Source organism: Clostridium weizhouense (genome assembly GCF_019431045.1).
GTDB lineage: Bacteria > Bacillota > Clostridia > Clostridiales > Clostridiaceae > Clostridium > Clostridium weizhouense.
On the sequence record NZ_JAHXPT010000003.1, the window covers coordinates 288,357 to 346,027 of the forward strand.

At 27.0% G+C, this 57,671-nt stretch carries 41 protein-coding genes, 1 pseudogene and 1 riboswitch (1 of these 43 only partly in view); of the genes and pseudogenes, 5 read left to right on the plus strand and 37 right to left on the minus strand.

Features of this window, described 5'->3' with window-relative positions:
* Nucleotides 1-122: 122 nt before the first annotated feature.
* The 14 genes from KYD98_RS05835 to KYD98_RS05900 all read right to left on the minus strand — a co-directional run bounded on the left by KYD98_RS05835 (nt 123) and on the right by KYD98_RS05900 (nt 27,921).
* Nucleotides 123-1,445: an NCS2 family permease gene (locus KYD98_RS05835; RefSeq protein WP_219778657.1), complete on the minus strand. Its 1,323-nt coding sequence runs from the start codon at nt 1,443-1,445 to the stop codon at nt 123-125.
* A 358-nt stretch (nt 1,446-1,803) separates the two neighbouring features.
* Nucleotides 1,804-2,028: a hypothetical protein gene (locus tag KYD98_RS05840; RefSeq protein ID WP_219778658.1), complete on the minus strand. Its 225-nt coding sequence runs from the start codon at nt 2,026-2,028 to the stop codon at nt 1,804-1,806.
* Between the two features lie 85 nt (nt 2,029-2,113).
* Complete coding sequence (locus tag KYD98_RS05845) at nt 2,114-3,076, minus strand: YybS family protein (protein ID WP_219778659.1); 963 nt, start codon at nt 3,074-3,076, stop codon at nt 2,114-2,116.
* Between the two features lie 227 nt (nt 3,077-3,303).
* On the minus strand, nt 3,304-3,759 hold the full coding sequence (locus tag KYD98_RS05850; protein WP_219778738.1) for a Fur family transcriptional regulator: 456 nt from the start codon (nt 3,757-3,759) through the stop codon (nt 3,304-3,306).
* Nucleotides 3,760-3,862: 103 nt separating this feature from the next.
* Nucleotides 3,863-4,828, minus strand: a complete 966-nt coding sequence (locus KYD98_RS05855) for an aldolase catalytic domain-containing protein (RefSeq protein WP_308462436.1) — start codon at nt 4,826-4,828, stop codon at nt 3,863-3,865.
* Between the two features lie 227 nt (nt 4,829-5,055).
* Nucleotides 5,056-6,129: a Gfo/Idh/MocA family oxidoreductase gene (locus tag KYD98_RS05860; protein WP_219778660.1), complete on the minus strand. Its 1,074-nt coding sequence runs from the start codon at nt 6,127-6,129 to the stop codon at nt 5,056-5,058.
* Nucleotides 6,126-7,259: a saccharopine dehydrogenase NADP-binding domain-containing protein gene (locus tag KYD98_RS05865; RefSeq protein WP_219778661.1), complete on the minus strand. Its 1,134-nt coding sequence runs from the start codon at nt 7,257-7,259 to the stop codon at nt 6,126-6,128. The genes KYD98_RS05860 and KYD98_RS05865 overlap by 4 nt, the downstream gene beginning before the upstream one ends.
* Entirely contained in the window at nt 7,259-12,778 is a 5,520-nt protein-coding gene (locus KYD98_RS05870) for a non-ribosomal peptide synthetase (protein ID WP_219778662.1), read from the minus strand. Before KYD98_RS05870 ends, KYD98_RS05865 begins: the two co-directional genes overlap by 1 nt.
* Entirely contained in the window at nt 12,775-20,637 is a 7,863-nt protein-coding gene (locus KYD98_RS05875) for a non-ribosomal peptide synthetase (RefSeq protein ID WP_219778663.1), read from the minus strand. Before KYD98_RS05875 ends, KYD98_RS05870 begins: the two co-directional genes overlap by 4 nt.
* Nucleotides 20,638-20,674: 37 nt before the next feature.
* On the minus strand, nt 20,675-23,638 hold the full coding sequence (locus tag KYD98_RS05880; protein ID WP_219778664.1) for a salicylate synthase: 2,964 nt from the start codon (nt 23,636-23,638) through the stop codon (nt 20,675-20,677).
* Nucleotides 23,639-23,660: 22 nt separating this feature from the next.
* On the minus strand, nt 23,661-24,416 hold the full coding sequence (locus tag KYD98_RS05885) for a thioesterase II family protein (RefSeq protein ID WP_219778665.1): 756 nt from the start codon (nt 24,414-24,416) through the stop codon (nt 23,661-23,663).
* Between the two features lie 699 nt (nt 24,417-25,115).
* Nucleotides 25,116-26,570, minus strand: a complete 1,455-nt coding sequence (locus KYD98_RS05890) for an ABC transporter ATP-binding protein (protein ID WP_219778666.1) — start codon at nt 26,568-26,570, stop codon at nt 25,116-25,118.
* Nucleotides 26,571-26,575: 5 nt separating this feature from the next.
* Entirely contained in the window at nt 26,576-27,322 is a 747-nt protein-coding gene (locus tag KYD98_RS05895) for an energy-coupling factor transporter transmembrane component T (RefSeq protein WP_219778667.1), read from the minus strand.
* The gene (locus KYD98_RS05900; protein WP_219778668.1) at nt 27,322-27,921 is read right to left on the minus strand and encodes an MptD family putative ECF transporter S component; all 600 of its coding nucleotides are present in this window, start codon (nt 27,919-27,921) and stop codon (nt 27,322-27,324) included. Before KYD98_RS05900 ends, KYD98_RS05895 begins: the two co-directional genes overlap by 1 nt.
* 340 nt (nt 27,922-28,261) lie before the next feature.
* Between KYD98_RS05900 and KYD98_RS05905 the strand changes: the two genes are divergently transcribed.
* Nucleotides 28,262-29,254 carry a helix-turn-helix domain-containing protein gene (locus KYD98_RS05905; RefSeq protein ID WP_219778669.1) on the plus strand — a complete coding sequence of 331 codons (993 nt, stop codon included), beginning with the start codon at nt 28,262-28,264 and terminating at the stop codon, nt 29,252-29,254.
* A gap of 424 nt (nt 29,255-29,678) precedes the next feature.
* Here KYD98_RS05905 and KYD98_RS05910 read toward each other — a convergent pair whose 3' ends face one another.
* From KYD98_RS05910 to KYD98_RS06005, 20 genes are all read right to left on the minus strand, one after another.
* Nucleotides 29,679-30,620, minus strand: coding sequence for a CobW family GTP-binding protein (locus tag KYD98_RS05910; protein ID WP_219778670.1), 942 nt, complete (start codon nt 30,618-30,620; stop codon nt 29,679-29,681).
* A gap of 197 nt (nt 30,621-30,817) precedes the next feature.
* Nucleotides 30,818-32,035 (minus strand): tryptophan synthase subunit beta, encoded by a 1,218-nt coding sequence (trpB, locus tag KYD98_RS05915; protein WP_219778671.1) that lies wholly within the window; start codon nt 32,033-32,035, stop codon nt 30,818-30,820.
* Between the two features lie 198 nt (nt 32,036-32,233).
* Complete coding sequence (locus KYD98_RS05920) at nt 32,234-33,937, minus strand: methyl-accepting chemotaxis protein (RefSeq protein WP_219778672.1); 1,704 nt, start codon at nt 33,935-33,937, stop codon at nt 32,234-32,236.
* Between the two features lie 834 nt (nt 33,938-34,771).
* Nucleotides 34,772-35,137 carry a heavy-metal-associated domain-containing protein gene (locus KYD98_RS05925; protein WP_219778673.1) on the minus strand — a complete coding sequence of 122 codons (366 nt, stop codon included), beginning with the start codon at nt 35,135-35,137 and terminating at the stop codon, nt 34,772-34,774.
* A 262-nt stretch (nt 35,138-35,399) separates the two neighbouring features.
* Nucleotides 35,400-37,481 carry a HAMP domain-containing methyl-accepting chemotaxis protein gene (locus KYD98_RS05930; RefSeq protein ID WP_219778674.1) on the minus strand — a complete coding sequence of 694 codons (2,082 nt, stop codon included), beginning with the start codon at nt 37,479-37,481 and terminating at the stop codon, nt 35,400-35,402.
* A 37-nt stretch (nt 37,482-37,518) separates the two neighbouring features.
* Complete coding sequence (locus tag KYD98_RS05935; protein ID WP_219778675.1) at nt 37,519-38,007, minus strand: chemotaxis protein CheW; 489 nt, start codon at nt 38,005-38,007, stop codon at nt 37,519-37,521.
* Nucleotides 38,008-38,025: 18 nt separating this feature from the next.
* On the minus strand, nt 38,026-40,092 hold the full coding sequence (locus KYD98_RS05940; RefSeq protein ID WP_219778676.1) for a chemotaxis protein CheA: 2,067 nt from the start codon (nt 40,090-40,092) through the stop codon (nt 38,026-38,028).
* A gap of 29 nt (nt 40,093-40,121) precedes the next feature.
* A complete protein-coding gene (locus KYD98_RS05945) occupies nt 40,122-40,475 on the minus strand; it encodes a response regulator (RefSeq protein WP_258049657.1) in 354 nt (117 codons plus the stop codon).
* Nucleotides 40,476-40,955: 480 nt separating this feature from the next.
* Nucleotides 40,956-41,783, minus strand: coding sequence for a methyl-accepting chemotaxis protein (locus KYD98_RS05950; RefSeq protein ID WP_219778677.1), 828 nt, complete (start codon nt 41,781-41,783; stop codon nt 40,956-40,958).
* Nucleotides 41,784-42,029: 246 nt separating this feature from the next.
* Nucleotides 42,030-42,908 carry an aldose 1-epimerase family protein gene (locus KYD98_RS05955; RefSeq protein WP_219778678.1) on the minus strand — a complete coding sequence of 293 codons (879 nt, stop codon included), beginning with the start codon at nt 42,906-42,908 and terminating at the stop codon, nt 42,030-42,032.
* A 376-nt stretch (nt 42,909-43,284) separates the two neighbouring features.
* The gene (locus tag KYD98_RS05960; RefSeq protein WP_219778679.1) at nt 43,285-43,689 is read right to left on the minus strand and encodes a hypothetical protein; all 405 of its coding nucleotides are present in this window, start codon (nt 43,687-43,689) and stop codon (nt 43,285-43,287) included.
* A 98-nt stretch (nt 43,690-43,787) separates the two neighbouring features.
* Nucleotides 43,788-44,306: a GNAT family N-acetyltransferase gene (locus KYD98_RS05965; protein WP_219778680.1), complete on the minus strand. Its 519-nt coding sequence runs from the start codon at nt 44,304-44,306 to the stop codon at nt 43,788-43,790.
* Nucleotides 44,307-44,573: 267 nt separating this feature from the next.
* Nucleotides 44,574-45,131, minus strand: a complete 558-nt coding sequence (locus KYD98_RS05970) for a cytochrome b5 domain-containing protein (protein ID WP_219778681.1) — start codon at nt 45,129-45,131, stop codon at nt 44,574-44,576.
* Between the two features lie 117 nt (nt 45,132-45,248).
* Entirely contained in the window at nt 45,249-45,800 is a 552-nt protein-coding gene (locus KYD98_RS05975) for a hypothetical protein (RefSeq protein WP_219778682.1), read from the minus strand.
* Between the two features lie 250 nt (nt 45,801-46,050).
* The gene (queC, locus tag KYD98_RS05980) at nt 46,051-46,710 is read right to left on the minus strand and encodes a 7-cyano-7-deazaguanine synthase QueC (RefSeq protein ID WP_219778683.1); all 660 of its coding nucleotides are present in this window, start codon (nt 46,708-46,710) and stop codon (nt 46,051-46,053) included.
* Nucleotides 46,711-46,858: 148 nt separating this feature from the next.
* Nucleotides 46,859-47,449: a GTP cyclohydrolase I FolE gene (gene folE, locus KYD98_RS05985; RefSeq protein WP_219778684.1), complete on the minus strand. Its 591-nt coding sequence runs from the start codon at nt 47,447-47,449 to the stop codon at nt 46,859-46,861.
* A 1-nt stretch (nt 47,450) separates the two neighbouring features.
* Nucleotides 47,451-48,116, minus strand: coding sequence for a putative 7-carboxy-7-deazaguanine synthase QueE (gene queE, locus KYD98_RS05990; RefSeq protein WP_219778685.1), 666 nt, complete (start codon nt 48,114-48,116; stop codon nt 47,451-47,453).
* A 1-nt stretch (nt 48,117) separates the two neighbouring features.
* On the minus strand, nt 48,118-48,549 hold the full coding sequence (queD, locus tag KYD98_RS05995) for a 6-carboxytetrahydropterin synthase QueD (RefSeq protein WP_219778686.1): 432 nt from the start codon (nt 48,547-48,549) through the stop codon (nt 48,118-48,120).
* A gap of 366 nt (nt 48,550-48,915) precedes the next feature.
* Nucleotides 48,916-49,677: an acyl-CoA dehydratase activase gene (locus KYD98_RS06000; RefSeq protein WP_219778687.1), complete on the minus strand. Its 762-nt coding sequence runs from the start codon at nt 49,675-49,677 to the stop codon at nt 48,916-48,918.
* Entirely contained in the window at nt 49,674-50,675 is a 1,002-nt protein-coding gene (locus KYD98_RS06005; RefSeq protein ID WP_219778688.1) for a 2-hydroxyacyl-CoA dehydratase family protein, read from the minus strand. Before KYD98_RS06005 ends, KYD98_RS06000 begins: the two co-directional genes overlap by 4 nt.
* A 357-nt stretch (nt 50,676-51,032) precedes the next feature.
* On the opposite strand from KYD98_RS06005, the gene KYD98_RS06010 reads away from it, so the two are divergent.
* Nucleotides 51,033-51,320, plus strand: a complete 288-nt coding sequence (locus KYD98_RS06010; protein WP_219778689.1) for a DUF503 domain-containing protein — start codon at nt 51,033-51,035, stop codon at nt 51,318-51,320.
* 114 nt (nt 51,321-51,434) lie between these two features.
* Complete coding sequence (locus tag KYD98_RS06015) at nt 51,435-51,947, plus strand: ferritin (RefSeq protein WP_219778690.1); 513 nt, start codon at nt 51,435-51,437, stop codon at nt 51,945-51,947.
* A gap of 164 nt (nt 51,948-52,111) precedes the next feature.
* On the opposite strand, the gene KYD98_RS06020 is transcribed toward KYD98_RS06015, so the two are convergent.
* Together KYD98_RS06020 and KYD98_RS18565 are read right to left on the minus strand one after the other, a co-directional pair.
* On the minus strand, nt 52,112-52,843 hold the full coding sequence (locus tag KYD98_RS06020; protein WP_219778691.1) for an ATP-binding cassette domain-containing protein: 732 nt from the start codon (nt 52,841-52,843) through the stop codon (nt 52,112-52,114).
* Nucleotides 52,844-52,863: 20 nt separating this feature from the next.
* Nucleotides 52,864-54,413: pseudogene (locus tag KYD98_RS18565) on the minus strand (ABC transporter permease/substrate-binding protein).
* A gap of 397 nt (nt 54,414-54,810) precedes the next feature.
* Between KYD98_RS18565 and KYD98_RS06030 the strand changes: the two are divergent.
* Nucleotides 54,811-55,404 carry a DUF2238 domain-containing protein gene (locus tag KYD98_RS06030; RefSeq protein WP_258049664.1) on the plus strand — a complete coding sequence of 198 codons (594 nt, stop codon included), beginning with the start codon at nt 54,811-54,813 and terminating at the stop codon, nt 55,402-55,404.
* A gap of 91 nt (nt 55,405-55,495) precedes the next feature.
* Here KYD98_RS06030 and KYD98_RS06035 read toward each other — a convergent pair whose 3' ends face one another.
* Nucleotides 55,496-56,785, minus strand: a complete 1,290-nt coding sequence (locus KYD98_RS06035; RefSeq protein WP_219778692.1) for an alpha-amylase family glycosyl hydrolase — start codon at nt 56,783-56,785, stop codon at nt 55,496-55,498.
* Between the two features lie 361 nt (nt 56,786-57,146).
* Nucleotides 57,147-57,321, plus strand: a riboswitch (Lysine riboswitch).
* Nucleotides 57,322-57,537: 216 nt separating this feature from the next.
* On the opposite strand from KYD98_RS06035, the gene KYD98_RS06040 reads away from it, so the two are divergent.
* A protein-coding gene (locus KYD98_RS06040; RefSeq protein WP_219778693.1) for an amino acid permease crosses the window boundary here: on the plus strand, nt 57,538-57,671 show its beginning. It continues 1,354 nt past the right edge of the window; the window shows 134 of its 1,488 coding nt (coding positions 1-134); the start codon lies at nt 57,538-57,540; the stop codon falls past the right edge of the window.

The following is a 57,671-nucleotide window of genomic DNA, read 5'->3' on the forward strand; positions in this document are numbered from 1 at the left end:
TATATTCAGTTAATAAAATAATCAGTTAATATATATTATAAAAAAACTTTCTCTTAACTAAAGCAAGTTAAGAGAAAGTTTTTTAACTTAGATATTTATTTTTAATATTATAATCTATATTTTTATATTAAGAATTTTAATAAGAATACTAATCCTACTATTACTGTAGTTATACTAATATCTTTTATTTTTCCTGTAAACACTTTTAATAGTATATATGAAACAACTCCAAATACAATACCATCTGATATACTATAAGATAATGGCATCATAATTATAGTTAAAAATGCTGGAATAGCTTCTGTAAAATCTGAAATATTTATTTCTTTTATTGGTTCTATCATAAATAATCCAACTAATACTAATGCAGAACAAGTTACTGCTGGAGTAATTGATGCAAATACAGGTGCAAAGAATAATGCTAATCCAAACATTATCGCTGTTGATACCGCTGTTAATCCTGTTCTACCGCCTTCTGCAACTCCTGATGCACTTTCAACAAATGTACTCACTGTGCTTGTACCAACACACGCCCCAAAAGTAGTTCCTATAGCATCTGCTAAAAGAGCTTTCTTTATATTTGGAACCTTTCCATTCTCATCTAACATCTTTGCCTTAGTTGTAACTCCAACTAAAGTTCCTATAGTATCAAACATATCCATAAATAATAGTGTAAATAATACAATAAGCATATCTACAGATAATATATTATGCCACTCAAATTTAAATAAAACTCCACTAATTGATGGTGGTACACTTATAATGCTAGTTGGAAGTGGTGTAATACCTAAAGGAATACCTATTATAGCAGTTATAATCATGCCTATAAATAATGCACCCTTTATATTTATAGCTAAAAGAATACCTGTAATTATAATTCCAACAATTGCAAGCAAAGCTGTTCCACTTGTTATATTTCCAAGTGCTAAAATTGTTGAATTATCTTTTGGATGCACTATAACTCCAGCACCTTCAAGTCCTATTAAAGCAATAAGTAAGCCAATCCCTACTGAAATCGCTTTTTTAATATTTTCAGGTATTGAATCAACAATAGCTTCACGTACATTAAATAAAGTTAATAGAATAAATATAATACCTTCTAAAAGTACTGCTGTTAAAGCAAATTGATATGAATATCCCATTCCAATAACTATTGTAAATGCAAAAAATGCATTTAGTCCCATACCTGGTGCTTGAGCAAATGGTAGTTTAGCATACAAACCCATAACTAATGTTGCAACTACTGCTGATAAAGCTGTTGCTGTAAACACTGCCCCCTGATCCATACCTGCAGCTGATAATATAGATGGATTTACTATTAATATGTAAGCCATAGTCATAAAAGTAGTTAATCCCGCAATAGCTTCTGTTTTAACATTAGTATTGTTTTTAGTAAGTCCGAAATATTTATCTAATATTCCGTCCTTTTCAAATAGTTTTTTCATTAAATCACTCTTTCGTAAATCATTTTTCTACCTGAACTATAATACGTCATCTTTTGATATATTGCAATAGTTTAGGTGGATTTTTACGTTATTTTAGAGTTATTTTTCGTATTTTTAGATTTTTAACGAACAATTCAAGGTTTTGTTTTGATTAATAGTTCGTGTTTTATATGTGAAATGTAATAATTTGATTATAAAATATATATTTAACAATTTTAAAAAAAATCAAGTAACATTCCTATTTTAAACATAATATATATTAGTAAACAAAAGATAAAAAGTATTAGAATTATAATAAAATTGTATCTTACAAATTTTATTATAGTCTAATACTTTAAATTAAATATAATATATTGCATTATATTATATAATTATTTAATTTTAACTCTTCTATTAACGAATTAAAATGTGAGCTCTCTTCTCCTTCATCATACTGATTACAGACTTTCTCTCTAACTTCATTTAATTCACATCTACTCTTTTTTTGTTTCATATACAGATAAAAATTTAATACATCTTGTAATAATTTTTCATCTTGTTCTTTTGATAATATGTTTGTTATTTTCTCAGTTGATATATTCATTGTGTCACCTCTACATTATTTTATAATTAAGAACTTTTTATTAAGTTAATATTTAAATCAATCTATAGATTAATTCTTCTTGCTCTTAATTTAATAAATATTTATCTAATGTTGCCTTTTGTTTATCTCTAAAATTTGATACTTTATCTATGACAAAATTAAATAATACTATAAAAATACTTGTTAATTTAAAGAAATTAATTAACATATATAAAATGCCTGTCTGTGTAAATATTAACGTAATTCTAGATTTTGTTAATGAGTACATAAATCTATTAAGTATAGTATAACTATCTTGAATTATGAAATATAAAACTACATATTTTATTGAATTAATTAATATATCAAGATATATAAACAAATCTATATTTTTATATTTTGTTTCAATTATACTTATTAACATTATATAAACTATTCCTATGTTTATAGTTTTTTTAGAACACGAAATATACGATCCATATTTCTTAAATTTAGTTATAATAATATACTTCTTAATTGAAAAATCATTAAGTAATTTAAACTTATTTGCTATCATTATGCTCAAAAAATATGTTATAAACATTGTTCCAATTGGCAATGAAGCAATTAAAAAATAATATAAATTTTTCTTTCCATAGTCACTTAAAAAAGTCACATATATCAAATAATTTTGACACTCTTTTATAAAGCTATATCCTATTAATGTTGAAAAATTTATGTCTATAATAATCATTATAAAACATGAAAAAATTGATCCATAAAATAAATCATCAAAAATACTTTGATTTCTTAAAATAAGAATTCCACATGAAAGTCCTAATATAATGCCTTGACTCATACAAACAGCTGAAGCCATATCACCTAACGTGATTATTACTAATAAAAGAGATGTTAAGCCTGAAAGAAATGTATATTTCAAACCACATCTTAAATATATTAATGTAATAATAACAGGAACTCCTATATCTAAATATCCTACATAACTAAATCCTGTTTCTATTGCAAGAAGACTTATTATTACAAAAACTGCTGAAAACATTGCAGCTTCTGTCATTTTCTTAATTTCCAAAAGTACATCACCACATTCTTTGTTGTCATCTAAAAGTTAATAGTGTAATTTTACCTTTAAGTTATGTTTAAATCAAGATTTCTATTCTCTTTCTTAAAATAAAAACTACTTTTTATAACTCTGTTTAAAAATAAGTTCATAAAAAGTAGTTTAAATATTTTATATTATTTTTTCAATTAATAATTAAAGAATTATTCTTATAAAAAAGTCTATCATCTGAAAATTTACTAATCCTTACATTTTTTATTTGCTTTACATTTATCGCACAAACCAATTAACATAATATTTACATCATTTACTTCTACATTACTCTCTTTTTCAACTTTTTTATTTAATTTAATAAATTCTAAATTTAAATTTCTATCATCAATATCTATTACATCATTGCATTTTGAGCATTTAAAATGAATGTGCAAGGGCTTTTTACTAAAAATTTTCATTTCATAATAACTTATATTATTAGTGTTAATTTCTTTTATTATGTTTAATTCATTAAACAGTTTTAAACTTCTATATACTGTTGCAATCCCAACATTATTTTTCTTAATTCTTTCATAAATTTCTTTTACAGATAAATGAGTATTAGAATTTATTATTTCTAAAAGAATCAACTGTTTTTGTATAGTAAACTTATATCCTTTTTTCTTAAATAGTTTTTTGTAAAAACTCAAATCTTTATCCATTAAATCATTCCCATTAATCAAAATATTCATAATAGCCTTCATAATCATATTAAATAAAAACTCTATCTGCTGATTTTAACTTATCCTATTTAAAGATTTACATTTAATATTTTTTTACTCCATCAAAAAATTCCAAATACTTTTTAACATGATTTTCATCTTTTAAGAAATCTATAGCACATTTTGGATGAATATTATATTGTCCTGTTAACATATAAGAAATATCTTGTCCCCATTTAATTTTCTCCTTAAGAGGCAATATATTGTCCTGAATACATTGTATTACTGGTCTGATTGAATACTTTTGTGAATTTAAATAACCTAGCATCAGTTCCATATAACAATTTCCAGCGCCTCTTCCTAAACCATACATTGTCGCATCTACGAAAGTTGCGCCATTTTTTAAAGCTTCTATACTATTAGCATAAGCCATTTGCCTATTGTTATGAGCATGAATTCCTAGTTTTATACCACTACTTTTAATATATTTAAGATATTTATTTGTTAAATCTTTTATATCATCTGTATATAATGCCCCAAAACTATCAACAATATATACAACATTCACTTTTGACTTAGATATCTTCTCTAATGCATTATTTAATTCTCTCTCTTTAAGTAAAGAAACTGCCATAAGATTTAAAGAGGTTTCATAACCTTTGTCTGAAATATTTTTTATAATTTCACATGCTTCTTCAATTTGATGTATATAAGCTGCTACCCTTATCATATCAATTATACTTTTATTTTTAGGGAGAAGTTCATTAAAATTTGTTCTTCCCACATCTGCCATAATAGATAACTTTGTACCTGATTTAGATTCTCCCACAACATTTCTAATATCTTCTTCTTTGCAAAACTTCCATTTTCCAAATTCTTTATATGAAAAATATTCCTCAGAAGCTTTATAACCAATTTCCATATAATCAATTTTTGCTTCTCTACAAGAAGAATACACATTTTTAACTAGTTCATCCTTAAAATAAAAATTATTAACCAATCCCCCATCTCTAATAGTGCAATCAATAACCTTTACTTCTTCATTATAATCTTTTTCTATTTTAAACACTCCTTTAATGTTATAGTCGTATCAAGTGTTTGTAAAATACCGCAGATCACATAAATGTAAAATATTTTTGTCACAAAATATTAAAAATACATGTACAAATCCTTCGTCTTAACGAATATTTTATATCTTCTAAAAAGAATCTGAGTGCATACTCTACTACAACACGCGAAACTAAGAAATGGGACACAATTTATAAAGCCAAAATTGCTGTTAAATTTAATTATTCTTTATAAATCTTTTAAAAATACAGGATATAAATTCTTCCCTTTAATTATCTTTGCGGGCCCTAATTTTTCACCAATATCTTTCCATACCTGACATGCTACCAACTCATACTGTGCTAATTGATTATCAGTTTTTAAATTTAATATCTTATCTCTGAATTCTTCCAGCATAGCTGCAATTCCCTCTGGCCATAAATTGTTATATACATCTCTATATGACCTTTTTTCTATAGGTAATAATAGTTCTGTAACCTGAAAATCCAAAAATTCATTTTCACCATATAAATCAAGAACACCATCTTCATTCTGTGGCACATACATAGTAGGATTCCATAATACAATTCCATTCGAATCTGTCAGAATAACACTTCCTATAGTAGTTTCAATAACGATTCGATGTAAAAGATGTGTATGATTATCAGGATCAGTTGTATTCATCTGGTTCATTACTCTTAAATTTATAGGAATTCCATTAACCTCTCCACTTAGTGAGCTAAATGGATTTTTTTCACTATTATCATTATCTAATTTAAAAGACCATGGTCTAAATCCTCCCAAAGCTTTTCCTAATATATCCACTAAAGGATATAAGACCTGCATGCTACATGCTGCATCAATATATATAGCTTCACTTTTCTTTAATACTTTTCTAGTAACATCAATAAATCTACGTACTGTCTTAAGATTAGGATAAAAACTATTAACCTCATAATAAGCATCAAATTTTCGTGCAGTTTTTCTGCATCTTAAAACATCTTCATAATGTACAGGATGTTCTTGTATTACATTAATTCCCTTAGATAATAATCGATCTGCTATATTTGTTCCTGCTCCTCCAAGCACAGCAGATCTTATTACAACACAAACTATATCAACATTTTCTTTAGTTAATTGTTCAGTGCTTGTATACAAAGGAACATTATATTCACTAGCACATTTAGCTGCTTGTTCACTCCCCCTTGCTAATATACCCACTAGTTTAAATTTATCTTTTAATTTTTCAATTCCTCGCAGATATACTCTACCAAATCGTGTGCCACAAACAACTACTCTTAAAGGTCTTTCTAAACTCATCATAGCATCCCCTCTTCCATTTCTTCTAAGTTACTCTCTGATTCTTTAGGTGGAATATCAATAATATTAATCCTTTCAACTGCTTTTGTTTTAAGTAATTTTTTTATCACTTTATTTGAGTCTAAACATTCAAATGACCAGTATACTCCATTATCAATATCTCCTTCAAGAACTCTTTCCACTGCCAATGCTGCAACAATTCCACTGAATTCATAACTGTTTGAGCAACGTAATATGACACGCTTTCTTTTTTTCTCCTTATCAATTGTTCCTTCCATTTCAACAACCATGGTATACCATTGTTTATTAGTATCTATAGACATATTAATTAAGTCATTTACTTTAGAGACAGTTTCATTTAATACTTCTCTACTTTTATCTATTATCAATCTGCCACAAGCTTTTGCCATAATATCTTTAACTAATTTATTATTTATAATATTAATCCATCTTGCTTCTCTTAAATTTAATGTTCTAGCAAGTTTCACAGTCTCATAATTAATAAAATCCTGTATATATGCTTCTTGCTTAAATCCTGGGATAAATACTTTATCTTCATATTCATGATTACTTTTTATGATTGAACCATCTCTAAACATAGAATCTGGAGTACCAAAGCCTGAAACTGAACTTAATAAAACATCTGCACATGCACTCCAAGTGGATTTCTCAATTCCTCCTGAAAATATCTCCAATTTCTCTACATTTTCAAAACATTGATTGGCTAACCAACATGGTATAATAGCTGAAAGTCCGGGGAAATTACCAGCACTTATAATAAAGGTACCTTTCTTGTTATAATTCTTTTCTATTAGAGATTTTTCTAAAAAATCTCCTCCAAATACATCTACATAATAAGCACCAGCCTTTTGAGCAGCTGTTGCCACCCTATCACCAATACAGTATGATGGTCCTGCACAATTAAGAATCACTTCACAGCCACTGCAAAAATTATCTAATGAATCTTCATCATACGCATCTACTTTCATCCACTGAAAATCTACATTGTATTCCTTATTTTTAGGGAAACTACGTTGCCCTCCTCTTATTGTATACGATTCTTTTAGAAGGTTCATGGCAATTCTGCCTACTGAACCTTCATATCCTAGTATTCCTACAACAGACGACTTCATTACTTATCCCCTCCGATAAGCAGTCTTGATAACGAATCTGAATTAGGCGGCTTAATACATGTCATATGATCCCCTTTAATATATTTAATTTTTAAATCTCCCATAGTTATTTCCTCCCAGAATGATTCACATTTTAAATCTTCAATCGGTAAAAATGCTGTTCCTTTATCATCACATCTTAATGCAAGTACATCCCCCATATATGGATATGATTTATATTCTCTAACAGCTTTAAAATTGCAACAAAATACCTTGTACATTGTTTTAATCTTATCAAGACTGTAATTCATACTTTCTCCATTTAATAAGGATACAGTTGAAAATATCTTTAATAAACGTTCTTCTTTAGACTTAGATGCAAGTTTTCTATAACACTCTCCAACTTCTTTGAATTCACCATCTAATGAGCATAAAGCTTCTGTTGAAAGTATATTATTATTAGATTTTTTAATACTTTCAAGAGCTTTTTTAAGAATATCATTTTCAATAATATGTCCTGCCTTATACATATCTGCACCAATCCCTGTACCAAAAGCTCTTTCCATTAATAATTCACTTTCCATATCATGCTCATTTATACCAGTATCTATTGTTATTACTCTCCTAACATGGGCACCTGATTCTAAAAGAACTCTTGCTGTTTCCAAAGCAACCAATCCCCCCATACAGTATCCTATTACTTCAAACTCACTGGCACCAGACTTTAATAAAGCTCTTGCATATTCCTCACCTAAAGTCAAAATATAATTCTCACAATTTTCCACGTTATATAAATCTGTACTTTCATATGAGAAACCTACAATAGCTTCATTATATTTTTTATCATTTATTAAATATGGCAATATATAATTATATGGTGTAAGAAGCCCAGTTGCATCAGCCATTAGTACCTTCATGCATTTAGTGTAATCTTTAGATTCTGCAAAAACAACATATGGAAGTTTATGATCATTTTTATCACCTCTCATATTTTTCTCTGATTCTAACTTATTATCAATCAAAACCTTTGATATCTGTGCTACTGTTGGATTTCTTATTATCTCTAACATAAGCCTGTCCCACTCTAATTCCATTGCTTCATCTAATTTATCTCTCATCTTTGCTACAACTTGAGCAACAAGTAATGAATCGCCCCCAATTTCATAAAAATTATCATTTCTCCAAATTTTATCTCGTTTTAATACTTCTGCCCATATACTAGCAATACGTGCTTCAAGATCATTTTTAACCTCTTCTCCAGTAACTGATATAAAAGTTTCCATATTTTCTATACGTTCTTTTAAGATGTTACGATTTATTTTCCCATTATTAGTTAAAGGTAATTTAGGTATTACTTCAATGTGTCCTGGCACCATATATTGTGGAAGATTATTTTCTATAAACTCTTTTAATTCCTCTACCGAAACTGATTCATTTTCTGCTTCAAACCTTGTTATGAACACTCCTTGTCCACCTAAACTAAGCTTATCATCTTTTTCTGGATAAGAAGATATAACTTTTAGCCCTGCTTTTGAAAACATACTAATCCATTCTTCACGTTCAAAGAATACTTGATCTTTTCCTTTTCTTGAGTCAGTAAACCCTGTTAAACCACCTTTAAATTCCAATGATGTTAATAATGAATATGCTTCATCAATAGCATCAATTACTATAAGCTCTCCGTCTGGAACTGCAAGTTCCTTTAAGGTTGCAAGTGCAGAAGGAACATCATATGCATCATGTAATACATTCGCACATATAATAATATCCCATGAAGAAGCAGTTAATCCCTGTTTCCAATATTCTTTATTTAAATCAAACAAACCATAACTTACCCATGGATAATTTCCATAAGCTTCATGAGCTTTGTTTAAGAAAAAAGTAGATATATCTGTAAAATGGTACTCAACATTATAATTATTTAATATTGGAATTATTTCAGACGTAGTTCCCCCTACACCTGCACCCACTTCTAAAATCCTTATAGTTTTATTTTTATTGAGTTTACTATATTTATCTGCAATAAACAAAACTGCTTCTTTTACAACATTATTCATACACTTATTAATTAAATTATCTCTATAAGCAGACATTGCTATATCTGAACTTCCTTTTGGGAAAAGTAATTCTAAAGAATCAACTTCTCCTGTTAAAAGCTTAGGTAGATTTATGCTTGACTCTTTAAAATAATCCATAAGCTTATTTCCATATTTAATTTTTTCCTCAACCTTATACCATTCTTTCCAGTATTCCTCAAAGTCACTATTCCTTATAGACGTATTTAATAAACTATACTCAGCTTTCGTTTCATCATATGATAAATACTTTTCAACACATAATGCTTTTAACCATCGTCTTATTAATTGATGATATTGTGTTGAAACTTTTAAAGCCAACTTAATTTCTTCTAGCGTATGTGTACATTCTTCATCTTTAAAAAGTCCTGCATTAAATAAAGTTTTCATAATATCTGAAAGTGTAGTTTTATTTGCATTTTCAATCCATTTTGTAAATAGGTTTCTATCAATTGATTGACTAGACTTCTCTCCTGCTTCAAAGCATATATTGTTCATAACATCATCTTCATGATTTAAATTTTTACAAGAAAGTTTCTTAGTCTGAACAAATGAAGCCAATTTATATTCACTTGGATTATTTCCACTTACTATTGTTACTGCTGCTGATACCAACGGATGTTTTTGAAGAACACTTTCAATTTCACTTAATTCTATTCTGTGCCCATGTATTTTAATCTGGGTATCCTCACGCCCTAAGAATTCTATAATTCCATCAGAACGATATCTTCCAATATCACCTGTATAATATAGGCGCTCTTTAGTTTCCGGATGAATTATAAATCGTTCTTCTGTTAATTTTTTATTCCCTAAATATTCTAATGCTAATCCTTCTCCTCCAATATATAGATTACCTGCTGTCCAATTTGGACAAGGCTGTAATTTTTCATTTAATACATAAAACTTTTGGTTAGTTAAAGGAATACCATAAGGTATACTTTTTTCATATTCAGTATTGTTATTTATAGGATAATATATTGACCAGATTGCAGCTTCTGTAGCTCCTCCCAAACTTATTATCTTAATATTTGGAAATTGACTTTGCATTTCCTTTGGTAATATTATAGGAATCCAATCTCCAGATAATAAAGCTAATCTAAGTTCTACTTTTTCTTTATTATTTCTACTTTTCAAGCATGATATAAGCATCTCCATCTGTGCTGGTACAGAATTCCATAATGTTATTTTATATTTAACTATCATGTCTACCCAATGATTAGCTTCTTTTACATGGTCAGGATCTGGCAATACTAAAGTTCCTCCTGCACTTAATATTCCAAAAATATCATAAACTGATAAATCAAAGGCTAAATTTGCCACACCTAAGATTTTGTCATGATAATCTACTTGAAATTTAAAATTAATATCAGATATAGTATTCAAGGCTGCACGGTGACTTATTACAACTCCCTTTGGCTTTCCTGTACTTCCTGAAGTATAAATAATATAAGCTGGATCAGATGACTCTCTGCTAATAGCTTCTATATCTGACATCTTAACAGGCTGTAAATTTTCAACATTAAGTAAAGAAATATTAGATTTATATTTTTCTTTTGAACTTTTATTATTTGTAATAACATATCTTATTTTTGAATCCTCTAAAATTAAATTTTGTCTTGATACAGGTTGAGATGCATCAATAGGTACATAAGTACATCCTGCAAGCAATACACCAAGAACCGATGCTATCTGCCAAATACTTTTTTCAAGTATTATTCCTACAATATCTCCTTTTAAACATCCCTCTTCTATTAAAGCTTTCTGCACTGATATAACATATTCTGATAAATCCCTATAAGTAAATTCTCCCTCTTTACAAATTAATGCAATATTATTAGGATTATTCTTTACATTACTGCAAAATTTATCATGAAGTAATCCTTCTGGAACTGGTGCTAAAGTATCATTCACTTTTTCACGAACTTCTTTCACATAAAAAGGTAACTCTGCTACACTCTGAGAATTCCAAGTTTTTTCACCATCAGCCAACCTATTTATTAACTGGTTAAATGATTCAAAGGCATCTTCAATTACTCCTTCTTTGAAAACTCCATTTCTCACATCCCAATTTACACAAAGCCTATCATTTTCTTCTGTAACCTGACAGTCTATCCACACCTGTGGTGTTTGGCTTATCTTATAGGTTACAGTAGAATTCCTCATAAACTCACCATCTATAGCATTACTGTTACCTACACCAATAGTACTTGTATAAACTACTGGCATTATTACATTTTTATTACGCTGACGATGCATTTCACGAAGAACCTCAACCCCCGAAAAACCACTATGCTCTAGATCATTCCATAAACGCTTCTGATTTATCTTAGCTCTTTCAACAAATGTATCTCTACTTTCTCCTTGAACCTGAAAAACATCTACTACAGTAAAATCTCCTATTACCTTATTTATATCTTCATGGATATCAGGTCTATTTAGCAAAGTAAGGTTAATACAAAAATCAGCTTTCTTAGACCATAATCCAATAACCTCTGCATAAGCTGAAAGTATTACTACAGATGGAGTTATTCTATTAAGTTTAGCTTGTCTACAGATTTTCTCCCATTTTTCTTTACTTAGAGATAACTTGTATTGATCAAATATTACCTTTTCTGTATTGATTTTTTCTACATTAATAGGAAGTTCAGGACCTTCTGGCATTCCTTCAATTCTTTCCATCCAGTATTGTTTATCCTTTTCTCTTTTTGCTTTTTCTAATAAATGATTTTTTCTAGATTGTTCAAACAATACTATATCTCTATAACTTATTGATATTGGCTCAAGTTCTTTTTCAGGTTCATAATAAAAATGATCTAATTCTTTTAATAATATATTGGCGCTTACAAAATCTGAAATAAGCATATCTATAGAAAGATGTAGTATACTGTTTTCTTCTAATGTTGTTAAGAAAAGATCAAAAAGAGGCCATTCATCTGTCTTATATTGCTTTGTTGAAAGCTCTTCTCTTACCTTTTTTATAGCTGCTTCAGCTTCTTCTTTATTTGCTCCTCTTAAGTTCTGCTCTTTTAAAGGAGGAAGATTTACTTCCTCCAGTACTTTCTGATATCCTTCAGGAAATACAACTGCACGAAGCATTTCATGTCTCTTTATTACTGCATGCCATGCCATTTCAAGTCTTTTCCTATCGACTACTGGCATAGTAAGTTCAATATAAGCATGACACCCCACACCACCATATTCATAAACATTATTTCTTCCAACTAAATAAGCAGTCTGTACATCAGTAAGTGGAAATGCTGTATATTTATTTTTAATATCATAAATTAGATTAAAATTAGATTTATCACTTAAATATTTAATTAATTCACTCTTATGGTCTATAAGTTCTGCCTTTCTTTCAGAATTCATAACACCTGATGGTGCTCTAAATCTCAACTTGCCATTATCAACCCAAAGCTTAATTCCAAGTGATTCATGTTTATCAATAAGCTCAGTTATACTCATATTGTTCCCTCCTCAACTTCTTCAGCATCACTAATATTTGTTTTGCTTGAATTATCTTCTCTAATCTTTTCAGCTAGTAACGCAATTGTTGATGCATTAAATAATATATCTAATGATAATCTCACATTAGATATTTTTCTCTTTTGTAGCTCCCCAATAATTCTTACAGCTTTTAGACTATCTCCTCCACATATAAAGAAATCATCGTTTCTTGAAACCTCTTTTATTCCTAAAACTTCAGTCCAAACTTGTTCTATTTCCTTTTCAAGTTCATCCATTGGAGAATCAAGTATTACATGAGTTGAAGTCTTATATTCCATTAATAGTTGTTTGATTTTTTTTCTATCAACCTTTCCATTTGCATTTAATGGTAAATCATCTAAAATCATAATCTTATTGGGAATTAAATATTGAGGCAGTTTTTTATTAAGAAATACCTTTATTTCACTTTCTGATAAGTTTTCTAAACATTCTTTATTAATTAATACAGCTGCAGAAATAATTAATGATTCTTCTACTACTACAACAGCATTTTCTATATATTTATTTTCTTTCAATGTAGCTTCAATTTCTCCAAGTTCAATTCTGTATCCTCCAATTTTAACCTGTGAATCTTCTCTTCCTAAAAATTCAATATTTCCATCTGGTAGATATCTTCCTAAATCTCCCGTACAATATATCCTTTCTCCATTTTTAGGATGGTATATAAATTTTCCCCTATTTTTTTCTTCATCATGCCAGTATCCTTTGGATAACCCCATTCCACTAATATATAATTTCCCTGGCACCCATTCTGGACAATCCATCATAAATTCATTAAGAATATAATATTTTTGATTATTAAGTGGCTTTCCATAAGGTATGCTATTCCACTTAGGATTAATATCCTCAATTTTATATGAATTTGACCATATTGATGCTTCTGTAGCACCTCCAAGACTTATAACTTCTACTTTATTAAAATATTGTTTAATCTTTGATGATAAGTCTAATGGTATCCAATCACCACTTAATAATACTAGTCGAATTAACCCTTCCATTTTCTTTTCTTTGTCTGACAAATATTCTATCAACATCTGCATAAAAGCTGGCACCGTATTCCATAAAGTTATCTTTTCTCTTTTAATTAAATCCATCCAATGCTTTGGATCCTTCCTTTTATCTGAATTTGGTATAACTATAGCTCCTCCAACTGTAAGAATGCCAAAAATGTCATATACAGAAAGATCAAAATTCATATTAGATAATGCCAATATTTTATCTTTAGAGGACACTGAAAATCTTTTATTTATGTCTAAAATAGTATTTAATACTGCTCGATGCTCTATCATTACCCCTTTTGGTCTTCCAGTTGATCCTGATGTATATATAATATAGGCTAGATTAGATGGCTTATTAATTAGCTTAATAGTTTCAAGATTATTATTTCTTTCTAATTTATCAACACACATAACTTGAATATCTTTATCCATGCTTAACTTATCTTTCAACCATGACTGAGTAAGAATTATCTTCACTTCTGCATCATTTATAATCTGTAAAATTCTCTCCTTTGGATTTTCAGGATCTATAGGCAGATATGCTGCTCCTGACATTAAAATCCCTAATGCAGATACTATTTGTTCCCATCCTTTTTCCATAACTATTGCAATTAATGTATCTGGAAGTGCTCCATTTTCTCTTAAAAGATATGCCAGATAATTTGAACGTGATAATACTTCTTTATAAGTAAATCTGTCTTTATCGGTAATTATTGCAATATTATCACCTTGTTCAGATGCTATTTTCACAAAGATATTATCTAAAGTTTCAACTGGTATTTCCTTATCAGTGTTGTTAGCTTCAATTCTCATATCAGATTTTTTTAACTCAACAATATTTAAGGTCCTTTCTTCCCAGACTGAATTATCTTGTGCTAATCTATTTAAAATTTTATAATAAGCTTCAAACATATCATTAATCATTCCATCTGGAAAAAGATCTTCTACGAAATCCCAAATTAAAAGCAATTCATCATCCTGCTCTATAACCTGATGGTCCAACCATACCTGTGGTGTCTGAGTAATATTATAAGTAAGTTTTCCAACCCATTCATCTTCATTCCATTTATTTATTCCTATTCCACTTGTAAATACAACAGGCATTGTTGCTCCCTTATGTCCATCATATAATTTAGATAATTCACGTTGTACTTGTACACCTCCAACATAAGGATGATCCAAATCCATCAAAAGCTGCTTTTGAAGATTTTGTGCTCTTTTAAGAAATGTACTTCCACTCTTATTATCTACTGCTAATAATGTTAAAGTAGTAAAATCACCTATTATAGAATTTACCTCTGGGTGAACTGGCAAACGATTAAACTGTGTTAAATTTATTGTAAAGCAAGGATTTTTACTCCACATGCCAAGTACCTCTGCATAAGCAGTTAAAAGCAAACTTGATGAAGTTAAACCTGTAGCTTTTGCTCGATTTTTCAATCTATTCCATGTTTCACAATTGAGTTTTCCTTCAAGACGTGAAAATCTCTGCTTTGAAATATCTTCTGGATTTTTATCTAATGGAAGTTGTGGTGCTAAAGGTAAATCTTCTAATCTATCAGTCCAGTATTTTAAATCTGATTTATATAATTCAGATTTTTTATTATCCTCTAAGGCCATAACGTAATCCCTAAATGACAAATTAAGACTTGGCAGATATGCATCAGCATCCTTATAAAGTCTGTTCCATTCACTTAAGATATGAAACATACTCCATCCATCAAAAATTAGATTATCAAAGCTTATATGAAGTCTCATCTCATCATTTCCAAATTTAGATGCCTTCACATCAAACAATGGCCACTTATCTATAGAAATAACCTGATGTGACATTTCATCTCTAACTTCTTTTAAATGCACTTTAATATATTCATCATCTTTATCATTCATATCAAAAATATTAATTTCATAATATGGCACATTATCCAAAATTCTTTGTGTTCCATCATCTGCTATTACGCATCTCATCATTCCATGCTGTGCAATAAGTCTCTGCCATGCTTTTTCAAGTCTTTTTATGTTTATATTACGGCAGTCAAGTTCAAAATAGCAGTGAGTAGATACATTTCCTAAAGAGTAAATCCCTTTTCTACCTACCCAGTAAGCATATTGAACATCTGTAAGCGGAAATGGTTCATATAAATTTTCTATATCTGGAACTACCTTAAGTAAATCATTTTTATTTTTACTGTTTAAATCTTTTTTATCTTTCATTTCAGTAATATATTCTGCCAATTCTGCTATAGTAGTTTTTTCAAATATATCCGTAAGTGATAATTCAGCTTGCATCTTTTCTCTTATAATTCCAGTTAACTTAGTTGCTACTAATGAATCACCACCTAATTCAAAGTAATCATCATCAATACTCACCTTTTCTATATTAAATACATGACACCATATTTCTGCAAGAGATTTTTCGATTGACGATTCTGGATTTCTAAATGATTTTTCATTCTCTGCTTCCTTAAATATATTAAACTTAGGTAAAGATTTTCTATTAACCTTTCCATTAGAAGTAAGAGGCATCTCATCAATTAATATAAAAGCTGATGGAATCATATATGATGGTAAAATTGACTTAATGAAATCAGAAATTCTTTTTGGTTCAAAATATCTAATTTTATTGTTTGATTGTCCAATTATTATATGCTGGCCTAAAATATTCATAATTTCATTTTTATCTGTAAATACATTACTGTTAATAAAATTTCTTTCTTTTAACATATCAATCCATTTATTTTGTGAAATAAGTGGCTCTCTTTTCTCTGCTCTTTCATCTTCAAACTTTGTAAATCCTTCTTCTATAAATGCAGTCGTTACCTTCTGTAGATTATTATTAATAGTCATTTCTGATATTAATAGCACTCCCCCTAAAGATAATAAATATTTAACATAATCTAAAGTTTTATCAATATTTACTGATCTATGAAGAGAATCTGAAGCAATAATAATATCATAGCAATTCTTCTTAAACCCTTGCTTTGCTGGATCTACATTTAAGTCAAGTAGTTCATATTTCATAAAAGAAAAATCAGAGCATTTTCTTTTCATATCATTTATAAAAAAAGCTGAACTATCTGTACATGTATAATTCACATTAAAAGAAGCTAATACCTCTAATAAAAATTTTGTAAGCTTACTATTTCTAGCACCTATTTGTAAAATTTCAACTGGCTTATTCTTACTTTTCTTTTCAGCTAACAATAATATAATTTTTTGTAGCAGATTATCTCTTTGTTGTGTTCCAATCATAAATTCCACAAGATTATCTGGAGATAAAGAAGTATTTTCAGAGAAAAATACTTCTAATGGACTTAATTTTCCCCTTAATAGATCAATACTATATTTGCCAACTTCTTTAACATAATCTAAAATCTGCTCAATATATCTTCTTTCCTGCTTTAAATTACTTTTCACAGAATTTGATAATGAATATAATTCTGCTTTAAAATCTTTAATACTTACATAATTATTTTCAGTATCTATTACTAATATATTTCTCTTAATTAAAACTTGAAGCCATTGATTTAATAAATCTTTATAATTATCACAAATTCCTAATTTCTTAACTATATCTTCATAAGAATTCTTCTCACCAATCTTAGTAAATAATCTTAACTCATTTAATGTATTTAAAATAAAAGCTAAGCTTATAGAGTCCATATCATCCCAAAACATTGCTGCTTCCTGAACTCCAAGTTCTTTACATAGTTCCTTTTTATTTTCATCTTCTTTTAATTTAAGAATATCTTTCCACATAAATTCTGAATCTTTATGATTATTTTTTTTAACTTCATATAGAGATGAATCTTTTCTTTTACTATCAACTATATATCCAACAAGATGTTTATTACCTCTTTCATCTCCATCAGCTACAACTACAGCATCCTCTATATCTGGATGTTTTCTTAATGCATTTTCTATCTCACCAAGTTCTATCCTGTGTCCTCTTATTTTAACCTGAAAATCCTTACGACCTAAAAATTCAATATTTCCATCACTTAAAAATCTTCCCAAATCTCCCGTCTTATACCATCTAAGTCCATTCCACTTAATAAATTTCTCTTTAGTTAACTGTTCATTCCCTTTATATCCTTTAGCAACACCTGCTCCTCCAATCCATAATTCTCCTGGAACTAGATCTGGACAGTCTCTTCCATTTTCATCAACTACTCTGTATGCTTGATTAGGAAGTGCATGTCCATATGGTACTGATGTCCATTCATTTGGTAATGGAAGCTTTACTTCAAAAATATTAGACCAAATAGCAGCTTCTGTTGCTCCTCCCATAGCAATAAATCTACATCCATCCGTAATATTATCAACACGTTCTGGTAAATCTAATCCAATCCAGTCACCTGAAAGCATTACAAGCCTAAAAGGTAATTGTTTTTCATAGCTATCTTCAGCTGCCACAAGAAGCATATCCAAAAGTATAGGAACTGAATTCCATATTGTGATTTTATGCTTCATTACCTTTTTAAGCCATGCATCAGCATCTCTACGTTCTTCTTCCTTTACCAATACTAGTGTTCCACCGACACTAAGAATACCAAAAATATCATAAACTGATAAATCAAAGTCTATTGCTGATACTGCTAAAAGACTATCATTTTCACATAATGAATATTTTTCATTTAAGTTCGATATAGTATTCCATGCACTATAGTGGCTTACTTCAACACCTTTAGGTTCACCAGTAGAACCAGAAGTTAAAATTATATAAGCTGAATTATATGGTGATCTTAAAGCTATTTTATCAATTGGAACTGCATCTTTAACTTCATCTATATTTATTAAATTACTATCTTCTGGCCATATAATTGAATCTATTATTTTAGTATCTGAAATCACATAATTTATCCCAATATTTTTGTGGATTATTCTACGACGATTATCTGGCTGTTCTACACTTATTGGTACATAATATGCTCCTATGCTTAAAATTCCTAAAATCGCTTCTATTTGATTTATTCCTCTCTGTAATGTTATTCCTACAGCATCGTTTTCTTTAATTCCCATAGATTTAAGGAAACCTGCTATCTTTAAAACTCTTTCTGCCAATTCACTGTAAGATAATGTAATGTTAGATGAATCATCAATAAGAGCTATTTTTTCAGGAGTTTTCTTTGCAAATTCAAAGAATGATTCATGCAGACATTTAGATGGCTCTGGTAATGTTTTAGGAATATTATTTCTTCGTTTTTCTTCTTGTAAACGTAATAATATATCTGTAGCATATTTATTCCAATCATTAAAATCATCTGCAAGATAATTAATAAAATATACATATGCAGAAAACATCTCATCAATTAATTTATCTGGAAATAACTCTTCAACAGCATCCCAAGCAAGCATAAGTTCATTATTCATTTCATAAATTTGAAAATCCAACCATACCTGTGGGGTCTGAGATATCATATAAGAAAAATCTCCCAGCAAACGGCGGAACTCTTCATTAATAAGGTTTGTTCCTAAATTACATGCAAATACAACTGGTGCAAAGTTTCCTTCTCCTTTATAAATACGTGCTAAATCACGTTGAATTTCTACTCCTGAATATGAAGAATTGGAAACATCATTATAAAATTGTTCTTTAACATCACTTAATCTGTTCAAAAATGTTTTTTCTAGGCTGCAGTCAACAGATAGTAATAATAAATTTGTAAAATCTGCTACCACATCTTCTATATATGAATTTCCAGTTTCACGGTCAAACAATGGTACATTAATTAAAAATTTAGAATTTGTGCTCCAACAATTAAGCACTTCTGCATATGCTGTTAAAAGTACCATAGCAGGTGTAATCTGATTAGTAGCAGCTTGCTTCTTTATAGAATACCACTGCTCTTTTTTTATCTTAAAAGTTCTTCTTCTAAATGTAGGTTTTCTTATTTCTTCTGGTCTGTTTTTTAATGGAAGTCCTGGCGCTAATGGTAACTCTTTTAATCTTTCACCCCAGTATTCTTTTGCTTTTTGTTTGTCGTCTTCTTTTATTTTCCTGTCATTATATAAATATTGTGCAAAGTTCCAGTTAGCAGATGAAGGTGATAAATCATATCCTGCATATGCACTGGCTAAATCTCTTAATATAATCTGCATACTTTGTACATCACATACAAGCAAATCTATATCAAAATGAATTCTTGTAAAGTTATCAGGAAGTAAAGTTAACTCTAATCCTGCAACGTTGCCTTTTTCAATATTTAATTTACGATGAGATAAATTCTTTCTTATTTTTTCTAATTCTATAGTTACTTCTTCTTTAGAACATGATCGTAAATCATTTACTACTATTTTATTTGAAAATGGCTTTTCCATTATCTGTTGTTGTCCATTATCTAAAAATTTTGCTCTAAGCATTGAGTGATGATTAAGTAACTTATTCCATGCTTTTTCTAAAGCATACTGTGATACATTTTTCCCATCAAATTCTAAATATGCATGACATCCTCTTCCCCCCATAGGTTGGTCATCTTGTCTTCCAATCCAATAAGCATACTGAACATCAGTAAGTGGAAATGGATTATTCATATTTTTATTTTCTATTATTACTTTATCTTTCTTATTTTTTACTATACCATTCTTATTATTTTCTAATATTTCCCACCACATCTTTACAGTTGGCTCTTCTATAAGCTTTGAGAACGTTACCTTATATCCTGCTTTTCTCCATTTATTTACCAATCTCATAATCTTCAATGAATCCAAACCAAATTCAATTAAATTACAATCATCATTAAATTCAATTGAATCTGATAACATTTCTTTAATCTGCTTGTGAAATTCTTCAAAACTAATTAATGTACCCTCTTTCATACAATTAAATCCTTTCAATTCAATTATTTTAAATTTCCTATTTAGAAATTAACTGCTTAGAAACACTACTTAATTTTTCACATGTTTCCTGCAATTCTCTTTCTGGCTTAGACATTTCAACTATCCCTGCCCCTGCACGAATCCAAGCTTGATTATCCTTTTGATAAATAGTTCTAAGTACAAGTGCCACATCCATTGCTCCAGTACTATCCAGTGTTATTACTCCTCCACTATAAAGATCTCTAGGATATTTTTCAAATTTACCTATTGCCTCAATAGATTCTTTTTTAGGAATACCTGAAGCTGTTACTGCTGGAAATAGTGTATTTAATGCATGCCATGAATTATATCCTTCTTTGATTTTACCTTTTAATCTAGAAGCTATATGCTGAACTGTTCCTCTATTTTCAACATACATAAACTTAGTCACTCTCACTGTTTCCTTATCACAAAACCTTTCCAGCTCTTCAAAAGCTAGCTTTACAGATACTGCATGCTCTGCAATTTCTTTAGGATCACTTAATAATTCCTTCTTCAATCTTTCATTTTCTTTATCATCCTCTACAAGTGCACGTGTACCTGCTAGTGGAAATGTACTTGCCCATCCATTATCATCAACTTCCACAACAGTTTCCGGACTAAATCCTGCTACACTCATACCTTCAAAATTGACAAGAAAAGATCTTGCTGGAGAGTTAACTCTTCTTTCTGCTATATAACTTGCAACCATATCAAGCTCACTATTTATAGGTATTTTTCTAGATAAAATTATTTTTTGATATTTTTTGTCCTTAATATCTTTAACTCCTCTTGCAACCATATCCATATATTGTTCTGCATCATATGTGAATATTTCTGGGACATTTATTCTCTCTTTATTAATTCTTGCCTTCAGACTGTTTTCAACCAAATTATTTTCAAGTATATCTTCTACTAGTTCTTTAATATCATTTAAATCTTCCTCTTTTAACGCTCTTAAAAGAATTGTATTATTTAATAATCTCACTTCAACTTTTGGAATAAACATCTTTACCATACATTCATCTTCTGTTAAAAGTGGAAGATTATTATTATATCTAGCTAATCCAAAATTAATAATTCCATATGAACGCCAGTCTTTTATTTTAACTTCTAAAAATACTTTATTAATTGTTTCACTTAATACTCCATTCTCTAACTCTATGTTTTTACCATCGATTTCTAATGTGGTATATTCTGAATTAACTTTTACTAACCCATAAATTCCTATTCCTAATGATAATTCACCATTATTTTCATAAAGAACATAATCTTCCTTAGATTTTAAATCGGTAATTTGAGCTGCTATAAGATATGCATCTGAATTAAATTTAATTTTTTCTTCATAATATGATTTCATTTTTTCACCCTTTTCATTAATATTTTCCAATACCATTTCTCTTAATTTTTGTTTATTGATTTTTCCCACATTAGTAAGAGGCCAAAAATCAATATACTCAATCTGATCTGGTATTTTATATTTAGCAAGTCCTATATTTTTCAAAAACTCATGAATTTCAATTTTATTTAAATTCCTATCTTCTGTAATTAAATATGCACAAGTTCTTTGTCCTAAATTTTTATCCGGAACTCCAATTACTGATGCTTCTTTTATATCAGGATGCTTGCATAAACATGATTCTACTTCTGAAGGCATTATCTTTTCGCCAGCCCTATTTATCTGTTCTTTTATTCTTCCTCCAATTTGAATATTTCTTTCTGATGTAATTCTAGCTTTGTCACCAGTACAATAGTATCCATCCTTAGTAAAGCTTTTACTGTTTTGCTCTGGAAGCTTATAGTATCCTTTTATAGTATAAGGTCCTCTAACAAGTAGTTCCCCATAATTTCCTTTTTCAACATCTTCTCCATTTTCATCAACAATTTTGATATCATCATATTCTGATAAAGCATGTCCCTGACAGCTACAAATCATATCATCTGAGTCATCTAATGAAGTGCAGCAGATAAGCCCTTCTGCTATACCATAAACTTGTTGAAGCTTAAATGGCATTTCGCTTACTATACGTCTTGCAACATTTTCGTCTAACATAGCTCCTCCAACCTGAACTACCTTAAGACTTGAAATATCATATGAATCATCCCATTCTAATACTTCTAGCCATAAATTCATAAGTGCAGGTACAAGAGCTGTTATTGTAACTTTTTCTTTCTCAATAAGTGGAAATATTTCATCACAGCTTGAAGTTTTACACATTACAACTTTTCCACCAACTGATAAAGTTCCTACTATACCTGGATTACCAAAAGGAAAATTATGAGCTGAAGGTAGAACTGTAAGATAAGCACTTTCTGAATTTAATCTGCATCTTTTTGCTGCCATTTTTGCATTATACATATATCCTGAATGAGTTCTAGGGATTAATTTAGGAGTTCCAGTTGTCCCACCAGATAAAAGTAAAAATGCTGTATCTCTATATGAAGGTTGCTCAAGATTTAAATCAGCAATATTAATATCATATCTACTTAAATTTTTTAAATTTTCATCATCCACTATAATGTTTTTCACGCATTTATTTTTCTTAGCTAAGCTATCAGCCATATTTCTATAATCAAATCCAAGATAATTATTTGGTATAATATACGCTACTGGCTGTACTAATTCAAAAATCCCATCTAATTCATACTCTCTATTAGCAGGAAGTGCAAGAACTGGAATAGCCCCAACTCTAAATAAAGCAAAACAGTTCACTACAAAAGACATAGTGTTAGGTAATTGCAGAACTACATTGTCACCTTTTTTTATTCCCTTATCAATAAAGTTTAATGAAAGCTGGTCAACTTTTAAATCAAACTCACTATACGTTAACTTATTGTCTCCTTCTACTATTGCAATATTGTCTTTGTACTTCTTAGCCCATTCTCTTAAATGTTCTCCCAAATTTAAATGTTCCCATAATCCAAGTTCTTCGTACTTTCTATAAATTTCATTTATACTTTTATTATCACAATTTATATCCATATATAACCATCTCCTATAATCTTTAATTTATATATCTTTCTATAATTTTAGATATTGAATCTAAAACTTTATCTTTTTCAGTTCTTATAAAAAAATGTCCTCCGGAAAACATCTGAATATCAAACTCTTTATTTGTATGTATATTCCATAATTCAACGTCTTCCTTTACTGCCTCCTTATCTTCAATTCCTGCAAAGGCTGTAATAGGACATTCCAAAGGTTTATCTTTACAATAAACATACTCTTCATCAAGTGTAAAATCAGCACGTAACATTGGTAAAAATAAATTCATAAGTTCCTTGCTGTTTAAAATTTCTTTTGGTGTACCTGAAAAACGTTGTAATTCTTTAATAAACAAATTATCTTTTAAATGATGAATTGGTTTATCTTCAGGTATCTGTGGAGCACGACTTCCTGAAATAATCAAATGGTACGGTTTAACATTCCATATTCTTCTAATATATCTACATACTTCATAAGCAATTTTTGCACCAAGACTATGTCCAAAAAATACAAAAGGCCTGTCTAAATATTGAACTAGTTCTTCAGAAATTTCTCTAACCAATTTATTGATGTCATCTATAGGTGACTCATTCATTCTATTTTCCCTACCTGGAAGCTGTATAGAATATATTCCTATATAATTAAAAAATGTTTTCTGCCATTCTCTATAAGTAGAAGCTCCTCCTCCCGCATATGGAAAACAAAAAATACGAATTTTATCGGTCTCTTTTGGTACATTAATTAAATACGAAGAAAGTGATTTTTTAAACTCCATAATATATCTCCTTTTTAAATCATTTATTCAAATGATAATGATAATCATTAATTTTGTCAAATTTAATTATTTAAGGTGTTTTTTCACAATTAATAATTCTTAATCCCACTATTTTTCCACTTTATAAGTATTTTTTCAATTAAATTTTTACGATATTTATGGATATTTTGTAAGAAAAAAGATACCTCAGTGATCTATATTCTAGAATTAATTACTAATAAAAAGCATATTTCTAGCATTTAAATCTAAATAAATTCACTATAAAAACATAAAAAACTGAATCATAAGAATTAAAATTTCTAATGACTCAGTTAATTTTTTCCTAATTAAATTATTAAATTTATAATTTTTATATAAAGAATAATATCCTGTTCTATTATTCTTTTATTTATTTACTTAAGAATTTTATTATTCTAATAACTTGAAAAATATCACTCAAAAACTTTATTCTGATTTATAAATTTAAATAAGCCAATAAATAATAATCAATATATAAATATACATATCGAGTATTATTTATTGGCTTATTTACTAATTATTTATGCTAAAATTTTATATTTATTGATATATTTAGACATATGAAAGAAAATAACAAGTTAAAAATACTCATTAATATAAATCAATTAACTAACTTTACTGAATTAAAATTTAACAAAATAAACTTAACATATTAACTTGTTCTTTTTGAATATGCTTTATTTAAATTATAAAAAAGTTCTTTAATTTTTTTATATTTTCTTTATTAATTACGAAATCATCCTTTTGTATTTTATCATCCAAATGTACAATTCTATCACAAGTTAAAGTTATAAATTCATAGTCATGTGTAACTACAAAAATTATTTTTCCATATGATTTCAATTTTAAAATGAGTTTAGAAACTTGTATCATACTATCATAATCCAAACCACTTGTTGGTTCATCAAATATTATTATTTCTTTATTGCAGATCATACTCACAGCTACAGCTACTCTCTGTTTTTGACCTCCTGATAATGTATTTGGATGCCTATCTTTATACTGATAAATTTTAAGTTCTTTTAAACTATTATCTACTTTCTCCTTATTTGCTTCTTTAATTCCAAGGTAGCATTCTTTTTCAACACTTTCTGCAAAGAGCTGATAATTTACATCCTGCATTACCATATATGATAATTTTAATCTTTGCTTAGAATTTATTTCTTTTCCATTCCACTTTATGCTACCAGTATAATTCTTATATAAACCACAAAGAGTTTTTAAAAATGTCGATTTACCTGCACCATTATGTCCAATTATGCCAATAACTTCTCCACAACTAGCCTTTAAATTAATATTATTTATTATTGTTTTCTTATCGTAACTTAAACTTAAATTTTTAAGTTCTAATACATAATTTTTTTTAGCATCATTAAACTTTATAATGTTAATATCACTTAAATTCATAGTTCTAAGACCCATGCTTTTACGTTGCTCTTCAGGTATCTCTAAAAATTCATTCTTTGTGTATATATTTCTAATAAAGCCTTTTTCCATATATACAATGCGGTCTACAACATCTTTTAAATAATATAATCTATGCTCTGCAATAACAATAGTTTTCCCCTGCTTTTTAAGTTTTGTTATTATTGTCTTTAATTCTTCAATAGCATCAACATCAAGATTAGAAGATGGTTCATCTAATACATAAATATCTGGAGACATAGCATAAATTGAAGCAAAAGCAATTTTTTGTTTTTCTCCACCAGATAATTCAAAAATACTGCGTCCAAGAAGTTTTTCAATATGTAAATCTTTTACTGTTTTATTCATACGCTCTTTTAATTTATCTGTAGGATATGAGCTATTCTCCATACCGAAAACTATTTCGCTATCAGTATCTACATTAAAAAATTGTGACCTAGGATTTTGAAAAACAGATCCAACTTTTTCAGATATTTTATACATTGGTATATCATTAACTTTTACGTCTTCCAACTTTATAATTCCACTTTGTTCTCCTGAATAAAAATATGGCACTAATCCATTAATCATTCTGCTTATAGTAGTTTTACCACATCCACTTTTCCCAGATAATACTATACATTCACCTTTTTTTATCTTAAGATTAATATTATATACACCATTATCTGATTTTCCCTGATATTTAAATGCAGCGTTTTCAATTTCTATCATTCGTATTACCTCCAATTTATTGTAAATGATAAAATAAAAGTAACCATAAATACAAATGTCCATACATAATCTATCATATGAAATTTAATATTACGAATACATGTATGAGGCTCTGGATTTTCAATTCCTCTTGTAACAGCAGCCGCTGACAATTCATCAGAAACTTTTGCTGCTGACATTATTAAAGGTACATAAATACATTCCATTGTTCTTACTGGATGTATTATAATTCCAATAATTGAAGGAGAAATACCTCTCATCTTCATTGCATTTTTAATTGAATTCCAATCTTCTCTTATCATAGGAAAATATCTAAGCATTATTGTAAGAGAAATTACTATACTTTTAGGCATCCTAAATTTATTCATTGCCATCATAAATTCATCAGCATGAGTTGTTCCAATAATTATCCCTCCAACAATTCCACAAGGTAATAATTTTCTAATAAAAATTATGAAAGTTATACACATCATCTTAATTGCACTTGGAAAATACATATTACTTAAAATTTGTACTGAAATTATTATTAAATAACTTATTAACATTTTTGTGGAAAACTTATACATTCCACATACCATTCCAAATATAAAGATTATAGATACTAACATAATTTCGTACTTTATAGATGTTGAAAAAATTATTGATATATTGGTTAATAGTAAAATAATCAATTTAGTACGAGAATCAATATTAATTTTCTTTCTTTCTAAAAAATTTTTACTATTTTCATCTATTCCTACATAAGATTCCATTATATAATACCTGCTTTTTCAAATTGTTTTTGTAAAAGTTTCTTTCCAATCATAGCTCCAATTAATGCTAAAATTAATGTTCCAATAATCATTGCTGGTAACATCCAATCTTGTGCTGTTGCAACCATAGTATCCATATAAGCTTTTTCAGTTCCTTTGCTTATTAAGTATTCAATATATTTCTTTTGATTAATCCAAAGCATTGAATAGGTAATTAAAGGATTAACAGAAAAAACTATATAGCCCAAAATATTTAATTTCATGCTTTTAAAATTTTTTACCCCTGAAATTAATTCTGCTGCTATAGCAAAAACTATATATGCTATAGACCACATCCAATACATTCCTGTTACAAACATTATACACGCCATTAAAATACCAAGAATTAAAATAGCTCCATGTTTTGGTACCTTAGCTATTAAAACTAAATATACTGGTGCTGTAATTAATGCCACTACTGGCGGTAATAGAAATGTTAAGACTGGGTTTGATGCAAATATCGCTCCTCCTACCATTGTAACTGCTGCAAACAAAGCTGAAAAAATTCCCACAGTAACAAAATCTTTAACTTCTAACCCTTTATTAATATTATTTGACATACTATCCCTCCTAAATTAATGTAAGTAATATTTAAAATATTACTTATATTTTTTATACACATTATTTAATATCTTATTGAAAATAATTTTCATTGTCAAATGCTTTTAAAAAGGTTATATTTATTATAGTAGATGTTATTATTCCTATATATAGATATATTATCCAAATTTCAGTTTAACTTTATTTATGATACTTTGGGACTGTAAAAAGATTTACTAGGATTTTAAACATCTATATGCTTAAGGTACCAGAAAAAAAAATAACAAGTTTATTTGCAAATTTGAATTTATTATTTATTTTCATGTGCCTAAAATATTACTATTTGTTAGGGGGATTAACTTGTTTAAGACTATAAAATCAGATTGTGCTTATAAAAAAGGATATGGGGCTATAGCTAATGAAATTTATTTTAGTAAAGAAAAAAAATTTGAAGGAGAATTTTTTTATCCTTTACCTCAATATGGACAAGGTTTTATTTATCAGATAAATCCTTGTCCTGGGTTATTTATCTCTGCTGGAGACTGGGTTCCTTATAAAACTATAGAACGTCACTATAATGTTAATTCCATGTTTATGGAAATATATTTAATTGAATCAGGTGATATATTGTTAATTCAGAACGGTAAGAAAACATATCATGTCTCTAAAGGAATAAATATATATTTAAATAAAACTAAAAAAGGACGTATTTGTTATAAAGAAAATACTCCTATAAAATATGTAGGTATTCTTATCTTTGAAGATTTTATAAAACATAATATTGAAAAAAAATTCTCTAAAGAAGATTTTGACTTTGACCTGGTTTACAAATGGAGTTCTATAAATTATGATACTCCTGAAATGACTTTATTATTTTTGCAGATAAAACAAAGGCTACTAAAACATGAAAAATCTCGTTTATTTTTTGAAAGCAAAGTTGGTGAACTTCTTTCAATTATAATGATTAATTTTAATAAACAAAAGAAACTTTTAGAAAACACATCAACTTCAGTTTCTTCAAAAGACTTAAAATTCCTACAATTAGTTAAATCTGAAATAGATAATAATATCAGTAATCCACCAGATATTATTAACTTATGTCAAATAGCAGCGATGGGAAAAACAAAGCTTAGAGAATCATTTAAAAAAGCATACAGTATGCCCATTGGTGAATATATACGTATTAATAAAATGAAATATGCACTAAGACTTATTGATGATAAACTCCTTACTATTGAACAAATTGCACACAACTTAGGATATTCAAGCTCAAGTAAGTTCTCTATAACATTTAAAAAAATATATGGTTATACTCCTGTTGAGTACCGTAAAAATATTCTAATTGAATCTTAAATTAATATAAATTAAAAATTACCTGCCCATAAATATAAGGCAGGTATATTTATCTTATTTATTTTTCAAATAATACAACTCTTCTTAATCATTTCCATTTGCCTTCATATAAGTACTAATAGTGTTTAATTTTATCTTATTTGATAAATTTTATAAAGCTTAATAAATGAGTATATAATTATTATACTTATTATTAATCTCAATATCGAAAGTAATAAATCTTCAATTTTGAATTTTTTCATATTTTTTCCTCAAATATACAAATTAAAATGTATAAACATATTCTAATTTGATCATTGTTATTTTAAAAATTTAATTTTTTATTTTTAAATTATAAATTTATCATAATTATTTTCTGTATCCAATAAACCTTAATATAATTTTAACCTTAAGAATTATATCTATATTATTCACTAATATTTTCTTAAAATAAAGATTCTAACTCCTCTTTATTTATATTTTGCCCTATAATTACTATTCTGCCTATTCTTTGATTATCTATATTCTTAATTTTAAACTTACCTAATGTATAATGAAATTCTAACCATTTTCCTTCTTGTGATTTTACAATTCCTTTACTTCTAATTATTAGTCCATATTTCTCGCTCTTTTCTATACTTTTAAATATTTTTTCTAATTTTAATTTACTATAACATTTTAAAGTTTCAATCCCCCAGCTTTTAAATATATTACTAGTAATATTATAATTCTTGTGCTTTTTAACCTTTTTGAAATGTTTAACATTTTTAATATTAAATTTTCTACTTATCTCTATATTATCATCTTGTTTTTGGCTCATGTTTAAAATATTATAAGTATTAATTAATTCTAATGATGAAGTAATTATATTACAGTTATTATTTATTGTTTTAATTGAATTCACTATCTCATCCATAAAATTTTTATTCATATTTTCTCTATTACTTGCAATAATAGTTTTTGCATACTTAATTTGATTTATATAGAATTCCCCAAAATTTTGTAAATATACATTATAATTAAGTACATCTATAATTGTAATAATATTATTTATACTTATTTCTTCTATTTCTTTACATGATTTAATTATATCAGAAAGCTTTGCTACTCCAGATGGTTCTATTAAAATTCTATCTGGATTATATTTATTAATAATTTCTTTAATTGCTAATTTGAAGTCTCCAACCATAGAACAGCAAATACATCCTGAATTTATTTCTCTTATATTAATGTTACTATCTTTTAACAACAAACCATCTATAGACACTTCTCCAAATTCATTTTCAATAATAGCAATCTTTTCCTTACTAAAAACTTCTAGTATCATTTTTTTTATTATTGTTGTCTTTCCTGCTCCTAAAAATCCTGAAATTATATCTATTTTCATATAAAATACTCCTTTTTCTTTATAAATGAAATTATCCTATAATAAATGCGAATGTTTTACATTTATTATAGGATAATTATACTTGTGTTGAGCTTATATTGCAAATGATTTGCATTTACTCTTTTTTAATAATTCTTTTAATAAAAAAGGATGATACATTATATACCATCCTAAAATTATAAATTAAATATTTAAATTTATTTAAAATATTGTTCACCATACCCGTAATTTTCAACAACATAATCAATGTCTTTATCACCACGTCCACTTAAACATACTAAAATAGATCCTTGCTTCATCTCTTTAGCTTTTTTCATAGCATATGCAACTGCATGTGAACTTTCAATTGCTGGAATAATACCTTCATATCTAGATAATTTGAAGAATGCGTCCATAGCTTCCTCATCACTTATTCCAGTATAGTCTACTCTTCCTAAATCTCTTAAAAATGCATGTTCAGGTCCAACTGATGGATAATCAAGTCCACTAGCAATAGAGTATACTGGTGCTGGATCTCCATCTTTATCTTTTAGCATTATACTTTCAAACCCATGCATAATACCTTTCTCACCATATTTCATTGAAGCTGCATGATTTCCTAAGCTTTCACCTCTACCTAAAGGTTCTACTCCAACTATATCAACTGGCTCATCAAGAAATGGTATAAACATTCCTGCTGCATTGCTTCCCCCTCCTACACAAGCTGTAACTATATCTGGTAAAAGTCCTGTCATTTCTTTAAATTGATCTTTTGCTTCATATCCAACAACTGATTGAAAATCTCTTACCATAAGTGGAAAAGGATGTGGTCCCAAAGCAGATCCTATACAATATATTGAATCTTTATAGTTTTTAGCATATGATTCAAATGCTGAATCTACTGCTTCTTTTAAAGTCTTTAAACCATGAGAAACTGGAATAACTTTAGCACCTAATATCTTCATTCTAGTTACATTAGGTGCTTGTTTTGCAATATCAACTTCTCCCATATGAATTTCGCACTCTAATCCAAAAAATGCTGCTGCTGTAGCTAATGCTACACCATGTTGCCCTGCTCCTGTTTCTGCAATAAGACGTTTTTTGCCCATAAATTTGGCAAGTAATCCTTCACCCATACAATGATTTAATTTGTGTGCCCCAGTATGATTTAAATCCTCTCTTTTTAAATAGATTTGACAATTACTTATTTTTCTAGATAATCTTTCACAATGATAAACTGGTGTAGGCCTTCCTTGAAATTCTTTACGAATTCTCCTAAGCTCATTAATGAATTGTGAAGAATGACAAATAGTTTGATAAGCATCCTCAATTTCTTTAAATGCAGGGATTAACTTTTCAGTTAAATACGCTCCCCCATATGGTCCAAAACGACCTTCTTTGTCTGGATAATTTTTTAAATATGTCCTAAAATCCATTATAAAACCCCCTTTTACTATTATAAGATAAATATTTATATTATAATACTTAATTGGAATTTATGTCAATCTATTGAACATTAAAATTAAAACTATACTTTATTCCAATTCTCTTGATTAAAATTATATAAATTACTCATCTATTTTAGCTTTTAGGGGGTTAAATATATTATTTAAAAATAAATTTTATTCTTTATTTTAAACTTTAAATTTCTCTATCACATCTACAGTTTCATTAATTACAGAAGCTAATAACGTAGCACTTGATGCAACTTCTTCTGCTGAAGCACTCATTTCGTGACTTGATGCTGCTATTTCTTCTGCTGCTGAAGCATTTTCTTCTGATACTGCTGAAGCATTTTCAACTTTAACTATAATTGTTGTTTTTTCATTATCTAATACAGATATTAAATCACTTACATTATTTATAAGTGGGATAATTTTATTTATAGCTTCTATTATTTCTTTAAAAGAACACATTGAATTTTCTATTATACTTTCTTGATCTTTAAATGACTTACTAACTACAGATGTATTTGTTATAACATAATTAGCTTCACTAGATATTACATCTACTATACTACTTATATCTTGTGAAGAAACTTTACTTTGTTCTGCAAGCTTTCTTATTTCTTCTGCTACTACAGCAAAACCACGTCCTGCTTCACCAGCTCTTGCCGCTTCAATAGCTGCATTTAAAGCAAGTAAGTTTGTTTGATCTGCTATACTATTTATAAGTTGTGTTATATCTGTTATCTTATTTATACTTAGTCCTAATGTACCAATCTTTTCTGAAACACTCTTAAATGACTTATCAATTTCATTTAAAGAATCCATTAGCTTAGTAAGTTGAGTTCCACTATCTCCAGCCATATTATTTATATTCTTTGCATTATCTGTAACATTTCCAATTACTGAAACTATGTTGTCTATAGAGTCTGCAAAAGTACTTACTGAGTTAGTTATATCCATAAGTTCATTTGTTTGACCTTCTGAACCTTTAGCAACTTCTTGAACAGCTTCTCCTACTTGTGATGCAGAAGATGACATTTCTTCTGATGTAGCAGATAAAGATAAAACTTGATCATTTATCTTTGAAGTATTTTGTTTAAACTCCTTTAATATATTAGATATAGAGTCTACAGTTACTGCCAATTCTTTTTTCATAAGACCAAATTCACTTGAAGAATCTTTATCGATTTCTATAGTAAAATCTCCTTTTGCTAATACCTTTAATATGTTTGAAAAATCTGATATTGAATTTTTAATAATTTTAGAAACAATAATAATTATTAAAACAATAATAGTAATAGAAACTAATGCAACTATTAAAAATAATACTGTTGCATCTTTAAAATCTGCTTTTGATGAAATATACATTTCTTCAGCAGATTCAACATTTTGATCTGTTAATTTAGTTAATATAGCAGATATATTATTCCCAAATTTACCATATTGTTCTGCAAATTGTGCGTCTATAGTTTCTCCGTTATTTCTTTTACTTATAATCTGTTCTGACCCTTGCATATAGTTAATATAATTTTCTTCTAATTCTTGTATTAATTGTTTTTCTTCATTAGATATATTAGAATTTTTCATAGCTTGGATATTCTCTCTTATAAGTTTATCATTATTCTTTACTATATCTACAATGTCTTGATTATATGGTCTATCAATAACCTTTGTTAAAGCATTTCTTAATTGACCTAACTCACCATTTATATATCCTACTGTTTTTACATTATTTAATTTATTTTCATATAAATCTTGTACATTATTATTTAAATTCCCCATATTTAAATAGCCTATACTACTTATGGCAAGATTAGAAATAAGTGCTATTATTCCCAAAATAATAATTCCATAAATAATCTTAAAATTTTTCAAATTATTGTTATTCATTTTATAAAAATCCTCCTTGTTTTAAATAATATTAAGAATATTCTTTCAAGTTCCCTTTATACTATATATTTCGTTTATTTTTTATAAAAGCTTTAGCTATTTATTATATAAAAATAAAATATTTTATATTTTTTCAAAAAAAAATTACATCTTTTTACATGATTGATTAAATCAAATTAAAATGGTTTATTTAAACTTTAATATATATTTTATATTAATTCTATATTATAGTAAATAAAAGCATTAAGTAAATAATTTTTATTGTTATCTAAAAAAATGCCACTCAAAATATATAAATTTGAGATGGCATTTTTAATTTCATAAATTATATTATTTATTTCTTAATATTAATCTTTCTTATTTACTTTCTTATTATGTTTAATTTTTGAATTATTAGCTTTTTTCTCTTTTTCTTGTTGACTTGAACAAGAGCAATCATGTTTTTCGCTCATAATACTTATCACTCCTAAATTAAAATTTTATTATAATATAACAATACTATTTTGTTCAGGAGAATATTATTTATTCTTATTTTACATTACTATTGTTAAAATAAATTTTTATATTTAAACTAATGAATATACTAAATATATATCTTCTAATTAAGTTATTATATTTATAGTCTTTTATACCTTTAATTTTAAAATTTCTAGTTTAATTATACTATTTATAAATATTATAAGATTTATATTCATAAAAACAACTTATTTATAACAAAAAAGATAATATTTTAATAATCATTACATTTACTATATTAATTATTAAAATATTATCTATTATTATTTAATTTGTCTTTTATGGATATTACAAAATTTATTTCTATGTTTATATTTCTTAATTATTATTGTTAATTGATATCACAGAATATCCTGCTTTTTCTACAGTTCTTTTAAGAATTTGATCTTCTATATCTGATTTCATATTAACTTTAGCTAATTTATTTTTTAAATCAACCTCTGCAAAAGTATTTTCTAAATGGCTAAGTTCATTTTCAATATGATTTGCACAATTTTTACATTTCATTCCTTCAATATATATTGTTTTGGAAAATTTATAATCTGATATATTTTTATTGTTGTATTTCTTTTGTTTTGGTTCAACTGTTCCTCCACAACATCCTCCTGCTAATTTTTTCATATAACTTTTAACTGAAAAAACAGTTATTAATACGATTATTATTGAAATAATACCCGTTGCCATTAATCCCCCTCCTTGTTTATAGTAATATAAAAAACTTTAAAACTAATTAGTTCCTACTTATATATATAACACTATTTTTACATTTTGACAATGATTATCATTTTAAACATTGTCTCAATTTAAACTTCTTTATTAAATTTTTCTCTAAATTTAACTTTATAAAAAATTATCATATTATAAAATTAAGCCTTAATAATATAGATTTTTTTAACTATATTATTAAGGCTTAAATATTGTTATAAGTTGTTGTATACTTTTCTTGCTACTTTTTAAGCTTAAAAACAGAAACCATGTCTTTAAGTAACTGTGATTGGCTTGAAAGTTCTTCACTAGCTGCTGCACTTTCTTCAGCAGTTGCTGAATTTGCTTGAATTACTTGCGAAACTTGATCAATTCCTGTATTTATCTGTGAAATACCAATGGCTTGTTCAGCTGAAGATGCTGCTATTTCAGATACAAATGTTGTTGCTTTTGATACTCCATTTACTATTTCATATAAAGCTTTTGCTGTATCATTTGCAATTTCAGTACCTTTTTCAGCCTTTCTTATAGATCCTTCAATAAGTTCAGTAGTTTCTTTAGCTGCTTTCGCACTTCTCTCAGCTAAATTTCTTACTTCTTCTGCTACTACTGCAAATCCTTTTCCATGTTGACCTGCTCTAGCTGCTTCCACGGCTGCATTAAGTGCAAGTATGTTTGTTTGAAATGCTATCTCATCTATTACCTTTATTATTTTTGAAATACTATCAGAACATTCATTTATTTCTGCCATAGACTGAAGCATTTCATTCATTTGTGTATTTCCTTGTTCTGCTTTTTCCTTTACTTTGATTGCAAGTTCTTTGGCTTCGTTTGCATTTGTAGCATTTTCTTTAGTTTGTGCTGCAATTTCAGCTATAGATGAAGTCAATTCTTCTATGGCACTCGCTTGTTCTGCTGCACCTTCAGATAAACTTTGACTTCCGTCTGAAACTTGTCTTGCTCCCATAAATACTTCTTCAGAAGCAACATTTATTTCACTAAGAACTGAATTTAATGATATTATTATTGTATTTAATGAAGTTGAAATATTATTAAAATTGCCATCAAACTCTTTAACAGATTCTATTGCAAGGTTACCTTTTGAGACTTCTCCTATAATTTCAGAAATTTCTCCAACAATACCTTTTAAGCCTTTTTGCGTATTATTAACAGATCTTGCTAATACTCCAAACTCTCCTTTATAAGATCCATTTACCTGAACCTCCAAATTTCCTTTAGACATTTCACTCATAACACTGTTAACTTCTTTTATTGGTTTTACCATAGCTTCAATTAATTCATTTACACCTTCTACTATCTTTCTAAAATCTCCACTATGTTTTGTTTCATCTGACCTTATATCTAAATTTCCCTCTTTAGCTGCCATTGATAAAATATTTGCATCCTCTACTAATGCTTTTATAGTTTTTATAGTCTTATCTAGAGCTGGAGAAATTTCGTCTTTTTCGTCTTTTATATTTATTTCAATACTCATATCACCTTGTGATATTCTTTTCATGGTATCAATTACATTCTCTTGCAAATCACATGCAAATGCATCCATTACCTGTGCCATTTCCCCTAACTCATCATATGTACTTATATTTAATCTTTCTCCAAGATGTCCTTTACTCATTTCTTTAATCATATGTACTACTTTTTCTAAAGGCTTGGTTATCAATCCCGAAATATACAATCCAATTAATATTGATATTATCATAACAAAAACATTTACTATAATCATAATTATTATAGCTGTATTACTTTTGCTAGTATTTAAGCTGGATTGTTCTTTTCCTGAATTTGTTTTCATAGAAATTAAGTTTTCTATAGCTTTTTGCTCTGCTAATGATGCTTTGTCTGCTTCTTTATTTTCTTTCATCATAGTAATAGCTTCATTATATTTTTCTTCTCTTACAAGTTTTATTAATTTATCAAGTTCTGTTTTATATATTTTTTTTGCTTCAATAAAATTATCAAATTCTTTTCTTATATCACTTGATATAATTGTACTATTAAATGATTCTGAAATTGTCTCAATATTTTCTAATTTTTTTTCAATTATATTTATATGCTCTGAAATTTCTTCAGATGATTCTGCCATTACTAAATCTCTTATACTTACTCTCATTTGTTGAAATTCGATACCGATTTGACTCATTTCAGAAATAGGAACTGTCATATATTCATATAATTCAACATCCAATTTATTAGCCACTTTTAAAGCATAAATTGAATAACCTCCCATTGCGCCAGAAATTAATGATATTAATACAAAACCTAAGATTAATTTTTTACTTATTTTTAAATTAGAAAACCACATATTCTATTAACCTCTCTACTTTCAATATATTTTAATTTTATAATTTTTCAATATCATCTTCTTCAATAATTTTATTGCAATCTATAATAAGCCTTACTTCATTTCCAACTTTAGCAATACTTTTTATATATTTATTGGGATTCTCTTCATTTTTTTTAATGTTAGGAAGAGCTGACAAATTCTTTTCAGCTATATTAGCTACTTCTAATACCCTATCTATTATTAAACCAATACATATATTTTTTATTTCAAGTATTATAATACACGTTCTATCATCATATTCTTTTTCTTCTTTTTTTAATTTTAATCTAATATCCATGACAGGTATTATTTTTCCCCTAAGATTTATTACACCTTTAATGTAATCAGGTAATTCAGGTACTTCCGTTATAGGTTGAATACAGATAATTTCAATTACATTTTTAATATCAATACCATAACATTGTTTGTCAATTGAAAATATAAGATATTTATCTTTTTGTGTATCTTCTTCCCCTTCAATTATTTCTTGCAATAAGTTCGACATTTTAATCACCTCTAATTTTTATAGGTTAATAATTTTAGACATATCAAGTACTAAACTTATAGTTGCATCTCCAAGTAATGAACACCCACTTATACCTTTTACATTTTTAATATAATCAGGAAGCGGCTTAATTACGACTTGTTGTTGTCCAATAAGTGAATCTGCAAAAATACAACGTGTTATACCTTGATCTTCTACCATAATTACAATTCCATTTTCAATATTTACTACATCTGTTTTAATATTATAAAGTTCGTGAAGTCTTAATATTGAATAGCTTTCTCCCCTTACAAGTATCATTTCTTTATTATTTAAATCTTTAATTACATCCTCTTTTTTTATTATAAATGACTGTCTAATTGATTTAACAGGAATTGTGAAAGCAGAGGACCCAACCTTCATTGTCATACCATCTATAATAGCAAGAGTTAATGGTATTTTTATTGATATTGTTGTTCCTTGTCCTTCTATACTATCAACAGTTACTGTTCCTCTAATTTTTTCAATTTCCTTTACAACTACGTCCATACCAACTCCACGACCAGAAAACTCTGTAACATCATTAGTTGTTGAAAAACCTGGTAGAAATATCAATGAATAAATTTGCTTATCTGTAATGTCAGTTCCTATATCTGCTAATAAACCATTTTCTTGTGCTTTTTTTAATATTTTATTTTTATTAAGACCTCTACCATCATCTTTTATATCAATAAAAACTTCTCCACCAGTATTTTTAGCTTCAATGATTATTTTCCCTTTTGCTTCTTTACTAGATGCAATTCTTTCTTTTGGAGACTCTATTCCATGATCCATTGAATTTCTTATTATATGTATCAAAGGATCTACTATATGCTCTATAATATTTTTATCTACCTCTGTTTCTTGTCCAACTATTTCAAGTTCTACTTCTTTATTTAATTTTTTGCACATATCTCTAACTAATCTAGTCATCTTATTTAATGTAAGTGCAAGAGGTACCATTCTTATAGACATAACAGCATCTTGAAGATCTAAAATTCTTTTTCTATGTTGTCTTGCTGCCTTATTAAAACTATCTAATTGTAATCCTAAAATTTCTGGATTTTTAGTTACCATAGCTTCTGAAATAACCAATTCTCCAACTAAATCCATAAGTATATCTAACTTATTAACATCAACGCTAATTAAGTTTTGTTTATAAACTGATTTAATCTTTACGTTTTCATTTTTCTTATCATTATTTATAACATCATTATTCATAACACTATTATTAGTAAGTTCTTTTTTTTCATTATCTGCATGTTTAACTTCTTGATAAAACTCATTTTCAGTTTGAAATTCTTTTATATCAACCTTACTTAAAAATATTGTTTTCATAAAAAATTCTCTAATTTTTTCTATAGAACTAGTGCTTTTTAAAAATATTTTAAAACCTTCAGATCTTATTACTTCACATGTTTCATTATTTTCATCAATATCTTTTGGATCAAAATATAAAATTTCTGCAAATTTTTTAAGTTCATGAATAACACCAAAACATCTTAGATTCTCCATTTGGCATATATCTTCAAAAAATAAGGTAGCATAAAAAAAATTAAACTTATCAGTATTTTTTTTATTATTTAAATAATATTTTGGGTTTTCTACTTTCTCTCTTGCTGATTTATCTATCATCTTATTTTCTGAATGATTTGAATCTGAATTTTCTAGCCTTAAACTTTCTAAAAATTTATTTACTTTATTAATAAATAAATTAAAGTCAAAATCTGTTTCCTGATAATTATTTATTTTCTCTATTTCTGTTTTTATAAGGTCACTTCCCTCTAAAACCAGATCAGTAAGTTTTGAATAATCAATATGTTCAGGATTAAATTCTCTAATAAAATAAAATAATTCTTCTATACTATGAGAAATATGAGAAATATTATCAAGCATCATCATGCCAGATGAGCCTTTAATTGTATGCATTATTCTAAATATTTCATTGATAGCATCACTGTTTAATTTTTTATGCTTTTCACTATCAATTATAAGTTGCTCGAGTTGTTCTATCATATCAAATGTTTCAAAAATGAACGCCTCCAACATAGGCTCTTTTCTATTCATATTTTCACCTTCTCTTGTTATAATAACTACTAAAATTTACTTAAAGTCTTTAAAAGATAATCTTCTTTAAAAGGTTTTACTATAAAACTTTTAGCTCCAATAACAATTGATTCTCTAATTTTGATTTCTTGTCCCATAGCACTTAGCATAATTACAGTTGCATTAGGATCAAACTTAAGTATTTCAGTTAAAGCTTCTAATCCATCCATTACCGGCATTGTTATATCCATTGTAACTATTTCTGGACTTAATGTTTTATACATTTCAATAGCTTGAACCCCATTTTCTGCAAGTCCAACAACTTCATACCCATTTTTTTCAAGCATTGTTTTTAGTGATAATCTCATAAAAGATGCGTCTTCCACTACTAGTACCTTTTTCATAATTAAATTCCTCCTTTAATATAAGCTTTAAAATCTTATTAATTTGTTCTGTAATTATCCTTTTAAAAACTTAAGTTTAGCTATCATCTCCTTTAATTTATAATTTTTTTAAAAGTACACTAGGAAAAATGAGCATTTTTTCCATTTTATTTATCTTTATTCCTCTTATTTTACATTTTTCTATTATTTGCTCGTTTATATTTTATATTCCTTTATAACAGTATGTCAACACTTGTATTATTTTAGCATTTCTTCAATTCACTATCAAATTATCCTTTTAAACTTTATTTTAAAAACAATTTAATATATTTTCATAGTCATTTTTAACAATTTAATAATTGATTAAAATATAATTTAAGTAATAAAATGTAAAATATAAGATGACTATCTCCAATATATATTGGGGACAGTCATCTTATATTGTTTAAATAAACTTAGTATTTTTAAATATGAGGAAATTATATTTTGTTATAATCTCTTTTATAATTGATCTGCTAAACTTCCTAATAATATTGCTGTATTATTTAATTTATCAATCAATAGAGCCATTTCTTTTAAAGCTTCTGATTGTTTATTTGACACATCATCAACATTTATTACTTTATGGTTAATCTTTTCTATTGCTGTTGAAATATTTTTAATAACACATTCTATTTGTCCTATTGATTCATTAGATGAATTAGATAGTTTTCTAATTTCTTGAGCAACAACATTAAATCCTTTGCCATGTTCTCCAGCTCTTGCTGCTTCAATAGCTGCATTTAATCCTAAAAGATTAGTTTGTGAAGATATTCCTTTTATAAAACCAACTATGTTATCTGTATCACTCGCCATTCCATTAGCTTTATTAGTTTCTTCAAGTATTTTACTATTCATATCTGTTAGATCTTGCACACCAGATGAAATTTGATTTATACTTGTCCCAATTTGTGATAATGCTGTTATTAATTCTTGTGTAATATTAGTTACAGCATTTTTCTTAGAAAGACTTTTCCCAATTGCTATTGATCCTACAACATTATTTCCATCTTTTATAGGAATCATATATGACTTAAAAGCTAACCCCATAAAATCTTCTGGAATAATTTTAACCTCAATTTTCCCTCTTTCCATTGCTTCTTTCACAAATTTTCCTGCTTCTGATCCTTCTTGTATTTTACAATCTATTTCTTTACTTCCTTGATAATATAGTACCTTTTCTCTATCGGTTAACATAATTTCTATATCATTATCAAAAAAAGTATCTATATATGGAATAGAATAGTAAACACTATTCAATGCATCATTTCCAAAATCATTTTTTAACATTCCACTACTCCTCTATTTATATATTTAAATCAATTCTTATAAGATTATACTATAATACTTTAAATATATAAATATTTTTACCTCTTATTAGAGTTTTAGCTTTATTTTTATTTAAACATTAATTTTATTAAAAATAAAGTTAATTATCTTTTTATTATAAAATTACAATCTTACAAAAAAATAAATAAGCTATCTAAAATTTATAAAAATGTTTTAGATAGCTTGTCTTAAATTGTTTTTTATTTATTATTCTCTAATAGAAATCTTATAACTACAACTAAATTCTTTATTTACACTAAGCGAAACAGTTCCTTCTCTATCTTTAAATTCCCCATTAAAATCTTTATAATCAGCATGTCCAAACCAAGGTTCTATACATAAAAATGGTGCACCAGTTTCTGGAGCCCATATCCCCAAGTATGGAAATCCTTCAAAATTTACTGTTAAAGATTTAGTCTTATTTCTTGATTCTATAGTTATCTCATTAGATTTTAAATCATCAAAAACTAAAACTCCCTCTTCAAACAATTTTTTTGATAAACAAATAGTATCCGAATTATTTAAATACTCTTTTCTTTCATGTAAAAAATAGCTTTCTTCTGTAACTAACATAGTTGAGCTATTTTCTATTTTATTAAATTTAAGATAGTAATCTTCTAATTTTTCATTTTTTTCAATAGGGCACATTAATGCTGGATGACCTCCTATTGAAAAATATATTTCTTTATCATCTAAATTTGCAACTTTAAATGTTACATCCACAGTATTTTCTTCAATAGTATAAGTAACATTTAAAACAAACTTATAAGGATATATTTTAAGAGAATCCTCTGAATACTTTAGTTCAAAAGTAATAGAATTTTCTGTTTGTGATATTAAAGTAAAATCAGATATCCTAGCTAATCCATGAGCTGGTATTTCATATATTTTTCCATCAACTTTATATTTTAAATCAAGTGCTTTTCCTACTACAGGAAATAAAATTGGTGAATGGTATTTCCAATATTCAGGATTACCATCCCAAAGATATTCAGTATTTTCTTTTTTACCTGTTAAAGAGTGTAGTTCTCCTCCATGAGTACTAGCTGTAATTTTTATTTTCGAGTTTTCTAGAGAATAAATCATAAATAACGTCCTTTCATTTCTATATAATATATAATCTTTTCTTATCTTTCTATATAAGTTAATATTTTATAAATTATAAAAATAATTACTTAAAAAGCTTGTCTACTTTAATTTATCTAAACTATTATAAATTTAGATACATCCTTTACATTATATATTCTTTTAATATATATTTCTATATATTTATAATATTGTATTGACAAATATCTATAATACTAAAATAAAGTTATATAATAATATTATTAAACTTTAAATAAGTTTATTTCTTAAATTTATCTAAAAAGAAAAACAGAACCCCATTGTTAATTAATATAACAAAAGAGTTCTATTTTTTGATTTTAAATCCTAACTTTAAATAAAGTTTGTAAAATTCGCTCTATTTTTGATTTGTTATTTGTATTAATTTTACTCCTACTTGAGGAGGAATAGATTTAGTCATAGCTTCATTAAGTACCATAAAAACAGTATCACCTTTTTCAATTTTAAGTTCCTTAATATTAACTTTTTCATATTTATTATTCTTTTTCATATTTAAGCATTCATCTGGCATAAGCATTGTGTTTTCACCAATAATACCAATAATCTCTTCTTTATAAACCTTACACCCTTTAATATATCCTTTAACTCTCACTCTTAAAATATTATCCTTTTCAACCTTTTGTACTTCTTGAACTTCCCCCATAAAAAGAACATCTTTATCTTTTTCACCAAAAGCAAAAGCTGGCATACTGAAAAACATTAAAAATAGTACTAAAATTGCCAATACTTTATTATGTCTCATAAGTTTCTCCTTTCTTTTATATAATCAATCTTATTTAATATACAGTTATTATTTGATAATAAATTGATTATATACTATGTAAGATTTCTAACTTTGTATTACTCTAGATTATTTATTAATGTTTTTTCAAAAGCTATTCTCTCACTTTTATCTTCTAAATAAATTATTCCACAATACTTAAATCCATTTTTCTTAAGCATTTTTTGCATAGATACGTTATCTTTATGTGTATCTATTCTAATACTATGTATATTTTTATTTAAACAAATTTTTTCTATGTTTTCTATAATTAACTTTGCTATCCCTAGACCTTTATAATTATCATCAATAGCAATTCTATGAACAACTGCATATTTATTATCACTTACCCATGCTCCCTGATAAATATATTCATAAGTCTTTTCTCCATCAAAAGAAAGCATTGCAGTTCCAATAATATTATTATCTTTTAACAAAACATAACTATTCTTATTAGAAATGTCCTCTCTTATTGTTTCAATATTAGGATAGTTATTTTGCCACTGGTCAATTCCTTTTTTACCAAAATACTCTTGTGCCTTCTTAATAATATTAATTATACTGTTGATATCCGATTCTACTGATTTTCTAAATTCCATTTAATACTCCTTTTTAAAAATATATTTATATTATCAAAGTTATTACCTATAATTTTTTAGTTGTTTATATTTAAATAATGAAATTTACTAAATAAACTTTTCATTAAAATACTATTTCCTTTATTATAAATGTATATTAATTCATATTTTAAAGTTCCTACTAGAATATTTTTTGTATATTAAAATAATTATTAGTAAAATATTCCCTCAGAACTTTTAAAATACAACTCTTTATTACTTAAGTCTTTATTAACTTAAGTAATAATTTTAATAAAATCTATTCATCTTACTTTGTGCCAAAAGCTGTGATACTCCTGTTTTTTCCCATTCTTCAACCTGCTCAATAGCTTCTTGTGGATTTTTTCCTAGTCCCACAAGCACACCTGATAGAATAAATTCTTGGTATAGATGTTCAGGATTAATTCCTGCCTTAGCTTCTGCTAATGCACGATTAACCAGTGGTGTAATATATCTAACCCAATCATCAGGTGTAAATTTAGATTTATCTTGCATTTCACTTCTACTTATTCTATTATTTTCTTTAAGTATTCCAACTTTAGGTAAAGTACTTAAAAATTTAGGCATTCCATGACATGATTTAAATTGTTCTGTTAAATCTTTTCCTGATGTAAGACCAAAATGTTCTCCATTATCCCAAACTGATTTTCCACTCACATCATAAACTATACCTTCTATTGCAACATATGCAGGATTACCATTTTTCCCGTTGTATTGTGCTAATTCTTCTAATGTAAATTCTCTTTCTTGCCTATAACCATCTCCAATAAGCTCTCTAATGGTTCTGACGTCAAAATATATAGACATGTCTACTCCTTAAATATTTTTATCTATGATTATTATAGTTTAAGATTATTAAATTAGGAACTATTTTAAATTTTAATTTAATAGATTATAGAAAAAGCTTACTAGATTAAAATATTTTTAACGATTAAATTTAACCCTTTTTAAGTATATTAATAGTAAAACTACTATAATTATTAAATTTACTCCATAAGATAAAAATTTAAGAGCACTAAAAAAGCTTGTTACTTCTGTAATTCCATTTAAAGAACTTGGAAATCTTCTTAGCATAATAAAAACTCCTATGTTTTCCAAATAATCAAATAGAGTTACAGTAAAGAAAGGCAAAATGCATAAATATTTAAATTTTTCTCCATTAAATACTTTCTTTATTAATGACGCTATTATTATACAGAATGTAAATCCAACTAAAATAGGAAAAATAACATCTCCTAACTGCACAATATTATAATACTTTATTCCCTTATCACCATAACTTGAAATAATCTTATAAGCTTCATCACCATTAAGACCAACATAAGTATCTAATACTTTAGCCCCTTCTGTTACTTGTCCAAACTTAGCTATTAACTTATTAAAAACAAAAATTGTATACATTGCTGTAATAATTATAGTTATTATTACAGTTTTTAGAGTTGCTATCTTTAATAAAAAATCACTAATTCTCTTCATATTAACACGCCTCTTATTTTCATTAAATTATTTTCTAGTTTAGTACTAATAGTTTTCAATAGATATTAATTTTATATTATTAAAAGTAATTACTTTGTAATATTTATCTTAACTTCTTACTTATTATAAAATACTATCTTATTAATTATATTACATTATTATCCTATAAATAAGAAATTATTTAAAAAGAAAACACCTTCTATATTAAAGAAAGTGTTTATACTAAAAAAAATTACTCAAAGCTTAAAGATTATTTCAAATATTCTTTTTTAAATTCTAAATAACCATTTTTTCTTAAGTTACAAGCTGGACATTCTCCACAACCATTACCTATTATTCCATTATAACAAGTTAGGGTTTCTTCTTTCACTATTTTAAGTGCACCTAAATCATCTGCCATCTTCCAAGTTTCTGCCTTATTAATCCACATTAATGGAGTAAGAATTTCAAATTGATAATCCATAGCTAAATTTAATGTAACATTTAAAGATTTTATAAATACATCTCTGCAATCTGGATATCCACTAAAATCACTTTGAGATACTCCTGTTATAATAGTGTTTATTTCTCTTTGTTTTGCAAATACCGCTACAAAAGTTAAAAATAGCATATTCCTACCATCTACAAATGAATTAGGGACCCCCTCTTTAGGCGCATCTTTATCAACATTTATATCTTGTCTAGTTAATGAATTAGGTGCTAATTGATTTAATAAGTTTAAATCTAAAATATGATGTTCTACACCATACTTTTTACATATATCTCTTGCACATTCTAATTCTAACTTATGTTTTTGATTATAATCAAAAGAAACTGCTATAACTTCTTTAAATCTTTTTTTTGCCCAAAATAAACAAGTTGTGCTATCTTGACCACCACTAAATACTACTATTGCTTTTTCTTTATTCATTTATTATTACACCGTCCTTAATTTGTAGTTTAATCTTAACTACAGTTATTTATATTATTAAACATATTCTAAAATAGTGTTGATATTTTGGTATAAAGATAATAACTTTGTTTACACTAAAATATCAACATTTGCTTAAAATACATTCTTATTGTCTATAAAGCATCATTAATTTATTATTTAAAATTGGATCAGTATTAAATCTTCCTCTTAAAGTAGTTGATATTGTTTTAGCACCTGGCTTTTGTATTCCTCTAGTAGTCATACAACCATGTTCTCCTTCTATAATAACCGCTACATCCTCTGATTCAGTAACTTTTTGAAGTATTTCAGCTATATCTGTGCCTATTCTTTCTTGAAGCTGTAATCTGCGCCCTACCATATCAGCTATTCTTGCTATTTTACTTAATCCAATAACTTTTTTATTTGGTATATATGCTATTGCAACTTTCATATTATACATAAGTGCTAAATGATGTTCACAATGACTAAATATTTCTATATCTTTCATAAAAACTATATCATTATTATTCTCTTTTATAATTAAATCATCTTCAAAAGTAGTGTTAAACATAGTTGCAATTTGATCATTGTTATAGCACATGCCTTGAAATATTTCTTCATACATTTTAGCCACACGTTTAGGAGTATCTTTTAATCCTTCCCTATCAGGATTATCTCCTAAAGCTATTAAAATTCCTCTTATATGTTCCTCAATTGCTTTTACATCAATCTCCATTTTATACACCTCTCTTGCTTGGTTCCCATATAACCTTATGAAGTTGTATTTGTAAATTAACTTTGTTCATATTATTTTCTTTCATAAATTCTACTATATCATTCATATTGATTTTTCCGAACACAGGACTAATATATACACTAGTTTTATCTACAAGGTTATAAGTATCTATTATATATTTTGCTTTTTGTAAATCTTCAATACTACCTGATACAAATTTCACTGTATCCTTGTGGGTTAAATATTTAAAATTCTCTAATTCCATTTTATCTTCCATATTACTTGAAGGAAGTTTATAATCCATAGTAAAACTTGGTGGATTTTCCATAGTTGAAAGCTTATCTATTAACACACTTCCGTTAGTTTCTATTTCAACATGAAGTTCTTTATCTTTTGATAATAGCTCTAAAAGTTCTATTATTCCTTGTTGAAGAAGTGGTTCTCCTCCAGTTAAAGTTATATTTCTAACTTTTGTTGATTTAATATATTCATATATTTCCTCAGAAGACATTAATTCATAAGAAACATTTTTTTCATTTGCCCATGTTGTATCACAATAGCTACAATTTAAATTACATCCTGCAAATCTTATAAATACTGCTAATTGTCCACAAAGACGTCCTTCTCCATTAATACTCACAAATTTCTCTACCACTTTAAAATTCACTTTAACATCTCTCGCTTTCTTCATATACAGCACTATTAGTTGGTGTTTCATAAACCCTAGCTCTTTTTACGTTATATCCTTTATCTTTCATTATTTTAAAGAAAAATGCTGCAAAATTTTCAGCTGTTGGTCTAAAATTTACCTCTATCACTCTAAAACCATCTTGTTTTATACAATTTAAAGTTTCTTCTCTCATAGTATTTTCTTGTATAATAAGTGCGTGATCATAATAATCTACCATTTCTTTAACATCTTTTTTTAAATCTCCAAAATCTATAACCATGCCATCAAGTTGGCCACCTTTTACTAAAGTTTCTCCTTGTATTTCAATTTCTACTTTCCATCTATGTCCATGAATATTTCCACATTTCCCTTCATATCCAGCAAGAAAATGTGCACTATCAAAGCTATGTTCTGCTTTTAAAATATACATAATTACTTCCTCCAATAACTTATTTAATATTTTTTCAAATCTATGTTTTAAGTTAATGTTGATATTGTAGTATAAGGGCGAAATGACATTGAAATTTGCTTTTTTAGAACTCTTAAGTGAGAGTCAAAATTTTATATTTTGATACTCGAACTTACTCAGTGAATGTACATGAGTCGAGTTTCCTTTTAGTATTACAATTAATTGCTTGTCAAAAGTGAGAATCCAAATTTTATATTTGGTTCTTCAAACTTTCACAGAGTACAATCTTTGATTGGGAGCATGCATTAATTGGACGAAGCTTTATTTTAGAGTTCTTAAAGTAAATTTCTCTGTCTATGAGCTTTATACTACAATATCAACACGTTTTTAACATAGTACCTTACTTCCATAATAGCAACATCCAATTGCTCCATTAAACTGTGGTTCTTTTACTTCTATTATTTCTTCATAATCATTTTGTAGATATTTTTTTATTGAAGAGTTAGTTGCAACACCACCAGTTAAAATTAATTTTTTTCCTCTGAATTTACTTAAAAGAGGACGTAATCTTTTGTAAAGAGAATAATTAACTCCCGCACATAATCTTTCTATACTTACTCCCTCAGCTATCTTTCCTATTAACTCTGATTCAGAAAATACTGCACAAGTTGAATTTAAATCAACAGGATCTTCTGAGTATTTACTCATTTCATCAATAGATATTTCAAGTACATTAGCCATATTTTCTAAGTATCTTCCACAAGAAGCAGCACATTTTTCATTAAGCTCTAAATCTCCAATAATACCTTTTTCTACTTTAACTACTTTAACATCCTGCCCTCCTATATCTAAAAGAATAAAATCTTTTAATTCAGTTTGATAAACAGCGCCATAAATGTGAGCTTTTAATTCATTTATAGGAGTAAACAGTTTTAAATCCGTATTGTTTTTTCCATATCCAGTTGAAACAGCTTTATCTATTTTTCCTATATTTAATTTTTCTAAATCAACTACTACTTTTCCATCAAAACTGCAATAATCTCTATAAAAACTCATTGTACTTATTTTTTTCTTTTTTATTATCTTGTTATCTTCCATTAGGACGATTTTAACTTCTCTACTTCCAAGATCTATTCCTAATATTCTCATTTTTTAATCTCCTTTAAATCCAATAGCATATCAAGAAAAGCTTCTAATCTAAGTTTTGTCCTTGCATCTAATGTATTTAATTTATCCCCTTCAATATTTAATATTGGAATGTCTAACTCACTTTTTAATACTATATCCTCAACTGCTCTATGACAAAAAGCTTGAGTATAATGAATTATTCCATCTAATTCTCTCTCTTTAATTTGTTTCTTTAATTCTTTAACTCTAAATTCATTATCATAAGGATAAGTATAATCATAATATTGCTCAAATATATCTGATGCTTTTTCTGCTCTCGGAAAAGCAAATTCCCTTTGTACTTCATTGTATACAAAATGAGAATTTAAATTTTCAACAAACTCATATATATCACCAGTCATAGGGGGAACACCAATATACCCAAGTCTTAGTTTTTTATTTAAAGGTTCTCTTTTCTTTATATCTTCAATAGCATTCTTTAAATCTTTCTCAAAAAGATTTATGTCTCCGTTAAAATCACTTAAACTTACTTGGTATAAATGATTTTCAAATCCACTAGCTTTATTATGTACATATGTCAATTCATCAATTTCTTTTGATAATTTTCTAGTTTCATTTAGCCTTTTTCTAACCTTTTCAACCTCTTCATAAGTTACATTAAATATAGTCATAAACTTTCTTATTTCATTTTCTATATCTTCTTTTTTATGACTATGTGGAAATGAAAATGGATAAACCTTAATTCCTTTTAACTTAAGTACTTCAATAAGAACCTTAGTATTAGAACAATCTCCTTCCATAACTCCAACTATCTCTTTAATGTCGTTTTCTATACATGCTCCATAAATCCCCTTTATCCAAGCACATAAACTTTTAGGAAAACCGTCTCTTTCAGCTATATCTATATATTTAGCATAATCAGTAGAAGTTATAAACAGATTATTTAAATCTACAGGTGTATATCCTGCTGCAATAAGAACCTCCACTGGAACTGTTGTTGTTAATCCTATTTTTTTCATAATCAATACCTCCTTACATTGGTAAAGAGCGAAAATTATATCTTAATTAACCATTTTTTTGCAAATAAAAAAAGGGCAAAACCACCCTTAAACAAAAAACTACCTATTACGGGTAGTTAAGCCCTAGTTTTGTTTATAGACAGGATGGTACACGAACTGTCTCTACCATTATTCAATATATCTAAATTTTACTATATACTTTTTTGTAAGTCAAATTTATTGTAATTTTTTATAACACCTAAGAATAAATATTATTTACAAGACCTATACTATGTTTATAAATTACTAGAACTTGTTATAGAATGTTACTATAAATAAACTTTTTATAAATTCTATATATAAGGAGACTACTTAAGTATGAAAATCTTGTTAATAAAAATAACTTTAAGAGCTAGTTGGGTTCACTCTTTAAAAGAAAAAAGAATGGTTGTTAAAAGTTTAATTCAAAGATTAAAAAATAAATTTAATGTATCTGTTGCAGAAGTTGATAACCAAGATGTCCATCAAACTATTGTAATCGGACTTGCAGGTATTTGTAGTACAAATGCACAAATAGATTCTACTTTTGAAAATATATTAAATTTTATAGAAATTAATACTGATGCTGAGATCATAAATATAGAAAGTGATAAAGATATATTTTAATATATTGGTTTTTTTAAGTTTAAATTATAAATTTCTTTAATATTTTATACCTAATTATTGCATAATACAATATATACGTTATATTACTATTTGTAAAAATAAAGGAGGATACAAATGTTAAGTGAAAAATTATTATTAAAACTTAATGATCAGGTCAACTTTGAATTTTATTCATCTTACACTTACTTATCTATGGCTGCTTATGCTGAATCAATAGATTTAAGTGGCTTTGCAAATTTTTTTAGAGTTCAAGCTCAAGAAGAATTATTTCATGCAATGAAATTATATGATTATATATTTCAAAAAAATGGTGTAGTTAAATTAAGTGAAATTCCTAAGCCTTTCTCAGATTATACAAGTATTACCCATTTATTTGAGGAAGGTTACAAACATGAGCAATTAGTAACTAAAAAAATTTATGAAATAACTGATATTGCTCTTGAGGAAAAAGAACATGCTACAATGAGTTTGCTTAAATGGTTTATTGATGAACAAGTAGAGGAAGAAAATAATTTCTTAACCATTTTAAAGAAAGTTAAAAGATTTGAAGGCAACTCTACTAACATATATATGTTAGATGAAGAACTTGCAAAAAGGATTTTTACACCTCCAACTACTACTGCTTAGTTTAATAGATAGTACTCTTTTAAAATAGAAGGCTACACTAAAAAATTTAGTTTTTGCCTTCTTATTTTATTTTGCATTAAAAATCTACTAAAACATATATACAATATATTTTTATAGATTATAAATACAACCAATATTATTATATAAAATCAAAATGCTTTTCTTTATGCACCTATTAGTTCTTTTACAAAGTTTGTTCTAGGATTTTCTTTTATTTCAGTTGGGGTACCAACTTGTATTTTTCTTCCCTTATCCATCACAAGAACTCTAGTTCCAAGCTTTAATGCTTCTTTAATATCATGAGTAATAAATACAATTGTCACATTAAGTTCATTATAAATACGTAATATTTCTTCTTGCAATAGTTTTCTAGTTATTTCATCGACTGCACCAAATGGCTCATCCATAAGTAATATATCTGGTGAAGCAGCTAAAGCTCTTGCAATACCAACTCTCTGACGTTGTCCGCCTGAAAGTTCACTTGGATAACGTTCTAACATCTCTTCAGTTAACCCAACAATTTTCATTAAATTTTTAACTTTAGATAATATTGCACTTTTATCATCTTTCTTTATTAAATTTGGTACATACGATATATTTTTTCTTATATTCATATGTGGAAATAATCCAACCCCTTGAATAACATAACCAATGCTTCTTCTTAATAGAATTTGATTTATTTTAGATATGTCTTCTCCATTTACATATACTCTTCCCCTATCTGGTTTAAGTAATCCGTTAATAAGCTTTAATACTGTTGTTTTTCCACAACCTGAGCTTCCTATTATAGTTAAAAACTCACCTTTATTTATACTTAAATTAAAATCATTTAATATGAGATTATTACCATATCCTTTTGAAATATCTTCAAGTTTTATAATCTGTTGATTTTCCATAAATTCTTCTCCTTTTGATATTATTGTTTTAATAATCCCTTATTAATTAAAAATTCTTTTGCAACCTCTCTTTCGTTATATCCATCCTCATCTACTTTATTATTTAATTCAGCCATTTCTTTATCAGTTAAAATATTTTCCATTTTCATTAAAACATCTTCTAGTTCAGGATGTTCTTTAAGTATATCTTTACGTATAACAGTTCCACAATAATATGTGTTGTAGAAATTTTTATCATCCTTAAGCATCATAACATCAGAATTAGCAAGTTGTCCATCTGTTGTAAATACATTCATCACATCTATTTCTTTAGAATTTATAGCTTTATACTTAAGTCCAATATCCATATCACATGACTTTTTAAATTTTAATCCATAAGTAGAACATAATGCATCAAATCCATCTTCTCTTTCATAGAAATCATATTCACCTCCAAATGTAAGCTCTGGTGAATATGCTAAAAGGTCAGAATAAGTCTTGATATTATATTTTTCTGCAATATCTTTTCTTATTGCCAATCCATAAGTATTATTAAATCCATATAATCCTATCCACTTTAAATTATATTGACTCTCATATTTTTCTATCAGATTTTTATACAATGTTTTATCATCTGGAATTCCTTCTTCTTTTAGTACAAAACTCCAAGCAGTCCCTGTATATTCTGGATAAAGATCAAAATCACTTTTTATAATAGCAGGATGTATATTACTTGTTCCTCCACCTACACCCTTAGTTAATTCCACATTTAAGTTAGTATTATTCTCAATAAGTAATGATAGCATCTCTCCTAAAATAAATTGTTCAGTCATTGGCTTAGTAGCTATCTTAATAGTTGAATTTTTATTTGAGCATCCTAATATTGAAATTGCCAAAATAAACATTATCAATATAGAAACCTTTTTATAATGTTTTTTAAAATTTTTCATTATATTAACTTCCATCTCCTCTTAATTATTTTTTCGATACTTCCAATAATAAAATCAGCTACTAATGCTAACAAAGCTATTAATAAACTTCCTGCAATTGTCATAGGAGTATTATTAGTAGTTATTCCTCTATAAATAGACACACCAAGTCCACCCGCTCCAATAAAAGAAGCAATACCTGCAAGTGCAATTGTCATAACTACCATATTTCTAAGTCCTGATAAAATTACTGTAGTAGCCAAAGGGAGTTTCACTTTATATAATATTTCAAAAGATGTGCTTCCCATCCCTTTAGCTGATTCAATTATTGAATAGTCTATATTATCTATACCAGTATATGTATTTCTAACCATTGGTAATAATGCATATATTGTAAGCGCTATTATAGCTGTTGTATTTCCTATCCCTGAAAAAGGAATTAAAAAGCCAAGAAGTGATATTGATGGAATTGTATAAACAAAATTTATTATACCGAGAATAACTGGTGATGTCTTTTTATGCTCACTAATTAAAATTCCTAATAATAATCCTAATATTCCTGCTATTAATATTGAAATTCCTGAAATTTTTAAATGTTCGATTATTAGCTTTAAGAAAAAATCCCACCTAGAAATATATAACTTGAATACTTCTTTTATCATTTAAACCTCCAAAACTTCTTTTCAGTATAAATTCTCTTTTTCACTAATTGTAAGTACAATTAGGCTAAATAAAGATTTATTACTATATTATTCTTATAAAATAAAAAAATTCCCTAAAATCATTTTTAGAGAATTAATATGTTTCTTTAAGACTTATATATATTTCATACTATAGTACACTTTTTACTTAATAAAAAATAGATAGCTGAAACAAAAATTGAAACTATTAATAATTCTATATTTTTTATATAAAAAGGATAAGATATAAATAAACATTAAAGTATGTTTTTAAGTATCAATATCAACCGAAAACATTCCCAGTTAAAAAAGTTCTTTATTAAATATATTTAATCTTTAATATTTAATAAAGAACTTTCTAGAAAGGATTAGATTTATAATGAATAATAAAAATAAAGTAACTATTGGAATGGCAATATTATTTGAAATAGTATTAATAATTACAGCTATTTCAAATATTTTATCAAAGCAATGGAATAATTTACTTTTATCAATCCTAGCAATTATATGTATCATTCTTCCTTTTATTATTACTTACATTGCACATAAAAAAAATATAATTCTTCCTTCTAGTTTTAATATAATAGCTTTATTATTTATTTTTCTTTCAATATACTTTGGAGAAATTAGAAAATTTTATAGAATTTTATGGTGGTGGGATATATTTCTTCATTCTGTATTTGGAATATATGGTGTTATTATTGCATTGCATTTAATGAAAGGAATTATTACAAAAAACAAAAGTGTTACACAAAAAAGATTTGGTATTTTAATTGTAATTTTTGCATTTACTTTTTCAATTTCTTTAGGAACTTTATGGGAGATATTTGAATTCTTAGGTTCTTATCTTTTTAAAGTAGATATGCTTGCTGGTGGCTTTGAAGATACGATGTTAGACCTTATTGTAAAAAGTTTATGTGCCTTTATTACTTCAATGATATGTTATTATCGTGACTTTAAAACAGAAAAATAAATTTTCCTTATAAAATAGAGGCAATCACAAAATACAACATCTTTTATGATTGTCTCTATAAATAACTATTTTTTATTATAAAATATAACTTCTATTTAAATAATTTAATAATTATAGGTTTACCTGATAATTTAATTTTCCCATCATTTACTTGTAATTCAGAATTATCAATTAAATTAAGATATTTTCCATCCTGAAGTTCAACTGATATATTAGGTTTTTTTCCTCTTATACTAAATATTCCAATAACTTTTTCATCTTCTGTTTCGTATTTTCCAATGATAATATCTTGATCATTATCACATTCTAATGTATAATCTCCCTCTATAAAAATTTGATCTTTCTTTATTTTATAAAGACATTGCATTAATTCTGAAATATCATATCCTGTATTCCAATTAACCTTATCAATTTCAAATAAATTTGGTCTAATAACATTCTCTTTTTCTTGACCTGCATAAATAAGAGTTGTACCCTTTTGAAAATATAAAAATGCTGTTATATTCTTTAGTTGTTCTTCATCTTTAATTCTACTTTTTATTCTAGGTTGATCATGATTTTCTAAAAATCTTAATTTAATATAATTAGTTGGATAAATGCAATCTTGAAAATTAAGTATATCAATATAATTACTTAAGCTAATTTTACCATCAATATATTTATTAAAGAAACCAAGTATATCATAATCATACGTAATATCAAAAGCTTTATATATCTCACTATCTGAATGACCTACAAATCCTTGTTTCCTATTTAACTTTATATATCCTGGCTCTACTGATTCTGATAACCATATGCACTCTGGATAAAGTGAATTTATCTCTTTTCTAGCTTTTTCCCAAAATTCAATTGGAACTAAAGAGGCCACATCACATCTAAATCCATCTACTATTTCTGCCCACATTTTAAGAGTATCTATTTGATAATCCCATAGTTCTTTATTATTATAATCAAGATCTATTACATCTTCCCAATCTCCAACTTTATTTCCTAAACTTCCATCAGCTTTTTTATAAAAATATTCAATGTGATTTTTAACAAGCCATGAATCAAGAGAAGTATGATTATACACAACATCTATTATACATTTCATTCCAAGATTATGTATTTCATCAACTACTTCTTTAAAATCATCCATTGTACCATATTCCTCATTAACTTTTCTATAATCTTTTATAGAATACGGACACCCTAATGAACCTTTTTTACCTTCTACACCAATTGGATGAATAGGCATAAACCATATAATATCTGTGCCTAATTCTTTAATACGTTTTAAGTCTTTTTGAACACCTTTAAATGTACCCTCTTCACTATGATTTCGTACATAAATGCAGTAAATTATTTGATTTCTTAAATTTATATTTGTATTAATTGCCATATAAATTCCCCCTTAAATATCTCTTAATACTATAATATAATCTTGGTATTATATATTTCTTGCTCTATTTTGAACAATAATAATACAATTTTGATAATATAGGTTTATTATGAAAAATTATAATAGATTATAAATATAATAACTTAATTAGAGCATATATATTTTTTCACGATAATATTATTAATTCTGAATAATAATCTGTTATAAAAATTCAATAAAAAGATTATTACTGTAGTAAATTAATTTTTTATAAAAATATAATATTTCTATAAAAAAATTAAAATTTTAAGATAATTTTTTTATATTGTCTTGACTTATTTAACATTTTAATCCATAATTACGTATGAACTAACAAGTAGATAACTGAGATAGAGGTGCGAATTTTAATAGTAGTATTATGGAGGTAAGCTCAATGAAGTAATACGAAAGGAACTTTCGCCGAAGTAAATGGTTGATTGCTTTAATGCTATTTACTGGTCTTATGTAAAATATATATAAGACTGTCACAAATTATTTTGTGGAGAGCTATTTTCAATGGAAACTTACGATATTTACAGTATTTATTTAAATATATGGATTTCGTATTTGTGTCATGAGTGTGCTCTCATGGCATTTTTTTATTGTTTTAAGGTACATTTTAAAAAATAATCAGTCATACTTATTATTTTATTTTTACTTTATATGTACCTAAATCTTTAATATTATCTTAGTTACTTACTTATGGAGATTTTAAACCATAAGGAGGATAAAAAATGAGTCAAGAAAATCACGAATTAAAAAGGAGTCTAAAATCCAGACACTTAAACATGATAGCTATAGGTGGTTCTATAGGTACAGGAATATTTTTAGCAATGGGTGATACATTGCATGAGGCTGGACCTGGTGG

Excerpts from the sequence above, each read along its gene's own strand:
- KYD98_RS05925 (WP_219778673.1), bottom strand. The coding sequence starts at position 35,137 with ATGGCAACGGGTATTATTTCAATAATAATCGTATTAATAACTGTTTTT.
- KYD98_RS05890 (WP_219778666.1), bottom strand. The coding sequence starts at position 26,570 with ATGATAGAAATTGAAAACGCTGCATTTAAATATCAGGGAAAATCAGAT.
- KYD98_RS05940 (WP_219778676.1), bottom strand. The coding sequence starts at position 40,092 with ATGAATAGAAAAGAGCCTATGTTGGAGGCGTTCATTTTTGAAACATTT.
- KYD98_RS05880 (WP_219778664.1), bottom strand. The coding sequence starts at position 23,638 with ATGGATATAAATTGTGATAATAAAAGTATAAATGAAATTTATAGAAAG.
- KYD98_RS05850 (WP_219778738.1), bottom strand. The coding sequence starts at position 3,759 with ATGGATAAAGATTTGAGTTTTTACAAAAAACTATTTAAGAAAAAAGGA.
- KYD98_RS05900 (WP_219778668.1), bottom strand. The coding sequence starts at position 27,921 with ATGTCAAATAATATTAATAAAGGGTTAGAAGTTAAAGATTTTGTTACT.
- KYD98_RS06020 (WP_219778691.1), bottom strand. The coding sequence starts at position 52,843 with ATGGAAAATCAACAGATTATAAAACTTGAAGATATTTCAAAAGGATAT.
- KYD98_RS05865 (WP_219778661.1), bottom strand. The coding sequence starts at position 7,259 with ATGAAGTCGTCTGTTGTAGGAATACTAGGATATGAAGGTTCAGTAGGC.
- KYD98_RS05975 (WP_219778682.1), bottom strand. The coding sequence starts at position 45,800 with ATGAAGAGAATTAGTGATTTTTTATTAAAGATAGCAACTCTAAAAACT.
- KYD98_RS06015 (WP_219778690.1), top strand. The coding sequence starts at position 51,435 with ATGTTAAGTGAAAAATTATTATTAAAACTTAATGATCAGGTCAACTTT.
- KYD98_RS05840 (WP_219778658.1), bottom strand. The coding sequence starts at position 2,028 with ATGAATATATCAACTGAGAAAATAACAAACATATTATCAAAAGAACAA.
- KYD98_RS05935 (WP_219778675.1), bottom strand. The coding sequence starts at position 38,007 with ATGTCGAACTTATTGCAAGAAATAATTGAAGGGGAAGAAGATACACAA.
- KYD98_RS05870 (WP_219778662.1), bottom strand. The coding sequence starts at position 12,778 with ATGAGTATAACTGAGCTTATTGATAAACATGAATCACTTGGAATTAAG.
- KYD98_RS05885 (WP_219778665.1), bottom strand. The coding sequence starts at position 24,416 with ATGGAGTTTAAAAAATCACTTTCTTCGTATTTAATTAATGTACCAAAA.
- KYD98_RS05960 (WP_219778679.1), bottom strand. The coding sequence starts at position 43,689 with ATGAGACATAATAAAGTATTGGCAATTTTAGTACTATTTTTAATGTTT.
- trpB (WP_219778671.1), bottom strand. The coding sequence starts at position 32,035 with ATGGATTTTAGGACATATTTAAAAAATTATCCAGACAAAGAAGGTCGT.
- queC (WP_219778683.1), bottom strand. The coding sequence starts at position 46,710 with ATGAATAAAGAAAAAGCAATAGTAGTATTTAGTGGTGGTCAAGATAGC.
- KYD98_RS05920 (WP_219778672.1), bottom strand. The coding sequence starts at position 33,937 with ATGAATAACAATAATTTGAAAAATTTTAAGATTATTTATGGAATTATT.
- KYD98_RS06030 (WP_258049664.1), top strand. The coding sequence starts at position 54,811 with ATGAATAATAAAAATAAAGTAACTATTGGAATGGCAATATTATTTGAA.
- KYD98_RS05910 (WP_219778670.1), bottom strand. The coding sequence starts at position 30,620 with ATGAAAATAGATATAATTTCAGGATTTTTAGGAGCAGGAAAGACAACA.
- folE (WP_219778684.1), bottom strand. The coding sequence starts at position 47,449 with ATGGAGATTGATGTAAAAGCAATTGAGGAACATATAAGAGGAATTTTA.
- KYD98_RS05835 (WP_219778657.1), bottom strand. The coding sequence starts at position 1,445 with ATGAAAAAACTATTTGAAAAGGACGGAATATTAGATAAATATTTCGGA.
- KYD98_RS06000 (WP_219778687.1), bottom strand. The coding sequence starts at position 49,677 with ATGAGAATATTAGGAATAGATCTTGGAAGTAGAGAAGTTAAAATCGTC.
- KYD98_RS06035 (WP_219778692.1), bottom strand. The coding sequence starts at position 56,785 with ATGGCAATTAATACAAATATAAATTTAAGAAATCAAATAATTTACTGC.
- KYD98_RS05945 (WP_258049657.1), bottom strand. The coding sequence starts at position 40,475 with ATGAAAAAGGTACTAGTAGTGGAAGACGCATCTTTTATGAGATTATCA.
- KYD98_RS05860 (WP_219778660.1), bottom strand. The coding sequence starts at position 6,129 with ATGATGAGTTTAGAAAGACCTTTAAGAGTAGTTGTTTGTGGCACACGA.
- KYD98_RS05970 (WP_219778681.1), bottom strand. The coding sequence starts at position 45,131 with ATGTCTATATATTTTGACGTCAGAACCATTAGAGAGCTTATTGGAGAT.
- KYD98_RS05895 (WP_219778667.1), bottom strand. The coding sequence starts at position 27,322 with ATGGAATCTTATGTAGGAATAGATGAAAATAGTAAAAATTTTTTAGAA.
- queD (WP_219778686.1), bottom strand. The coding sequence starts at position 48,549 with ATGTATATTTTAAAAGCAGAACATAGCTTTGATAGTGCACATTTTCTT.
- KYD98_RS05955 (WP_219778678.1), bottom strand. The coding sequence starts at position 42,908 with ATGATTTATTCTCTAGAAAACTCGAAAATAAAAATTACAGCTAGTACT.
- KYD98_RS05950 (WP_219778677.1), bottom strand. The coding sequence starts at position 41,783 with ATGTTAAAAAATGATTTTGGAAATGATGCATTGAATAGTGTTTACTAT.
- KYD98_RS06005 (WP_219778688.1), bottom strand. The coding sequence starts at position 50,675 with ATGAAAAAAATAGGATTAACAACAACAGTTCCAGTGGAGGTTCTTATT.
- KYD98_RS05965 (WP_219778680.1), bottom strand. The coding sequence starts at position 44,306 with ATGGAATTTAGAAAATCAGTAGAATCGGATATCAACAGTATAATTAAT.
- KYD98_RS06010 (WP_219778689.1), top strand. The coding sequence starts at position 51,033 with ATGAAAATCTTGTTAATAAAAATAACTTTAAGAGCTAGTTGGGTTCAC.
- KYD98_RS05875 (WP_219778663.1), bottom strand. The coding sequence starts at position 20,637 with ATGAAAGAGGGTACATTAATTAGTTTTGAAGAATTTCACAAGCAGATT.
- KYD98_RS05930 (WP_219778674.1), bottom strand. The coding sequence starts at position 37,481 with ATGTGGTTTTCTAATTTAAAAATAAGTAAAAAATTAATCTTAGGTTTT.